This is a genomic window from Sporosarcina sp. P12(2017) (assembly GCF_002743035.1).
GTDB classification, from domain to species: domain Bacteria; phylum Bacillota; class Bacilli; order Bacillales_A; family Planococcaceae; genus Sporosarcina; species Sporosarcina ureae.
This window is the reverse complement of the sequence record NZ_PDYL01000014.1, coordinates 1-57671: the sequence shown is the minus strand read 5'-3', so window position 1 is coordinate 57671 and position 57671 is coordinate 1. Positions and strand designations below refer to the sequence as shown.

63 protein-coding genes (1 of these 63 running past the window's edge) are annotated in these 57671 nt (G+C 40.3%); 28 read left to right on the top strand and 35 right to left on the bottom strand.

Annotated elements, in window-relative coordinates:
- The 5 genes from uvrA to CSV80_RS12255 all read right to left on the bottom strand — a co-directional run.
- Positions 1–1456, bottom strand: partial view of an excinuclease ABC subunit UvrA gene (uvrA, locus tag CSV80_RS12275; RefSeq protein ID WP_099671314.1) — the 5' portion only. 1412 nt of this gene lie to the left of the window's left edge; only the first 1456 of its 2868 coding nucleotides appear in the window; the start codon lies at positions 1454–1456; the stop codon falls past the left edge of the window.
- A gap of 7 nt (positions 1457–1463) precedes the next feature.
- On the bottom strand, positions 1464–3446 hold the full coding sequence (gene uvrB / locus CSV80_RS12270) for an excinuclease ABC subunit UvrB (protein ID WP_099671313.1): 1983 nt from the start codon (positions 3444–3446) through the stop codon (positions 1464–1466).
- 206 nt (positions 3447–3652) lie between these two features.
- Positions 3653–3910: an IDEAL domain-containing protein gene (locus CSV80_RS12265; protein ID WP_099671312.1), complete on the bottom strand. Its 258-nt coding sequence runs from the start codon at positions 3908–3910 to the stop codon at positions 3653–3655.
- Between the two features lie 213 nt (positions 3911–4123).
- Positions 4124–5335: an ABC transporter permease gene (locus tag CSV80_RS12260; protein ID WP_099671311.1), complete on the bottom strand. Its 1212-nt coding sequence runs from the start codon at positions 5333–5335 to the stop codon at positions 4124–4126.
- Entirely contained in the window at positions 5319–6065 is a 747-nt protein-coding gene (locus CSV80_RS12255; RefSeq protein WP_099671310.1) for an ABC transporter ATP-binding protein, read from the bottom strand. Before CSV80_RS12255 ends, CSV80_RS12260 begins: the two co-directional genes overlap by 17 nt.
- 121 nt (positions 6066–6186) lie before the next feature.
- On the opposite strand from CSV80_RS12255, the gene CSV80_RS12250 reads away from it, so the two are divergent.
- From CSV80_RS12250 to CSV80_RS12235, 4 genes are all read left to right on the top strand, one after another.
- Complete coding sequence (locus CSV80_RS12250) at positions 6187–6612, top strand: HIT family protein (protein WP_099671309.1); 426 nt, start codon at positions 6187–6189, stop codon at positions 6610–6612.
- 194 nt (positions 6613–6806) lie between these two features.
- Positions 6807–7163 carry a YtxH domain-containing protein gene (locus tag CSV80_RS12245; RefSeq protein ID WP_029054116.1) on the top strand — a complete coding sequence of 119 codons (357 nt, stop codon included), beginning with the start codon at positions 6807–6809 and terminating at the stop codon, positions 7161–7163.
- Positions 7164–7350: 187 nt separating this feature from the next.
- Positions 7351–7914 (top strand): HTH-type transcriptional regulator Hpr, encoded by a 564-nt coding sequence (locus CSV80_RS12240; protein ID WP_029054117.1) that lies wholly within the window; start codon positions 7351–7353, stop codon positions 7912–7914.
- 87 nt (positions 7915–8001) lie between these two features.
- The gene (locus CSV80_RS12235) at positions 8002–8187 is read left to right on the top strand and encodes a hypothetical protein (protein WP_029054118.1); all 186 of its coding nucleotides are present in this window, start codon (positions 8002–8004) and stop codon (positions 8185–8187) included.
- Positions 8188–8229: 42 nt separating this feature from the next.
- On the opposite strand, the gene CSV80_RS12230 is transcribed toward CSV80_RS12235, so the two are convergent.
- Positions 8230–8331, bottom strand: coding sequence for a YjcZ family sporulation protein (locus CSV80_RS12230; RefSeq protein ID WP_081657910.1), 102 nt, complete (start codon positions 8329–8331; stop codon positions 8230–8232).
- Positions 8332–8489: 158 nt separating this feature from the next.
- On the opposite strand from CSV80_RS12230, the gene CSV80_RS12225 reads away from it, so the two are divergent.
- Positions 8490–9449: a peptidylprolyl isomerase gene (locus CSV80_RS12225; RefSeq protein ID WP_099671307.1), complete on the top strand. Its 960-nt coding sequence runs from the start codon at positions 8490–8492 to the stop codon at positions 9447–9449.
- Between the two features lie 672 nt (positions 9450–10121).
- Here the strand turns inward: CSV80_RS12225 and yhaM are convergent.
- The 5 genes from yhaM to CSV80_RS12200 form a co-directional block, all read right to left on the bottom strand.
- On the bottom strand, positions 10122–11060 hold the full coding sequence (gene yhaM / locus CSV80_RS12220) for a 3'-5' exoribonuclease YhaM (RefSeq protein ID WP_099671306.1): 939 nt from the start codon (positions 11058–11060) through the stop codon (positions 10122–10124).
- Positions 11060–13912, bottom strand: coding sequence for an ATP-binding protein (locus tag CSV80_RS12215; RefSeq protein ID WP_099671305.1), 2853 nt, complete (start codon positions 13910–13912; stop codon positions 11060–11062). Before CSV80_RS12215 ends, yhaM begins: the two co-directional genes overlap by 1 nt.
- 1 nt (position 13913) lies before the next feature.
- The gene (locus CSV80_RS12210; RefSeq protein WP_099671304.1) at positions 13914–15116 is read right to left on the bottom strand and encodes a metallophosphoesterase family protein; all 1203 of its coding nucleotides are present in this window, start codon (positions 15114–15116) and stop codon (positions 13914–13916) included.
- Positions 15117–15568: 452 nt separating this feature from the next.
- Positions 15569–16828, bottom strand: a complete 1260-nt coding sequence (locus CSV80_RS12205; RefSeq protein WP_099671303.1) for an ABC transporter permease — start codon at positions 16826–16828, stop codon at positions 15569–15571.
- Positions 16821–17720, bottom strand: coding sequence for an ABC transporter ATP-binding protein (locus CSV80_RS12200; protein ID WP_099671302.1), 900 nt, complete (start codon positions 17718–17720; stop codon positions 16821–16823). Before CSV80_RS12200 ends, CSV80_RS12205 begins: the two co-directional genes overlap by 8 nt.
- A gap of 188 nt (positions 17721–17908) precedes the next feature.
- Here CSV80_RS12200 and CSV80_RS12195 point away from each other — a divergent pair, with 188 nt between their 5' ends.
- Complete coding sequence (locus CSV80_RS12195) at positions 17909–18094, top strand: YhzD family protein (protein WP_099671301.1); 186 nt, start codon at positions 17909–17911, stop codon at positions 18092–18094.
- 174 nt (positions 18095–18268) lie between these two features.
- Complete coding sequence (gene mgsA, locus CSV80_RS12190) at positions 18269–18673, top strand: methylglyoxal synthase (RefSeq protein ID WP_029054127.1); 405 nt, start codon at positions 18269–18271, stop codon at positions 18671–18673.
- A gap of 68 nt (positions 18674–18741) precedes the next feature.
- Here mgsA and CSV80_RS12185 read toward each other — a convergent pair whose 3' ends face one another.
- The 4 genes from CSV80_RS12185 to CSV80_RS12170 form a co-directional block, all read right to left on the bottom strand.
- The gene (locus tag CSV80_RS12185; RefSeq protein WP_099671300.1) at positions 18742–19524 is read right to left on the bottom strand and encodes an enoyl-CoA hydratase; all 783 of its coding nucleotides are present in this window, start codon (positions 19522–19524) and stop codon (positions 18742–18744) included.
- Positions 19525–19641: 117 nt separating this feature from the next.
- Entirely contained in the window at positions 19642–21150 is a 1509-nt protein-coding gene (locus CSV80_RS12180; RefSeq protein WP_099671299.1) for a coproporphyrinogen III oxidase, read from the bottom strand.
- Positions 21151–21210: 60 nt separating this feature from the next.
- Positions 21211–21561, bottom strand: a complete 351-nt coding sequence (locus CSV80_RS12175) for a YlbF/YmcA family competence regulator (RefSeq protein ID WP_099671298.1) — start codon at positions 21559–21561, stop codon at positions 21211–21213.
- Between the two features lie 11 nt (positions 21562–21572).
- Positions 21573–22712: a DUF445 domain-containing protein gene (locus CSV80_RS12170; RefSeq protein WP_369822893.1), complete on the bottom strand. Its 1140-nt coding sequence runs from the start codon at positions 22710–22712 to the stop codon at positions 21573–21575.
- Positions 22713–22903: 191 nt separating this feature from the next.
- Between CSV80_RS12170 and CSV80_RS12165 the strand changes: the two genes are divergently transcribed.
- Positions 22904–23683: a helical backbone metal receptor gene (locus CSV80_RS12165; protein ID WP_099671296.1), complete on the top strand. Its 780-nt coding sequence runs from the start codon at positions 22904–22906 to the stop codon at positions 23681–23683.
- 1 nt (position 23684) lies between these two features.
- Here the strand turns inward: CSV80_RS12165 and CSV80_RS12160 are convergent, their stop codons facing one another.
- A complete protein-coding gene (locus tag CSV80_RS12160) occupies positions 23685–24077 on the bottom strand; it encodes a ferritin family protein (RefSeq protein ID WP_099671295.1) in 393 nt (130 codons plus the stop codon).
- A gap of 84 nt (positions 24078–24161) precedes the next feature.
- Between CSV80_RS12160 and CSV80_RS12155 the strand changes: the two genes are divergently transcribed.
- The 6 genes from CSV80_RS12155 (at position 24162) to CSV80_RS12135 (ending at position 28039) form a co-directional block, all read left to right on the top strand.
- Entirely contained in the window at positions 24162–24365 is a 204-nt protein-coding gene (locus CSV80_RS12155; protein ID WP_099671294.1) for a YheE family protein, read from the top strand.
- A 44-nt stretch (positions 24366–24409) separates the two neighbouring features.
- Positions 24410–24562: a hypothetical protein gene (locus CSV80_RS17550; RefSeq protein WP_158231913.1), complete on the top strand. Its 153-nt coding sequence runs from the start codon at positions 24410–24412 to the stop codon at positions 24560–24562.
- Between the two features lie 324 nt (positions 24563–24886).
- Positions 24887–26224, top strand: coding sequence for a hemolysin family protein (locus CSV80_RS12150; RefSeq protein ID WP_199083983.1), 1338 nt, complete (start codon positions 24887–24889; stop codon positions 26222–26224).
- A gap of 59 nt (positions 26225–26283) precedes the next feature.
- The gene (locus tag CSV80_RS12145) at positions 26284–26703 is read left to right on the top strand and encodes a disulfide oxidoreductase (RefSeq protein ID WP_099671292.1); all 420 of its coding nucleotides are present in this window, start codon (positions 26284–26286) and stop codon (positions 26701–26703) included.
- A 6-nt stretch (positions 26704–26709) separates the two neighbouring features.
- Positions 26710–27183 (top strand): thioredoxin family protein, encoded by a 474-nt coding sequence (locus CSV80_RS12140; protein ID WP_099671291.1) that lies wholly within the window; start codon positions 26710–26712, stop codon positions 27181–27183.
- Between the two features lie 13 nt (positions 27184–27196).
- Positions 27197–28039 (top strand): RluA family pseudouridine synthase, encoded by an 843-nt coding sequence (locus CSV80_RS12135; protein ID WP_099671290.1) that lies wholly within the window; start codon positions 27197–27199, stop codon positions 28037–28039.
- Between the two features lie 228 nt (positions 28040–28267).
- On the opposite strand, the gene CSV80_RS12130 is transcribed toward CSV80_RS12135, so the two are convergent.
- Entirely contained in the window at positions 28268–29092 is an 825-nt protein-coding gene (locus CSV80_RS12130) for an aldo/keto reductase (protein ID WP_099671289.1), read from the bottom strand.
- A 155-nt stretch (positions 29093–29247) separates the two neighbouring features.
- Here CSV80_RS12130 and CSV80_RS12125 point away from each other — a divergent pair, with 155 nt between their 5' ends.
- On the top strand, positions 29248–30546 hold the full coding sequence (locus tag CSV80_RS12125; RefSeq protein WP_099671288.1) for an NCS2 family permease: 1299 nt from the start codon (positions 29248–29250) through the stop codon (positions 30544–30546).
- Between the two features lie 257 nt (positions 30547–30803).
- Here the strand turns inward: CSV80_RS12125 and trmL are convergent, their stop codons facing one another.
- The gene (trmL, locus tag CSV80_RS12120) at positions 30804–31280 is read right to left on the bottom strand and encodes a tRNA (uridine(34)/cytosine(34)/5-carboxymethylaminomethyluridine(34)-2'-O)-methyltransferase TrmL (RefSeq protein WP_099671287.1); all 477 of its coding nucleotides are present in this window, start codon (positions 31278–31280) and stop codon (positions 30804–30806) included.
- Positions 31281–31294: 14 nt separating this feature from the next.
- Positions 31295–32431, bottom strand: coding sequence for a tRNA epoxyqueuosine(34) reductase QueG (queG, locus tag CSV80_RS12115; RefSeq protein ID WP_099671345.1), 1137 nt, complete (start codon positions 32429–32431; stop codon positions 31295–31297).
- 55 nt (positions 32432–32486) lie between these two features.
- Here queG and CSV80_RS12110 point away from each other — a divergent pair, with 55 nt between their 5' ends.
- Together CSV80_RS12110 and CSV80_RS12105 are read left to right on the top strand one after the other, a co-directional pair.
- On the top strand, positions 32487–33194 hold the full coding sequence (locus CSV80_RS12110) for a B3/B4 domain-containing protein (RefSeq protein WP_099671286.1): 708 nt from the start codon (positions 32487–32489) through the stop codon (positions 33192–33194).
- The gene (locus tag CSV80_RS12105; RefSeq protein WP_143560492.1) at positions 33188–33703 is read left to right on the top strand and encodes a hypothetical protein; all 516 of its coding nucleotides are present in this window, start codon (positions 33188–33190) and stop codon (positions 33701–33703) included. Before CSV80_RS12110 ends, CSV80_RS12105 begins: the two co-directional genes overlap by 7 nt.
- A 275-nt stretch (positions 33704–33978) precedes the next feature.
- Here CSV80_RS12105 and CSV80_RS12100 read toward each other — a convergent pair whose 3' ends face one another.
- Positions 33979–34308, bottom strand: a complete 330-nt coding sequence (locus CSV80_RS12100) for an NAD(P)/FAD-dependent oxidoreductase (RefSeq protein WP_304442300.1) — start codon at positions 34306–34308, stop codon at positions 33979–33981.
- Positions 34309–34619: 311 nt separating this feature from the next.
- On the opposite strand from CSV80_RS12100, the gene CSV80_RS12095 reads away from it, so the two are divergent.
- From CSV80_RS12095 to CSV80_RS12085, 3 genes are read left to right on the top strand one after another with little or no spacing between them, the layout of a single operon-like run.
- Positions 34620–34862, top strand: coding sequence for a DUF2798 domain-containing protein (locus CSV80_RS12095; RefSeq protein ID WP_099671284.1), 243 nt, complete (start codon positions 34620–34622; stop codon positions 34860–34862).
- Positions 34855–35304, top strand: coding sequence for a MarR family winged helix-turn-helix transcriptional regulator (locus tag CSV80_RS12090; protein WP_099671283.1), 450 nt, complete (start codon positions 34855–34857; stop codon positions 35302–35304). The genes CSV80_RS12095 and CSV80_RS12090 overlap by 8 nt, the downstream gene beginning before the upstream one ends.
- A gap of 38 nt (positions 35305–35342) precedes the next feature.
- Complete coding sequence (locus CSV80_RS12085; RefSeq protein WP_099671282.1) at positions 35343–35720, top strand: cbb3-type cytochrome c oxidase subunit I; 378 nt, start codon at positions 35343–35345, stop codon at positions 35718–35720.
- 434 nt (positions 35721–36154) lie between these two features.
- Here CSV80_RS12085 and CSV80_RS12080 read toward each other — a convergent pair whose 3' ends face one another.
- The 4 genes from CSV80_RS12080 to CSV80_RS12065 all read right to left on the bottom strand — a co-directional run bounded on the left by CSV80_RS12080 (position 36155) and on the right by CSV80_RS12065 (position 38820).
- Complete coding sequence (locus tag CSV80_RS12080; protein ID WP_099671281.1) at positions 36155–36820, bottom strand: anti-sigma factor; 666 nt, start codon at positions 36818–36820, stop codon at positions 36155–36157.
- Positions 36817–37365, bottom strand: coding sequence for an RNA polymerase sigma factor (locus CSV80_RS12075; RefSeq protein ID WP_099671280.1), 549 nt, complete (start codon positions 37363–37365; stop codon positions 36817–36819). Before CSV80_RS12075 ends, CSV80_RS12080 begins: the two co-directional genes overlap by 4 nt.
- Positions 37366–37501: 136 nt before the next feature.
- The gene (locus CSV80_RS12070) at positions 37502–37966 is read right to left on the bottom strand and encodes a COG4315 family predicted lipoprotein (protein WP_099671279.1); all 465 of its coding nucleotides are present in this window, start codon (positions 37964–37966) and stop codon (positions 37502–37504) included.
- Between the two features lie 89 nt (positions 37967–38055).
- The gene (locus CSV80_RS12065; RefSeq protein WP_255407655.1) at positions 38056–38820 is read right to left on the bottom strand and encodes an extracellular solute-binding protein; all 765 of its coding nucleotides are present in this window, start codon (positions 38818–38820) and stop codon (positions 38056–38058) included.
- Between the two features lie 378 nt (positions 38821–39198).
- Here CSV80_RS12065 and CSV80_RS12060 point away from each other — a divergent pair, with 378 nt between their 5' ends.
- The 5 genes from CSV80_RS12060 (at position 39199) to CSV80_RS12045 (ending at position 45285) form a co-directional block, all read left to right on the top strand.
- Positions 39199–40872 (top strand): ribonuclease J, encoded by a 1674-nt coding sequence (locus CSV80_RS12060; protein WP_099671278.1) that lies wholly within the window; start codon positions 39199–39201, stop codon positions 40870–40872.
- 346 nt (positions 40873–41218) lie between these two features.
- Positions 41219–41458, top strand: coding sequence for a hypothetical protein (locus CSV80_RS17875; protein ID WP_233201573.1), 240 nt, complete (start codon positions 41219–41221; stop codon positions 41456–41458).
- 62 nt (positions 41459–41520) lie between these two features.
- A complete protein-coding gene (locus tag CSV80_RS12055; protein WP_304442296.1) occupies positions 41521–42579 on the top strand; it encodes an IS4 family transposase in 1059 nt (352 codons plus the stop codon).
- 169 nt (positions 42580–42748) lie between these two features.
- Positions 42749–42943: a hypothetical protein gene (locus CSV80_RS12050; RefSeq protein WP_099670866.1), complete on the top strand. Its 195-nt coding sequence runs from the start codon at positions 42749–42751 to the stop codon at positions 42941–42943.
- A 776-nt stretch (positions 42944–43719) separates the two neighbouring features.
- Positions 43720–45285 carry an APC family permease gene (locus tag CSV80_RS12045; protein WP_051210552.1) on the top strand — a complete coding sequence of 522 codons (1566 nt, stop codon included), beginning with the start codon at positions 43720–43722 and terminating at the stop codon, positions 45283–45285.
- A gap of 269 nt (positions 45286–45554) precedes the next feature.
- On the opposite strand, the gene CSV80_RS17870 is transcribed toward CSV80_RS12045, so the two are convergent.
- From CSV80_RS17870 to CSV80_RS12005, 10 genes are all read right to left on the bottom strand, one after another.
- Positions 45555–45713: a group II intron maturase-specific domain-containing protein gene (locus CSV80_RS17870; protein WP_232321282.1), complete on the bottom strand. Its 159-nt coding sequence runs from the start codon at positions 45711–45713 to the stop codon at positions 45555–45557.
- A gap of 377 nt (positions 45714–46090) precedes the next feature.
- Positions 46091–46435 carry a reverse transcriptase family protein gene (locus CSV80_RS17865; protein WP_233190987.1) on the bottom strand — a complete coding sequence of 115 codons (345 nt, stop codon included), beginning with the start codon at positions 46433–46435 and terminating at the stop codon, positions 46091–46093.
- Between the two features lie 853 nt (positions 46436–47288).
- Complete coding sequence (gene xsc, locus CSV80_RS12035) at positions 47289–49064, bottom strand: sulfoacetaldehyde acetyltransferase (RefSeq protein ID WP_099670867.1); 1776 nt, start codon at positions 49062–49064, stop codon at positions 47289–47291.
- Between the two features lie 50 nt (positions 49065–49114).
- Positions 49115–50053: a selenium metabolism-associated LysR family transcriptional regulator gene (locus tag CSV80_RS12030; protein ID WP_099670868.1), complete on the bottom strand. Its 939-nt coding sequence runs from the start codon at positions 50051–50053 to the stop codon at positions 49115–49117.
- A gap of 65 nt (positions 50054–50118) precedes the next feature.
- Complete coding sequence (locus CSV80_RS12025; protein WP_029054158.1) at positions 50119–51474, bottom strand: aminotransferase; 1356 nt, start codon at positions 51472–51474, stop codon at positions 50119–50121.
- Positions 51475–51518: 44 nt separating this feature from the next.
- Complete coding sequence (gene ald / locus CSV80_RS12020; protein ID WP_099670869.1) at positions 51519–52655, bottom strand: alanine dehydrogenase; 1137 nt, start codon at positions 52653–52655, stop codon at positions 51519–51521.
- A gap of 198 nt (positions 52656–52853) precedes the next feature.
- Positions 52854–53576 carry a GntR family transcriptional regulator gene (locus CSV80_RS12015; protein WP_029054160.1) on the bottom strand — a complete coding sequence of 241 codons (723 nt, stop codon included), beginning with the start codon at positions 53574–53576 and terminating at the stop codon, positions 52854–52856.
- A 561-nt stretch (positions 53577–54137) separates the two neighbouring features.
- The gene (locus tag CSV80_RS17860; protein ID WP_233201575.1) at positions 54138–54305 is read right to left on the bottom strand and encodes an aldo/keto reductase; all 168 of its coding nucleotides are present in this window, start codon (positions 54303–54305) and stop codon (positions 54138–54140) included.
- A gap of 54 nt (positions 54306–54359) precedes the next feature.
- Positions 54360–54572, bottom strand: coding sequence for a hypothetical protein (locus CSV80_RS17855; RefSeq protein WP_233208486.1), 213 nt, complete (start codon positions 54570–54572; stop codon positions 54360–54362).
- A 206-nt stretch (positions 54573–54778) separates the two neighbouring features.
- Complete coding sequence (locus CSV80_RS12005) at positions 54779–55282, bottom strand: LysR substrate-binding domain-containing protein (protein ID WP_255407658.1); 504 nt, start codon at positions 55280–55282, stop codon at positions 54779–54781.
- A gap of 100 nt (positions 55283–55382) precedes the next feature.
- Between CSV80_RS12005 and CSV80_RS18185 the strand changes: the two genes are divergently transcribed.
- The 3 genes from CSV80_RS18185 to CSV80_RS11990 all read left to right on the top strand — a co-directional run bounded on the left by CSV80_RS18185 (position 55383) and on the right by CSV80_RS11990 (position 56599).
- Positions 55383–55748, top strand: coding sequence for a transposase (locus CSV80_RS18185; protein WP_099670872.1), 366 nt, complete (start codon positions 55383–55385; stop codon positions 55746–55748).
- 99 nt (positions 55749–55847) lie between these two features.
- Positions 55848–56030, top strand: coding sequence for a helix-turn-helix domain-containing protein (locus CSV80_RS11995; protein WP_099670873.1), 183 nt, complete (start codon positions 55848–55850; stop codon positions 56028–56030).
- Between the two features lie 11 nt (positions 56031–56041).
- The gene (locus CSV80_RS11990; RefSeq protein WP_158231986.1) at positions 56042–56599 is read left to right on the top strand and encodes a transposase; all 558 of its coding nucleotides are present in this window, start codon (positions 56042–56044) and stop codon (positions 56597–56599) included.
- 860 nt (positions 56600–57459) lie between these two features.
- Here the strand turns inward: CSV80_RS11990 and CSV80_RS11985 are convergent.
- Positions 57460–57671 (bottom strand): hypothetical protein (locus tag CSV80_RS11985; RefSeq protein WP_233208485.1); only part of this gene is annotated, 212 nt, incomplete at its 5' end.

Sequence of the window (57671 nt, the reverse complement as noted above, 5' to 3'; positions counted from 1 at the left end):
TCCCTGCTGAGCGTGATAAATTCAGATAGTCGAGACCGACGTTCACCAAGAAGCCTAAACGTTCTTGGATTTCTTTTAGGATCATATCTGCAATTTGTGCGTCTTTCTCAGAAAGAGTTAATTGGTCAAAGAATTTCGTTGTTTCAACAATCGAGCGTTCCGTGATTTTCCCGATATGCTCACCGTTCACTAATACCGAAAGTGATTCAGGCTTTAAGCGATAACCTGTACAAGTAGGACAGGATTTTTCCGTCATATATTTACCCATCTGCTCACGAATATAGTCTGAAGATGTCTCATGATAACGGCGTTCCACGTTGCGTAAAATACCTTCGAAATAAATATCGCTGTCGCGGGTGTTACCAAATTCATTTGTATAGCGGAAACGAATCTTCTCTTTTTTCGAGCCTAGCATTAGTTTTTCAATATCCGAATCAACTAATTCACTAACCGGTACATCCATAGGAATTTTATAATGCTTGGCAATCGTCTTCAGAAGTTCCGGATAATACTGAGAACTTGTTGGCTCCCATGGGGCAATGGCGTGTTCTTTTAGCGTTAGTTCATTATTTGGAATGACCAAATCTGGATCGACTTCAAGTTTCATGCCGAGCCCATCACATTCAGGACATGCACCGAATGGACTGTTGAATGAAAACATACGCGGTTCTAGCTCACCAATTGAAAACCCACAAATAGGACATGCATGATGTTCGCTGAAAAACAGTTCTTCTTCACCGATTACATCGACAAGAACATTACCGTCAGCTAATCGTAACGCGGATTCCAACGAGTCACTTAAACGTGTTTCGACGCCTTCTTTCATGACAATCCGGTCAATGACGATTTCAATCGTATGCTTTTTATTTTTATCTAAATCTATATTATCGTCCAAATCAATCGTTTCACCGTTGACTCGCACGCGCACATACCCTTGTCTTTTAATATCTTCGAATAGTTTGGCATGCGTCCCTTTACGTTCTGAAATAATAGGTGCCAAAATCTGAATTCGAGTACGCTCCGGCAACTCTATTACACGATCCACCATTTGCTGAATCGTCTGCGTTGAGATTTCAATGCCATGATACGGACAATGTGGTTTCCCAACTCTTGCATATAGCAAACGCAAGTAGTCGTAGATTTCTGTCACTGTTCCTACAGTAGAACGTGGGTTTTTACTCGTTGTCTTCTGGTCGATGGAAATCGCCGGCGACAATCCTTCTATAGAGTCCACGTCTGGTTTATCCATTTGTCCAAGGAATTGACGCGCATACGCGGATAATGATTCCACATAGCGGCGCTGTCCTTCCGCGTAAATCGTATCAAACGCCAGTGAAGATTTTCCTGAGCCAGATAGGCCAGTAAGCACAACTAATTTATCGCGTGGAATCTTCACTGTAATGTCTCTCAGGTTATTCGCTCTCGCTCCCTGAATTACAAGTTCTTTATTTTTCATGCGAACTCTACCTTTCTGCTTTCAGTTCTAATACGGTATCACGTAATTCTGCAGCTCTTTCGAAGTCCAACGCTTTTGCTGCGTCTTTCATTTCTTTTTCCAATTTAATTAGCAATAAGCCTTTCTCGTCTTTCGATAGCTTCTTGCCGTTGGTCACCTTTTGCAAATACGATTCCGTTTCTTCAGCCACTTGAGTGGCACGGATCAATTCACGTATCGGTTTGACGATGGTTGTTGGTGTTATACCATGTTTTTCATTATAAGCTATTTGAATTTCACGACGACGTTCCGTTTCATCAATAGCTTTCTTCATGGAATCCGTCATTTTATCCGCGTACATAATGACGCGTCCTTCTGAGTTACGTGCGGCCCGACCAATTGTCTGGATCAACGCACGTTCTGAACGCAAGAACCCTTCTTTATCTGCATCCAAAATCGTGACCAATGAAACTTCTGGGATGTCGATCCCTTCACGCAGTAAGTTAATTCCAATCAGCACATCATACGTCCCGACACGTAACTCACGAATAATTTCTGTCCGTTCCAGTGTCTTGACGTCAGAATGGAGATACTGAACCTTAATCCCAATATCTTTTAAATAATCCGCCAAGTCTTCTGACATCTTTTTCGTAAGAGTTGTAATCAAGACACGTTCATCTCGTGCAATTCGAAGTTGTATTTCATCCAATAAATCATCAATCTGCCCTTCAATCGGACGCACTTCAATGATTGGATCAAGTAATCCTGTAGGACGTATAATCTGTTCTACCATCTCGTCTGTATGCTCAATTTCATAAGGTCCTGGCGTTGCAGAAATATACATTGCCTGTCGAATATGCTTTTCAAATTCTTCAAACATCAATGGGCGGTTGTCTAATGCAGACGGCAAGCGGAAACCGTGTTCCACCAATACCTTTTTACGTGCCTGGTCTCCATTGTACATACCGCGAATTTGCGGCAAGGAGACGTGGCTCTCATCCACTACGATCAAAAAGTCATCAGGGAAATAATCCAGCAACGTATAAGGAGTTGCACCTGCTTCACGCAACGTCAAATGTCTGGAATAGTTCTCAATACCAGAACAGAAGCCCATCTCCCGCATCATTTCTAAATCGTAGCGCGTCCGTTGTTCTAAGCGTTGCGCTTCTAATAACTTATCGTTGTCACGTAAATATTTAAGCTGTTCTTCCAACTCGATTTCAATATTTTCAATCGCTTTAAGTAACTTCTCTTCGCGTGTAACGAAGTGAGATCCTGGGAAAATAGCCACATGATCACGATCACCGATGACTTCACCTGTTAAGGCATCTACTTCACGGATTCGTTCAATTTCATCTCCGAAAAACTCAAGACGTATACAACGCTCGTCACGTGCCACCGGAAAGACTTCGACTACATCGCCTCTAACACGGAATGTACCACGCGTGAAATTGATGTCATTGCGTTCGTACTGAATGTCCACTAGCGTGCGCAATAGTTCATTACGAGGTATTTCCATCCCCTTGCGTAATGAAAAAACCATGTCATTATATTCTTCCGGCGAACCAAGGCCGTAAATACACGAAACGGATGCCACAATCAAGACATCATTGCGTTCGAATAAAGCACTCGTTGCGGAGTGGCGAAGTTTATCAATTTCATCATTGATCGATGAATCCTTTTCAATGAAAGTATCTGTCTGCGGAACATATGCTTCCGGTTGATAAAAGTCATAGAAGCTGACGAAGTATTCTACTGCATTATCTGGAAAAAACTCTTTGAACTCGCTATATAATTGGCCTGCTAACGTTTTATTGTGCGCAATGACCAGTGTAGGTTTATTGATTTCTGTCAGTACATTAGAAACGGTAAATGTTTTACCTGTACCCGTTGCACCAAGTAACGTTTGATGTTTCTTACCTTGTTTAATGCCGTTAACAAGGCTATCGATCGCTTTTGGCTGATCTCCTTGCGGCGTATATGGTGCCTGCAATTGAAATGTTTCGTTCAAATGGTTCCACTCCTCTTCTTAAACACCTGTCCTTCTATTTTACCACAACTAGGTTTTTTTCTAAAGAAATAACGAACGTACGTTTTAAGCTAACTCTCTATGTACTTATTGTACCCTTGTACTTTGTGAAAGAAACTTGCAGCTAGACATTCTATACAATAAAAAAACACTGCTAGAATTTTGCCCTAGCAGTGCCTATGAAAACATTATTTTGTTTTAAGTTCGTATCCGTGTTCTTGTGAAATGTCGAGTAATTGTTGTGTATACAGGTCGAATGCTTCTTCGTCATTTTGATCCAGCGCATCGTCAATCAATAGCATGATTCGCGATTGTGTTTGTTCCCAATGAATGTGTTGTAGAAACAGATCCCAATAGATTTCGTTCAGCAGCTTTTCCGCTTGGAGAGAAGTGCCTTTGTTACCTACCGCTTTCAAAAATTCAGCATATGAGTTGTTATTGTTCATCTCTCTCACCCCTGATACCTTTTAGTAATTATATATGCAATAGAATACGAATTGCAACCATTATTTTAACTATTCTAACTTTTTAATTACTTCTGTTTAATTAGATTAACGTTCACTAGGTACATATATCCAGAAAATTCCGCGACAGGATTAATTTTTTACTTAAGAAATGCTGATTTACTATCACTATTTTAACTTATCTACTGTCTAGCATCATATATCTATCATTTGCTCTTTAGTCAATCGAATTGTTGCTTCACCGACAATGAGTGCGATAGCTGCAATCAAGAGTGGTGTAACACTTAATCCGTACAATGGTAATGCCGCCAGTAATAGAATGATTGCTTGTAGCCAAATCAATTTTCTTACTAACAAACGAACCGCTTTGATTTGCGATTTTTCCTGTTCTTCAGGAAACAGCTGATCCATAGTGAACTCGAAGCCGCCTTCAAGTGCCAATATTAACTGAACAGCAGTCGCAAACGCCAATGCCCCTACAAAGATGAACGAGACGATCGGTATCGGTATTAAGAATGCACCCAACGCAGACAGCACCGTTAATCTAACCCACAACCAAAATGTATCATCTGTACGAATAAATGTCCGGACGATCAAGTAATCTTGTACATCTTTGCGCTTGAACGTAGAACGTTTCATAGCAATTTTTAACCAGCTACGCTTACTTACTGATCCGACTAGATGCGGTACTTCCGTGAAGTAATTCGCAAATCGATAGAAACGCATCATGCGGTTTTGTTCCAATTCAATAAACTGCTCATATGGAAACGGAAACTGCTCTGCTTTTTTATCCCAAAACTTCGCATAGAGCATGGCGATCAAAATTCCGATAAAGATTGCAACCGAACTCCACGTAAGAGCGAAGTAGATTGTTGAAAATGTTAAAACCAGACGAAGCACACGGTCCGGCCAAACGAAATCATGATTGGCTACTCGAACACTATATTCAGTCCCTACAAACAATCCTTTAAACGCAATGATCAGCAATATCACGAGGAGATAATCAGTGCCTGCGCCCACTTCCGTTGCCTTTAATAAAGGCAATGCAATGACCATGGCAATCAACGGCAAAGGAAGTTGAGAAAACGTCGACCAAGTAATTGAACGTCTCATATAGCTCGGCAATTGGTTTTCCAATGGCAGGAAAAAGACAATGTCTGCCGGCTTTAGTAACGTAGTCGGTGCAGCTTTCATTAACAAGAGAGCAATGACGACGGATACGATGAAGACAGATGGGAATGTAGCGGGCACTTCTTTCAGCCATTCACTATACGCATAGCCTCCTGCTCCAATGGCGAACATGAAGACTATAGCCAAATGTCCAGTGAATACATAGCGCATATATTTCTGTAATTCATTGACGTAATGGAAGAATCGTTGTCCCCAAATCTCATGCATGTTGTTCATAGTCAGGTTCCTCAGTCATTGCAATATACAAGTCATCAAGTGTTGCATCCGGTCGTCCAAAGGCCTTGCGCAAGTCGTCCATCGTACCGTTCGCACGTACCCGTCCTTCGTGCAACAAAATAATACGATCACAATACTTCTCAGCCGTCGCCAAAACGTGAGTCGACATCAGTATAGAAGCACCCGAATTTTTCCGTTCAATAATTTGGTCGAGTAATGCGCGAATCGCCAACGGATCTAAACCGACGAACGGCTCATCGATAATATATAATTTTGGTTCTACTAAGAAAGCACACATGATCATGACTTTCTGTCGCATACCTTTAGAAAAGTGAGCAGGAAACCACTTCAAGCGTTTTTCCATACGGAACTCTTTCAGCAATTGTTCGGTACGGATTTCAAACTGCTGCTTGTCCAACCCGTATGCCATCGCAGTCAGTTCTAAATGTTCTTGTAATGTTAGTTCTTCGTATAACACTGGAGTCTCTGGAATATAACTAAATGACTGGCGGTAATGTTCTTTATCACTAAACGTCGCACCGTCAATCTTGATTACTCCTTCGAGGGGATTCATCACACCGATAATATGTTTGATTGTCGTACTCTTTCCTGCACCATTTAGTCCGATTAACCCGACCAATTCCCCCTCTTTGATTTGAAATGAAAGGTCATGTAAAACGGGCTTACGCGTATAACCACCTGTTACATGTTCTAGTTCTAGGATTGCCATTATTTTTCCCCCTATCTTCTTTTATTATTTTAGCAAAAAAATTGTAAAATTGCTTTATCCGCCTTCGTTAACTATCTGAAAATATGCTACAATACATCCAAACATGAAAGGATGTGTAGAAATGACCTCATGTATTTTCTGCAAGATTGTAGAAGGCACGATTCCAGGAGAAAAAGTATATGAAGATGATCACGTGATCGCGTTTATGGACATTATGCCTGTCACGAAAGGGCACGTACTCCTAATTCCAAAAACACATCGTGAAAATGTGTATGAATTAACTGAAGAAGAAGCTGCGAATTTATTTAAAGCGGCACCAAAAATCGCTAACGCATTAAAAGAAGAATTTCAACCGTCCGGGATGAACCTATTACAAAACAACGGATCTTTCGCAGGTCAGTCAGTCTATCATTTCCATATGCATTTAATTCCACGCTATGATAAAACAGATGGTCTGAAAGTAGAATTTAACACAAAAATAGAGCAGTTCCCGATGGACGTAGTATCTGAATTAGCTACCAATATTTCAAGACGACTGCAAGAATAACACGTCGAGGATGTAAAACAGAAGAGTGCGGGACTATGTTGCATAACTTGAAATGGATTCCACTCTTCTATCCAATCCTCTCCTCCATTAGGACAAAAGCTTTTGTTAGAATAATATTTCATTCATTTTCTTGCTCAACTACGTAGTAACATGCTTTAATAAAATAATAACTATACAAAAGGAGTGTTCTCTATATGAAAGCGTCCACATTCTTTATTGGTCTGGCAGCAGGTGCTGTCACTTCTGCGGTAACTGTTCTATATTCTACACCTAAAGCTGGCAGCGAACTGCGTGATAGTGTCAAAAATGCATCACTCGAATTGAAGGATAAGTTGAAAGATGTCAAAGGGCAAGTCGCAGATCTAAAAGATTCCGTAACCGATTTATCGAAAGAAGCAAAAGAACTTGTACCAGAGACAGTTGAAGAAATGAAAGTTTCCGTGGCAGACTGGAAGCGCTCAACCGAACATAATAAGAAACGTTTGGAGAAAGAAATTTCTGCAATCCAAACAGCACTGGATGATCTCGAGAAATCCATTAGTACTCGCTAACGCATTTCCATTTAGGCATCAGTTTTTTACTTGCTAATCTTTGAGTGACCCATAGTAAAACAGCTATGAACTATCTGGATTCTATGGGCGTATACACTCAAACTGATTTATTTTATTATTCCGTCTTCTCTATTTGTTGCTTTTTTGGTATAATAAATAAAAAGACTGAAAGAAAGCAGGTGTCTCGATGGCCGATCAACATATTTCACGTAAAGACGCCATGATCTTCAATCAACGCGTAGCCCAAATGTCCAAGGCATTATGGAAAGCTGTAGAGAAGGATTGGCAACAATGGATTAAACCGTATGAACTCAACATTAATGAACATCATATTTTATGGATCGCCTATCATTTAGAAGGCGCCACAATTTCAGACATTGCGAAGTTTGGTGTAATGCACGTCTCAACCGCCTTTAACTTTTCAAAAAAGTTGGAACAACGTCAGCTTTTGTACTTCTCGAAAAAAGATGATGACCGACGCAATACATACGTGACGGTTTCAGAAGAAGGCAAAGCATTACTCATCCAGATGAATGAAAATTACCATAATGAAGATTATAGCGTACTTCAAGGTTCTCTTCCTATTCGCGATATTTACGGTAAATTCCCTGAATTCCTTGAAGTCATGTCTGTATTACGTAACATCTACGGAGATGATTTCATGGATATATTTGAACGCGGTTTCCAGAACATTGAGAAGACCTATGTCGATTCGAATGATTACCTTACAAAATCTGAAGTAGAGTCATAACTACCTGCTCTTCACACAGTTTAGTTTTTTTCCTTTTGATCATAAATTCTGCTATGATAGTACAGAAGCAGAAAGAGGAGGTCTAAAATGGTTATAGCGATTACCATTCTATTTTCATTGTTCTACTTATATCAAATTAATAAAATGACATTTGCTCTTTGCCAATCTAGAGAGATCCCAGAAGAAAAGCAGCCAAAGATTTATCGTACTGTAAACATTCTGATTACAATCCTCATTTTATCCTTATATGTAGAAGTGTTCTTTAGCGCCTGACACTATGTATGCCCACCCCCAGTACTGGAGGCAGGGCTTTTTTTAATACAAGTATGCCGCACCGACGATAATCAACAAAATGAACAACACAACAATTAAAGCAAAGCCTGATGAACCTGATCCGCCATGTGTGTAACCGCTCATGAAGGCACCCCCTTTCACATTGTATCCTATGCGAAAGTAGAAAAAAGCGGTTGGGCAGTTTGAATGAATGGAACCTTTTTGTTTTTCATACGTTATATGGTATAGTGTTTACTTAAAGAATATACAGAATCTATACTTAGATTAGGGGAGTTAATTACATGAAAAAGAAGATGTTAGCATTTACACTCGCAGCTTCGGTTGCAGCTTTATCCGCTTGTTCTGGTGGCGGGGATGAAAAGGTTATGACCTCTAAAGCAGGAGATGTAACGAAAGATGAGTTTTATCAAGAAATGAAAACATCTGTCGGTGAACAAGCTCTACAAATGATCATCTTAGAAAAGGTTCTGGATGATAAGTATGACGTAGACGATAAGCAAGTAGACGCAGAATTTGATAAAAACAAAGAACAACTCGGTGAAAACTTCGAAGCATTTTTAGCTCAACAAGGACAAACACCTGACAGCTTCAAAAAAATGATTCGTTTGAATAAATTGCAGGAAGCTGCATTGACTGACGGTATTGAAGTTTCTGACGAAGAGTTAAACAAACGCCTTGAAGAATCTCAATCAGAAATCAACGCTCGTCACATCTTAGTTGAAGATGAAAAAACAGCAAAAGAAGTAAAAGAGAAGTTGGATAATGGAGAAGACTTTGCGAAAGTAGCAAAAGAATACTCTACTGATCCAGGTTCTAAAGATGAAGGCGGAGATCTTGACTGGTTCGCATACGGTGTAATGGTTCCTGAATTCTGGAACGCTGCATACGACTTAGAGCCAGGCAAAATCAGTGAGCCGGTTCAATCAGATAATGGCTTCCACATCATCGAAGTAAAAGAAAAACGCAAAGCTGAAGATGAGAAAATCTCTGATGAAAAGAAAGATGAAATTCGTCACGAACTATTGATGGAAAAGGCTGACGAAAATGAGCTATTGGCTAAAGTTTCGAAGCTTGTAGAAGCAGCAGATGTAAAAATTAAAGACGAAGATTTGAAAGCTTCACTTGATTTGTTCAAGATGGAAGAGCAACCAACTGAAGGTGAAGCTCCAGTTGACGTAGAAGCACCTGCAGAAGACGCTCCAGCTGATGATGCTGAAGTGGAAGTTGAAGAAGGTAAGTAATATATGAAAAAAGGTTTGCTCTGGAAGTGACAACTTCCGCCGGCAGACCTTTTTTTGTGTTTTCAATAGACTTTTAGTGCTCTTTAGGTCACTGTTCTGTTGTAAGTGAGTAAGTGACCATGGATTACGTTTCTATTTAGCATGCCTAATAAGCGGCGTGCGGTTGTGGTTCTTGCACGTGCCTTTCTTTTTCCTGTTCGTCCAGGAGGTTGTGGTTTAGCTAGCAATCTAAGTGGCAAATTCTTTATCCCCACTTCGGCGCTGGTGGATGGCTTTCGCGAGGAGCCAGAGACAGGAAGTTCACCTGTCTTTGTCTCATCGCTACGCCTACCACAGCAGTCGCCTTCGTTAGATCGTGTGTAAGGCAGTTCGTATACTTCTTTTTCAAAAGTACAAAATCAGTATCACCAAGTCGCCGATCTTCTTCCTATTAGAACCACAACCAAAATAAATACCACTCAGCAGCGCAGGCACAACTGCGGGGTAGGCCGTGGCCAGGAGACAACTGGCAGCACTACCGCCAGCTGGCTCCTGGCTGGAGGCAATCCCCCACGTGCCTGTGCGGGTCTAGAAAGCAGACACTCGGTGACTCCAGTGCCCAACCACCAGTCGAGCAACGATTCCAACCAAAAGTGACAAAGACCCGCAGCCGCATAGTCGTTCCACCCTAGTTTACTCAAACGTGGGCTTGTAGAACGAACGGTTATCCAGCGGGAATACACGCTCGGAGAACTCCCCTGGCGTAGTCTTCGACATCACGCGGTTCAGCATATTCATCTTCGCATCAATATTATCAATATAGTGAAGAATCTCCGCTTCTTTCAACATTGGACGCTTCGGACTGCCCCACTCCTCTTTACCATGGTGAGACAACACCATATGCTGAAGCAACATCACTTCCTCGCCTTCAATCTCCAATTCTTCTGCCGCCTTGGAAATTTCATTGACCATAATCGTAATATGACCTAATAAGTTCCCTTCAATCGTATACTGCGTACCGACTGGACCTGACAATTCAATAACCTTTCCGATATCATGCAAAATAATTCCTGCATACAGCAAGTCTTTATTCAACGTCGGATATAACTCCGCGATCGCCTTACCTAGCTTCAACATCGAAACTACGTGATCAAGTAAGCCAGATACGTAGTCATGATGGTTCCTCGTAGCAGCTGGATACAACACGAAGTCCTGCTGATGCTTCTTCAGTAAATGACGAGTGACACGCTGGATTTGCGGATTTTTCATTTCAAAGAAAAACTGCATCAATTCATCTAGCAATACTTCCTTGCTTTTTTCAGATGACGGCACTAAATCTGCAATTGTCACGCCCTCATCTTCTTTTACAGGACGGATGGCTTTAAGTCGAAGTTGATTTTTCCCACGGTATTCATGGATTTCTCCACCTACTTTTACAATGGTCGCCCCCTTATATATCTGGGCTTGTTCTTCACCCGCATCCCAAAGTTTCGCTTCAAGATCTCCACTTTTATCTTGCAGAATCAATGTCATGAATGGACTCCCCTGCTGTGTGATGCCTTTTGTTGCCTGCTTAATCAACAAATACATGTCGATCGTTTCGCCGACTTGATAGTCAAGTAGTTTTTTCATCAGTGGATCTCCCCTTTTACTTTTGGTCCAATCTCAATTGTATGCGGTTCACTTAGCCATTTCGATTTCATTTCTTGATGGCAAGTAAAATACAGAAATTGATGAGATGGCTGTAACTCAGTAAGTATGTCTATCATACGCGAAAGTCGCTCATTATCAAAGTGAACAAATGGGTCATCCATTATAATGGGAAACGGTGCGCGCTCTAATAATTCATACGCTAACGCTAGTCTCAATGAAAGATAGGCTTGCTCTTTTGTAGCTTGACTGAGCTCATTAATCATGAACGATTGTCCTTCAGCAGTGATTGCCTCAAAATAACCTTCCACTGTTAAACCGAGCGTCGCGTATCGATTCCTCGTTAAACGGCTGAACCAATTATTGGCCTGTATGAGAACCGCCGGTAATTGATGTTCTTTCCACTCACTCATCGTCTGCCGAATCGACTCACGGACAGCTTTGCGGATTACCCATTGTTGCGTCAGTTCTTCCAGCTCTGCTTTTCGTACTTCGAACAATTGCTGAAGCTCACTATACGTTTGACTGGCACCCATTTGCGAGATTTCATGAGCTACCTTGACTTGCTCATCTACAAGTACCTCCACTTCTTGACGAATCATTTGTAGGCGGTTCGTCGTTTCGCTGCGCTGCCGTTCAAGTTCTGGTATGGTCCATTCTTTTACTAATGGTTCCTTACTATATAAGGACAGCTGGGCTTCTACTTCTTTCAGCTGTCGTTTCAGCAATTGTGCCTCTTGATCTTGCTGATAGGCTGTGTAAAATTGCTCTTTTTCCGATACGCCAACCTTATCGAACAAATTTTGAATGTCTGTTGCTGTCTTTTCCAACAACTCATGCGTTTCTTGTAATTGCTCTTGGATTTCAAGTACTGTTTGTTGTTTGCTCAGATGCTTTTCTTGCAAGCTATCCTGACGAAGTAGTTCCTGGCGAATCCGTTCGAATAAACTTTCTTCCGCAACAGGTCCAAGCATACTTTCCACTTCTTGGGTCAGCGATTGCAATTGTTGCGTCGTCGTTTGCAAACGTTGCTGCCATGTTCTCTGATCTATTTCCGCATCCTGGAACTCACGCAGTAAACGGAAGCTTTCCTCAATATTGAATGTCAGATCAAATGGTTCATCTTGCATCAGTTCTTGCAACTTCTTCACCGCTTGTTGTTTCTGATAATGAAGTTGTTCCATTTCTTCCGCATAATTCTGCAGTTTACGATCCAGTCTTTCAATCTCCGTTGACACTTGCCGTTGATCGCGCTGTTGCCGATCATCACGCTCAGCCAATCTTTCGAGTTCTGCTGCTAACGCTTCATTATTTCGAATGAACGATTGCTGATCTGCTACAGAATCAGGTCGTTGTTTCCATAACCAAGCACCGACCCCCGCAACTATCAGACCGAGACCTGCGAACAACCATTGCTGCTGCAAAATACTATATGCCCCGATCGCTAGTCCAATGAGCAAAATCACTATCGGAACCAGTTGATTCAGTGCCTGCTTATTTCCCGCAGATACAATGAATTTTGCCTCCGCAAGTTGACGTTGCAGTTGGGGCCATTTTGCTAGTTTCGCTCGCTCCGATTCAGTCAATTGCAAACGGTCATTACGTTCTTTTCGTTGCTCCGCTTCTTGACGCTCATTTTCCACTTCTGCCAACAGACGTTGTAATGCTTTTTGTTGCTGATCCAGTTCTTTCTGTTCTTCAAGGATCGGTTCAAGTTGGCGTTCGCGTTGTATGGAGACGTCTATCTGCCCTATCGACAACTGCTGATCCTCAGTTAATCCTAAGCGATTGCTGAACTGCTGTCGTTTTTTCTCAAGCAAACGAATTTCCTGTTCAGCAGATAGTCGATCTGTACGCAACCGATGCCATTCCGCTTCTTGTGCCACCCAGCGCTCTAACTGCCGCCGCTCATTGTCAGGTCGCAAATCAATTAATTCCGATTGCCACTTTGCCTGTTCTTTCTCTAAGCGGGTTTTCTTTAATTGCAATTCTGATTGTTTACTGGCCAATTCTTCATAACGCCGGATTCCTGCTGCCGGGAATTCATCCGACATATGAGAAAGTTGTTCAAGTAATTGATTGCGCTGTTGCTGCAGCGGAACGATTTGCATGGCGATTCGTTGTTCTTCAGACTGTTTATAAAGGCGTTGTTCTTCCAACCGTAATGCTGCTACTTGCTCGTCGAGTTCTAGCTTGCGAATAGTCAGAGGTTCATACGTCGATAGCTTCTGCTGCTCTTTTTGCATCGCTTGTTCAAGCTCACGTATTTCAGCCATTTTTTTATTCATCGGTGGTATTTTTCCAGATTTTTTGAAGAGGCCCCCCATTTCTTTCTCCATCTTCTTTTCCACTTTCCAAAGTGTGTCGAGACCAGTCGTGCCGGAAGCAAGTAATGTACGGCTTAAATCATCTTCATCCATTTTCTCAAGATCTTGCAACTGAAATAAGGAGAAAGAGAAAATTGATTCAAAAGCTTGTCGGTCATAACCTCTTAGTAACCTCTTCAGTTCCTCTTCCTCCGCCATACGCCCATCTTCAAAACGGATTAAAACGTCACCTGAAGATTTTCCACGCACCCGTTCAATCATCCAATTACCGTACGCCTGATCTTCTATATAGAGACAACCGCCATATTTACCACCTGTTTTCGGCTCATAACGCAGCTCCTGTTGATTCTTTTGAGGAAATCCAAATAAAATATGAAGGATGGCTTGCTGAATCGTCGTCTTCCCCGCTTCATTCGGTCCATACAAGAGATTCATACCAGGTCGCAAATCAATTTCCAAATTCTCATGCTGACCGAACCCATAAAGAAGTATTTTTCGGATTTTCATTTTAGCCCTCCTTCATCATTTCATTCTCCAGCAATGCCGTTGCCTGCTGTTTCAACCGCTCGAAATCTGCTGACGTCAGTGCTTCTAAATAGCGACCGGCTTTATGGTTGTATACTACTTTCGCCAAGTCATTCCAGTCATCCGCTTCCCAAGAGGAAATGGTTTTTTCCACTGGTTCCAGTAATGAATTCGGAACTACTGAATAACTAATTTTGGGCCATTCAATTGCTGAAATCCAAACGAAAGGTTCCATAGCTTCATACTGTTCGCGCAAGATGTCGAGCCATTCTGCTTCTGCTCTAGCCAAGTCTTTTGTAAGACCTTCCGTATGTTCCATCACTAACTCCACGACGACACTACCAGTTTCAGCTGTCAGTTGATCGATCGCTTCCTGACAAGCAGAAATCCAGTCATCTGCGTATTCGATTCCTTTGCACGAAACAGTCAATGTAGTGAATACAACATCGGATGTGGCTACAAATTTCATGGAATCATTAATAGGTGTCAACGAGACATCATAAAAACCTTTAAGACCTTGCTCATTGCGATGCCGGCCTTGAATATTGCCAGGATAAACAATTGGCGGTTCTTGTGATAATACTTGGCGCTTATGAATATGTCCAAGCGCCCAGTATCTGTAGTGCTTATTCTGTAATTCATCGATTGTAAACGGTGCATACACAGCATGCTCAGCATCTCCTGCCACACTTCCATGCAATAGACCGATATGTATTCCCTCACTAGCTTTAGGATATTGCCTAATCATCGATTCTTTAACATGGCGCTGCGGGTAGCTGAAGCCGTGTAAATATATTATTTCGTCACGAATCATCAATTGCTTTTGCTCTACTTGTTCAGAAAAAACATGTACATTTTCAGGCAAGGAAACTCTAGTCCATCTGCCTGCTAGGTGGTCGTGATTTCCGTACGATAGGTAGACCGGGATATTCACTTTTTGAAGCTGTTGCATACCTTGTTGGAAACGAATTTGCGCACGCAAGCTACGGTCTTCACCGTCATAAAGGTCACCAACAATGACAATGAAGTCCGGTCGTTCTTTAACTGCGTAGGCTATGAATCGGTCGAACGCGGCAAATGTAGACTGCTGCAGTCTGGCTAACTCGTCCGGTCCTGCTGAGGCCATGCCTTTAAAGGGGCTATCCAAATGCAGGTCGGCTGTATGTAAAAAACGTATGGGTTCCATAGGTTGCACCTCTTCCACGAATACTCGTTCCTATTTTACCATATTCAATCAATTGAGGGAAAGGTGGATACGAAAAACAGAAGTGACGAGAATGCACCGTTGATTGACGTTCCAGGCTGACGCTATCCACTTAGGACAACTAGTATCATTTTTGTAGAAAATTAAAAACACAACCCTAAGTCACACATTATCGCCAGTAAGCGATCCACGTCCATCCACTATAAAAGTAGGTTGGAAGCGGAAGCTGGCGGCGCTCCCGATGGATCAGCCCGATCAGGTGAGACAACTAAAGGAACGCAGTGACTAGTTGGCTCACCGCGGGCCCATGGGAAAGCGTCCGCAAGCTGGAGCTTCCATTCCCACATAGTAACTAACTCCACTTACACTTGAACTTAAATCCACGCAAAAAAGAATATCCCAAGAAGCACTGTAACTTCTTGGGACACGTAAACCTATTCTTTTCCAAGCTGAATAGCCTTCTTCAAATCTTTCAATGAACGCGATGGCCCATACATCAAGACACCACCACGGTACACCTTCGCTCCGAACCAGCCAAGGACGAAAATAGTCACAACCATGATAACTATGGATAGTAAAGGCTCCCATAAAGGCAAATCGAGCATGCCTACCCGTAGGAACATGACGAGTGGGGCAAAGAATGGGATAAATGACGCGATTTTCAAGTAGCCCAATTCTGGATTCCCAAGCCCAGTTGCCGCGATTATGAAAGCCGCAACAATCAACAACGACATCGGCATAATCATTTGCTGTACGTCTTCTGTACGACTCACTAACGAACCAAGCAAGGCTGCGAGTGTGGCATATAAGAAATAGCCGAGTAAGAAGAATATTACGGCGTAAACAAGCGTACTTACTTCTAAGTTTTCTAAACTGAAGAATGCGGATAGCTCATTTTTCTCTCCAGCGGAAGAAAGTGTATAAGCTAAAAACCCTGATACTGCATAGACTAAAATTTGCACAATTCCGAGTGATCCGATTCCAAGCACTTTCGCAAACATATGCTTAACCGGCGAGACGCTTGAGATAAGAATTTCCATCACGCGTGATGATTTTTCTGTCGCTACTTCAGTCGCAATCATCGATGAATAAATGATAACGGCAAAGTAAATGACGAACATCAATACATACACCAAGACACGAGCTTGGTTCAGCTCTTCCTCTGATTTTGCCGTTTCTGAAATATTATGCTTTTCAAATTGAATCGGCGCAAACAGCTTAGAAACTTGTTCACCGGATAAGGAGAGCTGATCAGCTTTCACTTCCGTTTGAATGTTCTGCAATGCATCCTGTAGAGCAGAAGGCAAAGACTGTTCAACTAAACTACCCGTTGTATAAGACGCGTGGATAGTTTGTTCAGCGTCAAAACTCAATTCCATAAACGCTTCGATTTCTTCTGACTTTACTTTCTCTGATAACTGATCTTGCGTTTCTTCCGTCAGCTCCAATGAAATGCCTTGTTCATTTTGCTGAAGTTGCTCGAGTAGGCGGTCAAACAAGACACCACTCTCATCCACAACTAGTACACGATCATCTTCTCCACTTCCCATCATCTTACCGACCTTATCAATAATGCTCGGTAAATTCGCGAAGAGGAAAATCCCAGCTACCATAATAAGTGTCGTAATGAAAAATGATTTTGTTTTAGCTTTTGTTAGGAAACTTTGTTTGAAAATAATCCAAAACTCACGCATGCCCTTCCCCCACTTTCGCAATGAATATATCCTGCAAAGATGGTTCTTCTATTTCAAACTGACGAATCGGTCCTTTTTGCAATGTAGCCTGCAACAACGTATGGGCCACTTGTTCATCCTCTACTTGAAAGACTGCACCTTCCAATGAATGATGAGCAGTCGTTACCCCTTCGATGCTTTCTAACTCTAATAAAGGGAAGTCAGCACGAATTCGAACATTCTGTTTGCCGAATGAACGTTTTACGTCACGCAACTTGCCACTGACCAGTTGTTTACCATGATGAATAATACTAAGTTGCTCACATAATTCTTCCACATGATCCATGCGGTGGCTCGAGAAAAGGATCGTCGCGCCGCTATTACGGAAGTCAACAATCGCTTTTTTCAACATCTCAACATTAACTGGATCAAGTCCCGAGAACGGTTCATCCAAGATCAACAATTGCGGATCATGCAATAATGCAGCAATGACTTGTATTTTTTGCTGATTCCCCTTGGATAACTCCTCCACCTTTTTATTCGTATTTTGTGGCACTTCAAAACGATCCAACCAATGAAGTGCAGCACTTTTCGCTGCTGACTTTTTCATTCCGCGCAGCTGTCCTAGAAAAATTAACTGATCTAGCACTTTCATTTTCGGATAAAGACCTCGTTCTTCAGGTAAATAGCCGATGAGCGGACTCGTCTCATACGATATCGTGCGTCCATTCCACGATATATTTCCTTCTGTTGGAGTTAACAATCCCAATATCATCCGGAACGTAGTCGTCTTCCCGGCACCGTTCGCTCCAAGAAATCCGTACATCGTCCCTTCTTCTACCATCAATGACAGCTGATCCACTGCTGTAAAGTCACCAAACCGTTTAGTTACTCGTTCTAATTCTAAGGCCATGCACATCATCTCCTTCAATAATCTCTCTATCACGTTCTACGTTTCAACTGACAATATGTTTCACTTTTATAAATATTCATTTACTATATTCTAAACGTTACGTATCTTTTTGCACTTTAATTCACTGAATCATTATTCATTTTATTCATTTCATAGTATACTAAGTAAAACTTAATGGAGGCGATACAATGAAAACGTACAAACTTACAGCTTACGAAAAAGATGGTTCATTGATTACAGAAGAAACTTTCACTGCTGAATCTGATGATGCAGCAAAAGAACAAGGTCGTCAGTTGCTGACGGAAAAAGACTTGCTCGAGCGAACGCACCGCCTAGCTTCCCCTCTTGGTAAACTATTATTATTCCATACGTGAACAACTGACAAAATCTCCGTTATAGGAGGTTTTGTTTTTTTATACGATGATCATGCATCACAGGAAAGCGTATTGCGCACAGTTTTACAAATTTTTATAAAAATAGCACAAGATTTTTCAAGAGCTTTGTGATACGCTATGGTCGTTAAGAAATCGTAGAAGGAAGTGACTCGTTTGAACATTGCTTTGATTGCGCATGATGAAAAAAAGGCTGAATTGGTCAATTTCACAATTGCTTACGAGAAGATTTTTGCTAAGCATACTCTTTATGCAACGGGCACAACAGGATTACGCATCATGGAAGAAACCGATCTCTCTGTCACACGACTCATGTCGGGACCACTTGGTGGCGACCAGCAGATGGGGGCTATGATCGCGACGGGTGAGCTTGATTTGATTTTATTTTTCCGGGATCCGTTGACCGCACAGCCACATGAACCTGATGTGAGCGCCTTACTTCGATTATGCGACGTCTATGGTATTCCTCTCGCTACAAATTTAGCTTCAGCGGAGTTACTATTGCGCGCTATAGAAAAAGGCTATTTCTCATGGAGAGAAACAGCCGCCAAGTATCAATAATTCTTCAAATATATTCATAGATATAAACGAGACGCGCAGTGTTCGTAGCGCGTCTTTTTGCATGCCATTTATTGACCTATAAAGCTCGGTTTTCTTTTCTCGACAAATGCCTGTACGCCTTCGCGATGATCAGTTGAGGAACGCATGGCTGCTTGTGCTTCGCTTTCAAGTTTCACTACTTGTTCGAGTTCTGCGATGCCCGCCGCATGGAGTATTTTCTTTGTTGCTGCCATGGCAGCTGTTGGGGAGTTCAGGATCACTTGAGCACGTTGTTGTGCCGTGTTCCAAGCTTCACCGTCTGCTACCGCTTCATCCACGAGTCCGATCTGCATAGCACTTTTCCCATTGAGTACTTTTCCCGACCAGATCAGTTGTTTAGCTCTGGCTGTACCTACGCGTTCTTTCAGGAAAAAGTGACCGCCACCGTCTGGTACGAGTCCGATACCGATGAAGTTCATAGCAATTTTACTTGATTCTTCCGCGATAACGACGTCGCATGCAATGGCGATACTGCAGCCAAGTCCTGCAGCCGCACCGTGTACGGATGCAATCGTGATTTGTGGCATGCTGTACATAGACAAGGCTAATCTTGACAAATCGACCATAATATCTTCCATTTTCATCGGACCATTCGGGTCTAACATCGCCTTGACGTTTCCACCGGCAGAAAATGCTCGACCTGCTCCCTTGAACAGTACGACATGTACTGATGAATTTTCCTTTAATTGATCTACGATATCTGCCAATTCTTTCATCATGAACCCGTCTAACGCGTTCATCGTTTCAGGTTGGTTAAAAGTTACTGTCGCTAATCTTCCTTCAATTTCCACGTCAATCTGTTTTGTCAAAATTAATTCCCCCTTTATATGAATGGTTGTTCATTCATTACATTATACACATTTACCTGAGCATTTGCATAACTTTAACAAAAAATTCCCCCGACATTTTTTGCGAAGGGGGAATCAGCATTATTTTATAGTTTCCGAGGACGGAAATAACTCTTCTAAATACGCTATTTTCTTATCAATAGCTTCTTCAAATCCTAATATATAAGCGCCAGGTTCTTTCGGATTATGGAATTGCGTCAACTTGCCAGTTGCTGGTTCCATGAACTTGCTTGAGGCCCCGCAACCTAAACCGATAATGGTTTGTGCTTCTTCCATGATCAAAATATTATAGAGACTTTCTTCACCGGGTTTTGAATACCCAACATTTTCAAGATTTCCTAAAATGTTTTTCTGGCGGTAAAGATAATACGGAATATATCCGTTATTGCGTGACCATTCCTCGCCGCGCGTCATCATTTTTCCTACGGTTTCACGATCCGCTACTTGATACTTGTCTTTGTTACGTGTCATTTCAGATGCACGCTTGAACGACAACGTGTGAATCGTCAAAGATTCTGGCTGCATCTTTTCTGTTTCCGCTAAAGAATGTTCAAATTCTTCAAGACCTTCATTCGGTAAACCGATGATTAAATCCATATTAATATTGCGCATTCCTTGCTCTCGGGACAACCAATATTTATCGATTGTTTCCTGTACAGTGTGATGACGACCAATTGCTTTCAATGTTTCGTCCGTATAAGACTGTGGATTGACACTGATTCGATCGATCCCCCACTTCTTCAGTACTTCAAGTTTCGGTACCGTAATCGTATCGGGACGGCCGGCTTCCACTGTCACTTCACGAACATGTTCCATATAAGGGAATGACTCCATCATCGTTTGATAGAGCGCATCCATTTCATCTGCTTCAATAGACGTTGGAGTTCCGCCACCGAAATAAATTGTTGTGATGCGAATATCATGCTCTTTTAACCATTTACCTATCGCGCGCATTTCTTCATGCAAGCCGTCGAGGAAAGTTTCTACCCGCCCACTTTTACGATGAATGGCATAGGCCGGGAACGTGCAATACGCACATTTTGTCGGGCAAAACGGAATGCCAATATATATACTCACTTCTTCTTTCAATGAATACAAATCTGGCAATGCATTCAGCTGAACGTCTGCAATTTCTGCAATCAATTCACTTTTCCGCACCGATACACGATGACGTTGCTGAAGTAATTGCTTTGCTTCATCGATCGTATGACCGTCTTGCCGGTACATATGATACAACTTTGTAGGACGGATCCCCGTTAGAATCCCCCACTCTTGATTCATTCCTGTTGCTTGTTCCAACACGTCCAGCAATACGTGGGAATACATTCTCTTACGCTGACGTAGCTGCTCGCGTTCTTCTGTCTCTTTTACCTCTTCGGCAAAACGCGACGTATAGTGCGTACCTTGCCATTGAATTTCTGCAGTTATACTTGGCGATTCCTCGTAAACTTCGGTAAACCGCAGATCAATCGCTGTATCATCTGCCTGCTCTGTAACTAGTTTAGACTGTTCGAAAAATAAATTGGCTAAATGCGTGAACATTCGGATCCAATCTTGGGGGAATGGTTGATTTACATGTAATTGCTGCATTTTTTCTCCTACTCTCCATCTGTTGAAAAAAACCGGCCAAGGCCGGTTTCGATGTGTCTATTAATTAAATCCTTCATATAAATCTTGAATTGGTTTCAATACTACACGGTTTACTTCTTCAATCAATTCGCTAAGTTTCATTTCAGCAGTTAGCATAGCCAAGATTTTCGGATCTTCTTGAGCGAGTTGTGCAGTTTTCTGTGCGTGCTCAAGCTCGTCTCCTTCAATCTCTTCACCTGCCATTTGTTTCTGTTGCAAATTCATTTGGATTTCGCGGAAGCTTTCGAACAATGCACGAGCATTCTCGTCACCTTTCACATCAGCCATTGCTGTTTTCACCGCTACATACTCATCTGTCTTACGTAAAGTAGATTCCAATTTGTTCATATCATCATAAATGTTTACTGACATACTATCTCCTCCTACAATCCATTTAGTGTAAGCGCAATAATTCCTTGCACAATTCCAATGATCCCACCTAGAAATGCGCCCAGAACCGTAATCATTTTAAACTCTCTGCGTGAAATGCCAAGAACTAGATCTTCTAGAACCGCCACAGGGAACGTATCTACCTGCTCTTTCACCATTTCATCCAGTTTTAGCTTCTTCAACGATTGTTCAAGCTGCGCTTCTGCTTGAGCGAATAAAAAGCTGACAATCTGTGGTGTAACCTTTTCAGCCGTCCATGTGGAACCTTGTGGCCAATAATGTAACAAGCTGTGATCGAGTCTTTCATGTAGTGCCAATTGATTGAGTGCATATTTTCTCACTGAAGCAAACACACTATCAAAGTCGAATCCAGACGTCAACTGTTCCATCGGTTGTTGCTGAACGTTCTGCCATTCTTTCCAAATCAGTTGATCTAATAAATCTTTTGTTCCAGGTGCTTCTATAAATCGCAATGCTTCCCGTTGAACCTTGCCGACCAGCGACTCCGATTCTCCGAAAAACATATTGAGCATACCGCCGAATGTCCCTTTTGAAGCTAAGAAATCATCTATCAACTTTTGGAATGTCTGTCTTCCTTCTGCCGAATCAACAAATTGACTTGCGCGTCGTAGAACAAAGTCAGAAGCTAAAGGAATTTTTTCTTCAATTTGTTGTTGCCAACGAAGCGGCATGACTTCTTCTACAGTACCTGTTGTCACTTTTGTTTTCATCTCGTATAGCTGCTGGTCGATTAAAGTAACCAACTTGTCTTCCACTTGGTCAGGAAGTTTGTCGGCACCTGCAAGCTTGAGCCAGTCATTCAATGTCTTATCTGATTGCAAGATGTATTGATCCATTTTACTTTGGATAAACGTCTCTACACGCTTTTCCATCCCAGGCGTCAACATCTTTTTCCGGAACAGATCAGGTGTCAGCAAATAATTTGTCACCGTTTTACCAAGCTGAGTCGCCAATTCATTTCGGCGCTTAGGAATCAAGCCGGGTGTGAACGGCAAACGAGTTTTTCCAATGTATTTTGCTTCATGGGGTCTGAACAGCATCTTAATCGCCAAATGATTCGTTACTCCACCTATCAATGCGCCAATAAACGCCATAAACAAAATAGTTAGCACTATTTTCAATTGCTTCACCTTATTCCACTTGGTCTTCGTTCCAATTATAACAAAAACCAGCTGAATGAAAAGCAATTTGAGGCGGAGATTTCTGACTTTACATTTGATAGCCGTTCAGGTACGTTGCAAGTAGAGTATTCCTTACTATGAACCTACGTTTTCACCTACCGCCAAAGGAGGCTTTCATTTCATTGAAGAAAGAAATTATTGACCACTTGGGAAGAACCGTTGTGTATAATTTCCCACCTAAACGAATCGTCACATTATGTCCTGGTATTACGGAGACATTATTCGGAATTGGACTTGAGAAAGAGATTGTCGGACGCACACGTTATTGTATCTATCCCGAACAAGCCAAGAACGTTCCCGCAGTTGCAGGAACGAAAGACCTGAAGTTGGAAAAGATACATGAAGTACAACCCGATTTGATTATTATGGAAAAAGAAGAAAACACAAAAGAGATGGTCGAAATTCTTGCCGAGTTCTATCCGGTATATGTAGCGGAAGTACAGACGATCGGAGAAGCCTATAGAATGATTACAGATATGGGAACATTGACTGATCATGAGCAACAGTCCGAGTCGCTTGTTACGGAAATTAAGCAAGCATTCACAGAACTCCCTACTCTTCCTGCTGCGCGAGTTGCCTATGTCATTTGGCAAAAACCGTATATGGTTGCGGGCAAAGACACCTACATTAACTCGTTGTTGCAAAAACTCGGTTTTATCACGCCTTTTGTCGAATCATCTGACCGCTATCCAGCTCTTACAGAAGAGCAATTCAAGGAAGCTAATCTCGACTTAGTATTGCTATCATCTGAACCATATCCCTTTAAAGAAAAGCAGCAAATTCAGTTCCAAGAAATGCTACCTGATTCAGCGATCCAGCTAATTGACGGCGAAATGTTCTGGTATGGGGTTCGGATGCTTGAAGGTGCTAAGTATTTCAAAGACTTTTCTTTCGACGTTTGATTTAATTTGCTCCATTGAATATGGTAGACATTCGAATCGCATGCTCCATATCGTCATGTAACGCGATGAAAATCGGATCATATGCCTCTTCAAAAGGAATCGTCAGAAACATTTCCTTGCATTGTTCTACTGCTTCAAGTTCAGAAACTAGCGCATTTTTGGCCGATTCTTTCAAATTCGTACAAGGCGCTGGCTTTTTCGGATTTGGCACAAACTCGTTCGTCATTATATAATGCAACTGCTGGAACATTTCGTAATGACTTTTTTCATCCTCATACGCATGGCGAATGAATTCCTGCCATAGCAAATCATTCGTCAGTTGATACATGGACTTATAATAAAAATACGACTTATACTTTTCCTCGACTGCATTACGTAGTTGAGTAACAAACACACTCTCATCCTTTCGTTCCTTTTGGTCAGTTTATGAAATGGACGAACAGGATATCACTAATGGAACGATAAAGGAGAAAACAACATGCTACAACACTTCAGTTACAAAAAAATGTTTGAAGACACTGATCTACCAGGATGGACCATCTCTTTCTATTACCAAAACAAACAATACAAAGGCGACTACCATAAAGATGGTACGATCCACTGGACAAACGGCACACCGCCAGAGGAAGAAAAAGTTTTACGAATGGTTCATGATCTTATGACTTTCCACGTCTATGAATGAGATCCACTTAAACCGACCATCCTCTAACTAGAGGAGGTGCTTTTATGGGCAACGAACAATCAAAAGGTAAACAACAGTTAGAAAAAGAGCGTTTGAAGTTACAAAACCAAAAAACTGAAAACGTCTTTGAAGACAAAAGCCGCATCCCCGACGAACAAAATGCTTTTAAAGAAACCCAACCACAATACGGCGAGTAAACGTATTACCTAAGACTGAAGACACTTTCCTTGTAAAAAGGACTTGGTCTTCAGTCTTTTTCACAAATTTTATAAAGATTTGAATAACAACAAAATTAATCATAAGTCGAAGCTGGTTTCTCCGTGTGGCGGTGTTACCACGTCCCCCTCCACTCTTAAGATCGACACATTATGTACCCCTGAAATGAATTTTTTCCCTTCTGTAAGCAAATCGAATTGTAATTTCTCTATAAATAAATTATTATAAAAGATAACTAACTTTACTTTACAGGAGGTGTACGCTTTGTTCTTTTCCCTCATCTGGGTTAAGCGCGAAGCTATTATTTGGATATTGCCATACGATTGGCAGCATTTGCTGCCTTGATCGCAATCACCGCTTTTTTTGTTGCGTGTGAATTCGCAATCGTGAAAGTCCGCTCATCGCGTCTCGACCAATTAATCGATGAAGGTAATCAACGCGCGGTTCTTTCAAAAAAAATTGCCGATAACTTAGATGAATATTTATCCGCTTGTCAGCTCGGAATTACGATTTCGGCACTTGGCCTAGGTATGCTCGGGGAACCAACAGTTCGCATGATGCTAGCTCCCATTTTTGACATGTTTATGCTCGATGCCAATGTCGAAACCATTCTTTCTTTCACTATCGCTTTAGCGATCGTCACCTATTTGCATGTCGTGGTAGGAGAACTAGCTCCAAAGACCATCGCATTGCACAAGGCGGAAGAATTATCCCTATCCCTTGCCGTCCCACTGAATCTATTTTACCGTCTTATGTACCCGATCATTAAAGGAATGAACGGATCGGCACGTCTTGTTACACGATTGCTAGGCTTTAAATCCATTTCCGAACTAGAAGTAGGTCATACAGAAGAAGAATTGCGCATTATTTTATCCGATAGTTTGCGTAGCGGTGAAATCAATCAAGCAGAGTACAAATACGTCAATCGTATTTTCGAGTTTGATGATCGAGTCGCTAAAGAAATTATGCTTCCACGAACAGAAATGATGACAGTCGATAAAGATATGACGTTATCCGAAGTGTTTGAATTACTAGGCGTGGAACAGTTTACTCGTTATCCAATTATCGACGGAGACAAAGATCACGTGATCGGACTTATCAACATGAAACATTTACTGACGGCTTATATTAAAGATCCGTCAAATGGCAGTAAATCGGTCACCAATTATATGCAGCCAATTATCCGAGTCATTGAAACAATCCCAATTGGAGATTTACTCTTAAAGATCCAACGCGAACGTATTCATATGGCTGTTCTATTGGATGAATATGGAGGGACTTCAGGTCTCGTCACTATTGAAGACATATTAGAAGAAATTGTTGGCGAAATCCGCGATGAGTTCGACATGGATGAACTACCTGAACTTCAGAATGTTGGTCCAGACCACTATATTTTAGATGCTAAAATGTTGATTGAAAACGTCAATCACGCATTGAATATCGAAATTCTTGAAGAAGATATTGACACAATCGGCGGTTGGTTCATGGATCAACGCTTTGAGGCTATACAAGGAGAAAAGATTATTGAACAAGGATATGAGTTTACTGTTAAAGAAGTAGACGGTAATCACATTCTTTATCTAGAAGCAAAAAAGCAACCTCCCGACATCGCAACCAATGAGGCTACCGATTCGTCCAAATAAAGCTTTCCTGTTTAAACGGGAAAGCTTTTATCTATTATCTAATTATAAGGAGATGCTCCATGAATAAAAAACAGGAAAACTGGCTCCTCTCCATATGGACCGTCGCACTAATCGCTACTCTTGGCTCTTTGTATTTTTCAGAAATCAAAGGTTTTATACCTTGTACGATGTGCTGGTATCAAAGGATTTTCATGTATCCTATTGTATTAATTGGTTTAATCGCACTCATTCAGAAAAATATTTCAATGGCCTGGACTACAGCTTCCTTCGCTTTTATCGGCGGTTGCATTTCTCTCTACCACTACGGTATTCAGAAACTGGCTTTCCTACAAGACAGCGCTCCTGAATGTGGCGGGGCTTCTTGTACAGGTGCTTACATCAATTATTTCGGATTTATCACGATTCCTTTTCTTGCATTGATAGCATTCGCTTTTATTTTCATCGCAAGTCTTGTAATCTTGAAACAGACAAAGGAGTGAAACAGATTGAAAAAATTATTAGCCATTGGTGGAATTATTGTCGTGATCTTCGTTTTGATCATCGTCCTTAATAATAAATCCAATGAGACAAAACTGGCTGACAATCCGTACGGTACAAATAATCTACAGCAATCCACTATTGATTTATTAGACAATGAAAATTATCAGAACGTCGCACTTCCTGAAGATATCTTCAAAAAAATTGAAAGTGGCGAGCCAACAACCGTTTATTACTTCAGTCCGGAATGCCCGCACTGTATGGATATGACTCCGCGTTTAATGCCGATTGCAGACGAATATAATGCACATGTCTACCAGTATAATCTGCTTGAGTATGGAGATCAGATAAAACAGGAATACGATATTACAGCATGGCCTGCACTAGTCCACTATAAAAATGGAAAAGAACAAGGCAGAACAGTCGGCTCACAGCCTGACGATCAAATTAGAGCATTCTTTGATGAATTCGAAAGCAACTAAGGAGACTACGTAGATGACAAGTTTTCATTATACAACTGAACAACCCGGTGAGACGATTGAAAAATTACTAAGAGAAAAATGGCAAGGCGGTAAGAAATCGGTTCATCAAATGCGCATGGATAAGAGCGTAACGGATACGGAAGGACAACCAGTGGAATGGAAAGAACCCCTCCCCGAGGGCACGGAGCTGATCTTCGGTTTCTCTGAGGCACAGTCCGACTACAAACCAGAACCTTCCGATTCCTTACGTGTGCTATGGGAAGACGAGCATATACTTGCGGTACACAAACCCGCTGGAGTGTCCGTACACCCAGAACACGTACCTGGTACTGACACATTGATGAACGAAGTCATGGGCTATATCGACGCAAAAGGTGGCAGCTATGCAGAGCATATCCACCGCCTAGATCAACACACGGCTGGAGTTTTGCTTATTGCAAAACATCCACTAGCAAAAACTATGTTCGATCGGATGTTGGAACAGAATCAAATCGAACGATATTATACGGCTGAACTTGAAGGCCAGCTAAGAAAACCGCGTGGCACGATTAATATGCCTATTGGTAAAGATCGCTATCATGCCACTAAGCGCAGAGTATCACCATCCGGCCAATCGGCAGTCACGCATTTTAAGGTGATTGAACGTAAACCGGATACGACACTTGTTGAAGCTCAGTTGGAAACAGGCCGAACACACCAGATTCGTGTCCACTTCTCTCATATGGGTCACCCCCTAGTTGGAGATCAGCTGTATGGCAGCGAGACAATGGCAAGAGGACCATATAAGCTAGTCGCTACAAAGGTCGCTTTCACACATCCTATTACGTCAGAGTTGATTGTAGTGGAAACTGAATAAAAAAAGAGCTGTCCAGGAGGTCGTAGAGACCACTTGTGACAGCTCTTTTTTATTTCTGTTTGATTAATTACTTGGAAAGTAGGTAGTGACTTGCAAACTGTTGAGCATTTGAACTTGAATCTAATAATGTCTAAAGGCAAAAAATTTCACACACTAACAACAGCTACATATCGTCTAAATAGTTGTCCACTTCTTTTCAACTTGATTCGTTTAACTAAATAAATTCACTTAAAACGAATCTGGATCCATACCTGTCCGTTCATCACAGTTTAACGCATCGATCATCGCCATATCCGAAAGTGTTAATGTAAAATCAGCCACTTCACTATTTTCTTGAATACGGTCAAATGATACGGATTTTGGTATAACGATCAATCCATTTTGGATATGCCATTTGATAATCACTTGTGCCACAGTCTTTCCGTGCTGTGCAGCGATTGCAGTGAGTGTTGCATCTTCAAGAATTTGCCCTCTAGCTAGCGGACTCCAAGAAGTTACCGCAATTTGATGCTCACTGCAAAACTGCCGCAATGGCTCTTGAGTTAAACGGGGATGGAGTTCTATTTGATTCACCATGGGACGGATATTGGCAAACGTAAATATCTCTTGTAAATGAGCTTCATGATGATTCGAAACACCAGTAGCCCGAATCAATTTTTCATCATACAGTCTTTCAATCGCACGATATGTATCCACATAACTGTCAGCAACAGGCCAATGGGTCAAATACAAATCTAAGTAATTCATGTCCAATCTGGTTAACGAACGTTCGAATGCGCGCAGTGTTTCATCATATCCTTGCTCATCATTCCATACTTTCGATGTCACAAATAAGTCTTCACGTGCGATACCGGAGTGACGAATAGCTTCCCCCACGGTTTGTTCATTATCATAAATAGATGCTGTATCAATTGCGCGATAGCCTAGTGAAACCGCTTTCTCGACAGCTTGCATGGTCTGCTCAGGTTCTGTCATTTTATACGTACCTAAACCGAACTGTGGCATTTGCACACCGTTGCTCAGTGTAACCAGCTGATCAAAAATCGTTGACATAAAAAATCCTCCTTTATACACTCATAGGGTAATTGTACATTATTTCACAGAATTTACGAATGCTTTTTCAATATAACAGGTTGATTTCTTCTGTAAAAACGAATATTATTGTCTATGGACTTTATTATGTTCGTAATATAAGGAGAGAATTCACAGTGTTCCAATTAAAGAAGAATCAAACGACTGTCAAAACAGAACTACTGGCAGGGATGACCACTTTCCTGACGATGGTCTATATCGTCATCGTCAATCCCATTATTTTATCGGAGGCCGGTGTCCCATTTGACCAAGTCTTTTTAGCCACTATAATAGCTACTGTCATCGGTACACTTTGGATGGCCTTATTCGCTAATTACCCAATCGCTATTGCACCAGGTATGGGGTTGAACGCCTACTTTGCTTCAGTCGTCATAGGATCAAACGGTCAACTGGACTATTTAGCAGCTTTTTCTGCGGTCTTTATAGCAGGTCTGATTTTCGTATTATTATCAATGACTTCTTTCCGGGAAAAGCTAATAGAAGGAATTCCCGAAAATCTTAAACATGGTATTACAGCTGGAATTGGATTGTTTATCGCTTTCATCGGGATGCGATTATCGGGATTAATAGTTCCTCATGAGTCCAACATCGTACAGCTAGGTGAACTCACCTCGCCTGCCGTATTACTGACTTTGTTCGGATTGCTCGTGACGATTATTCTTATGAATCGCAATGTCTACGGAGCTATTTTTATAGGTATGATTGCAACAGGTATCGTCGCCTTCTTCACGAAGCAGTTACACTTCGATGGTGTTGTGAAAATGCCTCACCTGCCTGAAGGAATTCTTGTATGGAATCCTGTACAGGCCATGGAAGATGTAATTTCATACGGCTTATACGGTGTCGTACTATCATTTCTACTCGTTACTTTATTTGATACAACGGGAACGATGATCGGCGTAGCCAAGCAAGCAGGACTCATGAAAGGTAATTCTTTACCTCGTGCTCGCCATGCGCTTCTAGCCGACTCAGTAGCCGCCACAGTCGGCTCAATGGTCGGAACTAGCCCTACATCCGCTTACGTCGAGTCGTCCTCTGGTGTAGCCGTAGGCGGTCGTACAGGGTTAACTACATTAACGGTTGCCGTGCTATTCATAGCCGCTGCGTTTTTCAGTCCGATCGTTAGCGCCTTATCTGGCGTCGCAGCCATTACGGCACCTGCTTTGATCATTGTAGGTAGTTTGATGATCGGTGCGGTGAAAAACATTGACTGGGATTCATTCGACGAATCGTTCCCAGCATTTCTAGTTATTTTAACGATGCCACTTACTTCAAGTATTGCGACAGGTATTGCACTTGGGTTCATCACATACCCGTTACTGAAGATTACAAAGGGGCAAGGTAAGTCAGTTCCTGTGTTGATGTATATCTTTGCGGTATTGTTCACCTATCAGTTGCTATTCCTGCCTCATTAAGATTTGTTAGTAACCTGTCACATAAAATGACGAAGAATATTTCATTTATGCAATTTTTACGGTATACTATATGAAGGACTATCGATTTCATAGGAGGTACAAACAATGAGACTAATTCTAATTATGGCCGTTTGTTTTGCATTCTTATCTGCAATCTTGACTGGCGGATATGAAAATAAGCCAGGCGAATCAAAAACGAATCAAATGAAGTAAATAGAAAAGGGATTGGCCATGAGCCAATCCCCTTTTTTTATACATTATGTTAAATGTGCAAAACTCTGTTGACGAAGCGCTTCATAGATTAGAATCGCAGCAGTATTTGACAAGTTCAATGAACGGATATGCTCATCATTCATCGGAATACGCAAACAACTTTCTTTATACTGCTCCGTTATTTCATTTGGCAAACCGGTTGTCTCTTTGCCAAACACAAAGAAAATATCCTTATCGGTATCCGAATAATCAAACGTGTCATAGCTCGTCTCTCCAAATTTTGTAATGAAATAAAACTCGCCCTCGGGATACGCGTCTATAAACTCTTGGATTCCATCGTGATACGTAATATCAACATGCTCCCAGTAATCCAGTCCGGCACGTTTCAACATTTTATCTTCAGTAGAAAAACCAAGTGGCTTTATTAAATGGAGGGCTGTATCGGTACCCGCACACGTACGTGATATATTTCCTGTATTCGCCGGAATTTGTGGTTCGAATAATGCAACGTGAATCGTCATCTTACTACCTTCTTTCAATTAATATGCAGCTGTTCTAGAGCCTGCGTAATTTCACTTACCACAAACTCATCTTCTTCTATAACCAAACATTCTTTAAGCACCTCTTGTACTTCTGTCGTTCCAATCTCCCCAAGTGCCCATGCCGCTGTTCCTCTAATCATTGGTCGCGGATCTTCTTTTATTAATCTCGTTAGTTCCGGTATCGCCGATTCATCTTTAAAATGAGCCAATGCAATGAGCGCATTTCGCTGAATCGGATTTTTCCCGCGCCAAGAGCCCGACATATGACCATACTGCTCTTTAAATTGACGATTGGATAAGGACAATAGTGACAGCAACAAAGGTTTAACGAGCTCGGGCTCAGGCGTAAATGACAGTTGATGCTTGTGATTCATTCCTTTGTTTTTTGGACAAACGGTTTGGCAAGTATCACATCCATATAACCGATTCCCGATTTTGTGTCGGAATTCTTCAGGTACAGGTTTCTTTGTTTGTGTCAAAAATGCAATACAACGCTGGGCATCTAATTGTCCAGGCTGTACAAGCGCGCCAGTCGGACAAGCATCCAAACATAAATTACAGTCTAGACATTGATCTTCCATCGGCTCATCTGGTGCAAATGGCAGATTCGTAATCATCTCGCCTAGATAAACGTAGGATCCGAACTCCGGCGTAATGATTGAACAGTTCTTAGCCGACCAACCGATACCCGCACGTTCTGCTACTGCACGATCGACAAGCTCTCCTGTATCTACCATAGAACGAAGTCGCGCATCTGGTACCTTAGTAAGAATGAATAATTCCAGCTGTGCTAATTTTTCACGCAACACGGTATGGTAATCTTCACCCCAAGAAGCCCTGCAAAACATACCACGACGTTCCCCTTTTTTCCCACGGGGACTGTCTGACATTTTCGAAGGGTATGCAACTGCTATAGCTATAATACTCTCTGCTTGATCTAGTAATAATAAAGGCTCCGTTCGTTTCTCTATATCCGGCTCTTCAAAACCGGATTGATAGTTCAATCGTTGCTGTTGTTTCAGACGATCTTTCAATTTCACAAACGGGGCTGCTGTCGTAAAACCAATTTTGTCTATTCCAATGGACGCCGCAAACGTTTGTATTTCATGCTGTAACTGAGCGACATTCACCATTCCCCGCCTCCCTTATGATAAGATGAAGTAAAATTACAAGCAGGTGATACTGATGCAACTTACTATTGATTCTTCTATATTCACGAAAATCCCTGATTTTAAATTAGGCATAATCTATTATAACAAAACAATCGTCTCTGCATCACCTCAAATGCTAAAAGGACGATTACAATTATTCCAAGAACAACTATATTTCGAGCTACTCGACAAAGATTTGACGGATTTCAACGGTCTAGCGGAATGGCAATCCATTTGGACAACTCTCGGTGCAGACTCGTCTACTAAGCCGCCAGCTCTTCAGTTACTCTTACAACAGATCAAAGATCGTCGCTATACCTCGTCCTTCCATAGTGCAGAAGATCTGAACACTTTCTTTTCCTTGCAATACGAAATCCCAACAGTTATTTATGATGCTGACAAAATAGCGGGAGATATTATGTTATCTGTCGGCACGGCTGAGGACGGCTACGAAGGATTGAATAATCAATTCAATACCTTTGAAAACATCTTACTTCTAAGCGACGGATACAGTCCGTTTGGTAGTCCATATGTTGATTCAATACGAACAGCCGTAACAGAGGAAACCGAAAACATCATTCAATTGCTTTTCATTCATCCTTCGCTAGATAAAGAAAAGGCTCAACAATTAGCTGAAGCTTGCGGGAAAATGTTCACCAGCATAAATGGTGGCGACTATCAGAGTTCTGTATTGGATAGTAAGAATCCAGACTTTATACTAACAGACGAGGTGAAATCATGAACATTACATTAGCTGAAGGTATTAAATTAAAAAGTATCTTATCTAAACAATTACGTGAACTGGAAACAGAAGCCCAACGAGTCGCTTTCATAACGGTTGAAAAAGGTGCACCACGTCCAATAATAAGCCGAACATTAAAAGACGTAGAAGCCGAGATGGAACAAGTTAGACTAGATCAACGCAAACTAGACTATCTCATCTACGTAGCAAACAGCACAAATACAGTAGAATTTGAAGACAAACAATTATCATTAGTTGAAGCCATTGAACTAGCTATCCAATTGCGTGCAAAGTCTTCTTACTATAAACAATTCTCTTTAGCTAGTAAAGAAGAAATACAATATGGTTTTGCCGAATCCACTACGATTTATCGTGTAGCATTATTTGATCCAGAAGAATATCGACTGAAAGCACATCAAGCAGAAAAAGCTGCCCACCAACTATCAAATCGCATTAACATGAAAAACTATACAATCGTTCTTGACTTTGATGGCGCTAACTACTTTTAACCTCAAAAAGGTGAGACTCCTTTTTGAGGCATAGAGTGGGGAATATGAACTTAAACTTGCTGAAACCAATTACTCGTTACCCTTTACACATTGACCAATGACCTATTACCAACTATGTCCATGGCAATGAACCCTTACTAAGTAACACCCTTTCATATTTCTCCTCTATGGCCTGCTGCCTGTCATTTTGACAGGCAGCAGGTATTTTTATAGCTTTCCATTGTACAAAGAGGTGGGCTAGAGCTAGCCAGAAGTAATCTGAAGAATATTTCATGTTAAGTAAAAACACTTGTGCTATGAAGTGGTTGAAGTCTCGCTTTTGGGTCTATATATGCTTTCGCATGATTCACGGCTATAGGTGCTTCACCTAGGCCTGTTGCAATTAACTTCACTTTTCCATCGAATGTCGTAACATCCCCTGCTGCATAGATTCCCTCAATATTGGTTTCCATTCGTGTATTGACCTTGATACAATTTCGTTCCAATTCAATACCCCATTGTTGCAACGGACCGAGCGAAGTAATATTTCCATAATTAACAATAAGGTGATCAGCCGCTATTCGCTGTTCATTGCCATCCCTTGATGCGAGTACAACTTCAGTAATTTCCCCGTTCGATCATTCAATTACTTTCACAGAAAGCGATGTTTTCACATCTACCTTTGATTGCATCAGCTGATTCACACTAGTTTCATGTGCTGTAAAACGCTCTCTTCTGTGAATGAGCGTAACGCTAGATCCTCTAACATCAACGCCGCCACAAACGATGACTTTTTAATCATTAAAAAGTCATTCATTAAATAGAAAAAATAAGAATTAAATCAATTAAACTTTAACACTTGCATATGCAAGTATTTCGAGGATACAATAGATTATAATACTTGCATATACAAGTACTTAGGATAGGGGGTGAGGTTTTGAGAAAAATAGATGCTATTCTTTTCTCTGTATTCATGTCAACATTCATGAGTGTCCCAATGTCATTTGTGATGACTGCTGTGAATGTTGGTTTTACTAGTATTTTTATAAAAGCGTTTCTAGGAAGTACAGTAATTGGGACAATTGTTGCAATTCCAGTAGCTTTTTTGGCCATGCCAATAGTGAGTAAACTTGTAGCTTTAATTATGGGTAAAATCGAACGGAGGTTAGTAAATGAATGAAAATGATGTATACAGACATGAAGATCTACCAGGCTTTATTATTAACCAAACAGCAAAGTTAATAACAGATTTATTACATAAAAACTTTATATTAGCCAATCAGGAGATTACACCGGAGCAATGGATTATTCTCGATGAACTATGGTCTAATGATGGTTTAACTCAATTGAAAATAGCGCAAGCCACCTTTCGTCAGCAAACCAGTACGTCAAGAATCATTGATAATCTAGTGAAAAGAGATTTGGTATATCGTTCTCCAAATCCTTTAGATAAAAGAAGTAATCTCATATATTTAACAAAAAGAGGAAAGGATTTGCATCAATCGTTAATTAAAACAGTCAAACAAACAATGGCTCATGCAGTGAGTGAAATTAATGAAGATGAATTAAACAATTGCCTGCAAGTATTAAATAAAATTTCAGCTACTATTTCTAATAAGTAGTTGTTTGTTGTACATCATCAAATAAGGAGTGGTTAAAGTTGGGGATAAAACTTATTAAAATATCAAGTTTATATTTTGTAGTTGGTGTTGTATTAGGAATGGTCATGGGGATGGCAGGTTTGTATCAATTTATGTCCACCCACGCACATATCAACTTATTAGGATGGGTTTCCATGACGCTATTTGGTTTGATTTATCATTCATTCCCTAGTATCACCCAGAATATATTAGCAAAAGTTCATTTTTGGCTTCACAATATTGGATTACCAATTATGTTGCTTGGTCTGATTGCTTTTGGGCTAAGATACAATGCATTAGGTATTCCATTGATGAGTATTGGCGGAGTTCTAATCGTTATTGCGACTGTCATTTTTTCTATTAACTTGTGGAAAAACTTACATCAACCGACAAATTAATTTCGGGTATTAGCATGTACCTCCAAACGTAAATTGGGCGACTAATTAGTGTAGGGAATGAGTATTCATGGACGTACGTTTCACTTGCCTTAGTTAGAAGGTGGCTGTAAGAAGCCCGAGGAGGAATTGAGTCCGAGATCTAGAACACGCTAATCCAGCTTGAAAGACAGGTCAGATTTTAAGCGTTTTACTAAGTCCTTGATGGTCGGAATACGTTCGATATAACGCGATTGCATTCACCATCATTTCTCCATGGATACCACATAGGCTCTGTTGTCGTATAATAGTCAAAGGAAGTACCTCCAGTCGTTTGGGTGTTTTAGTCGACTACCATTATACAAGACTTGGGAGGTACTTCTTTTTTGATGCCTTGAAACCAGTGGGAGCCAAGGGCTAATAATTATGGAATTCATTTAAGTACCTGAAATTGAATTTCAAGTTCCAACAATTTTCTTTCCTCTAGGCTGTTTACTTTTAGTATTCGGTTCCAAAGTAATCCCTATAGTGTCAAATGAATTAAGTTTTGACATGTCAACTGTTAGGACACCGTAACCTTCCTTATCTGGTCTAAAGATACCCGCACTTTGGCGTTGACCATTGTCGATCAACCACACTTGGTATACTTCTTGCCCTTTCGTTTGAGGGAAATCAAATACATTTACGACGAGCTCCTCTTTTCCACTTTTGTTTAGTAAAAATGCTTGACCATATACTTCGCCCTCTTCCCCTTCTGCAACATTTAACTTCATGGTAGCTGATATCTCACTGAATTTCTCTACTGATGGTCCCTGAATAAGGGGAGTAGTTAACATAAAAATACCTAACAACATCGCGGCACTCAAACTAGTCGTCAGCGGAGTAAACTGGTTACGTACCGATTGGATTAAAGTTTTTATTTTTCCCCATGGCGTTACGTTCTCATCTTCACTCTCGAGCACAAAATTCAACACTTCTTCTTTTAACCCTAATGGTTCTTCTACAACTTCAAAATCGAAATGCATAGCTTCCCATATTTCATCTTCCGCTCCAATCAGATCACTTAGAAGGGATTGATCAGACAAAGACTTTTTTTCGCCTAGATCTTTATTGTCATTTTTCATTGTTGCTCTCCCCTTTCCAAGTTTAATCTTAACTGTTTTAATGTCTGATGAAGCCGACTTTTTATTGTACCAAGAGGTTCTTGTTCGATTTTGGCGATTTCCTTAAGTGTGCAACCTCTCCAATATAAAAGATTGATTAAACGCCTTTGTTTCTCTGTGAGTTCAAGTTTTGCATTCTGTATTAACTGCACGTCGATATGCTCGTCAATTTTATTTTTCGGATCCGCAATATATTCAATCGAATCATCGTCGCTCATAAACTTGTGTCGCCGTTCTTTCTTTACATAGTCTAGACAAATATTTCTCGTAATTGTTAATAGCCAATTGATAAATTTCCCTTTTGACGCAGTATAATGACTTTGAGTCGTCCAAAGCCTCAAATAGACAAGTTGGGTAATCTCCTTTGACATTTCCATTTGATTATTGGAAAACTTGTAAGCATAGCTATATACAAGCTTACCGTATCGGTCATATAATTCCTCAAGTGCGTTGCGGTTCTTCACTTTAACTAACCGAAACAGTTCCTCATCGTTTTTTGTACGCACACAACTGCACCCCTTCCTGGGAGAATATTCTCATTTCTTTAATCATACCAATTAGATCGCTTACTGTTAACAGGAAGAAAGTTATGGACATACAAAAATATAGGAGAAACCATTAAGGTTTCTCCTTTTACACAAGTTATTTTCCTAACTCAGTCTCGTTATTTACTACATACCAGACATCTTTGACGCCTTCCCCATTAACGTCTCCCTGTGCCTCGTCCTTCACAAAGTAATAAAGTGGATACCCTTTAAACGTCAACTGTTCTTCACCATTATCTTCCCTAGTGATGCTACCGAAGTCGGCCTTATCATAACCATCTGGCACTTCATAATCACTAGCTTTTACAAGCGGCCAGTTTACAAGGCAGTCATCTGTACAGTTACTCATTCCTTCAGCGTCTTTTTTGAAATAATATAATGTCATCCCTTCATCATCCGCTAAATACTCGCCAGTGTTGTCATTCGATAGGACTTGTAGGGCCGGCCCAACCGGTTCTGACCCATTGCTCTCGTCTTTGACTGATTCTGTACTTTCATTTCCACATGCAGCTACTACGCCAAGTACAATTAACAACAGTAATCCCAAAAACCATTTTTTCATCATTTATTCCCCCTATACCAAAGTTTTTTACGCGTTCACTTAAGGTAACGACTTGAATGGATAAACGGTTTGCTGTTTTTCAAAACTCTTTACTTCCATCCCCATTTTCGAAAAACTTCATGGGCTTCTTCTGTTTGTAAATAAGTTAAAAAGCTTTCCGCTGCCTTTTTATTCGCACCTTTTACTGTTAAGGCTGCTGGCGTCCCTCTATATAACTTTTCTTCTTCCGGAAACGTTACCAAGTCCGTTTCATTTTGAAGACGGTAATGCCAAGATTCATATGTGATCCATGCATCGATTGTCGAATCTGAATTCCAGAGTTCTATTGCCTCAGCACTCGTTTTAACTGAAAACGCAATATTTTGTTGTATACCGGGGATTAGTCCTTTACGACCCGCCAAATCTTCCCAAAGTCCAAGTTGACCGGCTCCGTTGACATCGACAATGCGGACTTGATCTTTCGTTAAATCAGCAAACGTTTGAATACTTTTTGGATTTCCTTTCCTCACAAGAATTCCTGCGGGACGAGAATATAATTCAACCCAAGAGTCTTCTTTTACTAATCCTGGATGGGAAAATAAAAAGTTACGTAACATGTAGGAAGAGCCACCGTAAATAATATCTGCATCTTGTTTTGCATTATCAATCCATTCCCCTTCCGGTCCCGCAATCACTTGAACCTGAATGCCTTTTTCTTTAGAAAAATGCTTCGCTAACTCTTCCATCGGACCAAAAGGACCACCCGGACCATAAACATAAACAATATTATCATCCTTTTTCGACTTAACTTGCTTTTCACTATCCATGCCAGTCATCAAAATCAATCCCGCAACAGTCAGAATGACGAGCAGCAAAAAAAAAAATTTTCTTCAATCCTCTCGACCACCTTTCAAATAGTACTTCTACTAAAGGAAACGACGGAAAAGACAAATGGTTTGATAGAAAATTTTTTTTAAAGAAACGCGAAGTTATTCAAAAGAGGTAAGGGACTTTCTTCAACAAGAAACGTTTGTAGTATAAGACTGAGTCAATTTTTAGTTGGAGATAGTTAACGATGTGAAGAATTATTCGATTATATAGGCAGTGGCTTATCACAATAAGAAATAAGCGGATTAAAAATAACCAATGGCGAATATATATAATATTTGTTCATGTTACATAAATTTCATTATTATGGACACCTTAACCTACATCTAACTTATTGAACATAACTTTGTGGGAGGTTTTTCGTTTTGAATATAGCAGAAAACACGTTATCTATTTTTGCTTTGGGTGGCATAAATGAAATCGGAAAAAATATGTACGTACTCCAATATGAAGATGACATCATCATTATCGACTGTGGTGCCAAGTTCCCAGATGAAACCTTATTAGGTGTGGATTTAATTATTCAAGATATATCATACTTACAAAACAATAAAGATAAAATCCGTGCATTGATTGTGACTCACGGGCATGAAGATCATATTGGTGGTATTCCATACTTACTAAAACAGCTAAGTATTCCTATATATGCGACTAACTTGACCCTCGGTTTAATTAAATTGAAATTGAAAGAACACGGACTTCTACGTGCAACGGAACTAAAGACGATTAATGCGGATTCGAATGTTGAGGCAGGTACGCTAAACATGACATTTTTCACTGTAAATCATAGTATTCCCGATTGTCTAGGAATTGCGATTCATACACCAGTAGGGACCGTTGTACACACAGGCGACTTCAAGTTTGATTTAACACCTATAAATGAGAAGTATACAGATTTTCATAAAATGACCGAGATCGGGAACCGTGGAGTGCTGCTTCTATTATCCGAGAGCACTAATGCTGAACGCCCTGGTTTCACACAATCTGAACGCGTAGTTGGCGAACATATTGAAGATGCTTTTCGCAAGGCCAACCAAAAAATATTTATCTCTACATTTGCATCAAACGTTTATCGGGTTCAGCAAATCATAAATGCTGCCCTTAAAACAAATAGAAAGGTTGCCTTGCTTGGTAGAAGTATGGTGAATATTGTATCCGTCGCAGCAGAACTCGGATATTTAACAATACCTGATGGCACTTTAATAGAGGCAAATGAAATCAATCGGATGGCACCTGATGAGATTGTCATTATCTGCACAGGCAGTCAAGGAGAGCCTATGGCAGCATTATCACGTTTATCGACTTCAACGTACCGTCAAGTATCTGTATTGGCTGGAGATACGGTCATTCTTGCATCAAGCCCTATACCTGGTAACGAAAAAAGTGTGTCACGCATCATTGATAATTTATTCCATTTAGGGGCCAAAGTTATCTATGGATCCGGTAGCACATCAGGTATGCATGTTTCGGGACATGCCTTCCAGGAAGAATTAAAACTCATGCTAACCTTGATGAAACCAACATATTTCATTCCCATTCATGGTGAATTTCGTATGCTTCAGCAACATCGAACATTAGCCGAATCTGTTGGCGTGAAAAGTGAGAATATCTTCATTATTAACAATGGAGATGTAGTAGATATTAACAACACTGCTGCTAGTCAAACAAGACGAATACAAGCCGGTAATGTTTTCGTGGACGGACTAGGTGTTGGAGACGTTGGGAAAATTGTATTACGTGATCGTAAATTGCTTTCAGAGGAGGGAATGCTGATTGTTGTGATTTCCCTAAGCAAAACTGACTGGCAGATCATTTCAAATCCTGATATAATTTCCCGTGGATTCGTTTATGAACGTGCTGCGGAGGATATTTTGAATGAAGTGAATCAGCTAGTTATTACTATCGTTAACGAATCAAGACAATCGAATGGGGATAAACGAAATGATTTAAAACATAATCTAAAAAAATCAATTGAAAATCTATTATATACTCAAACAAAAAGAAGGCCGATGATTCTTCCCTTTATAATTGAAATATGAAACAGGCTTCACAAGCCAAATAGTAATATCAAGGAAAAAAACTTAAAAAAGGCACCGCCCAAGACGGTGCCTTTTTCAAGTTTTGAAAGGTATTATAATCGCCATACATGCCACCTCTTCCGATAAGATCTGTTCCTTCTATTATATAGGCTCAAATTGAAAGAATCAAAAAAGCATTTACTTAACTTTCGCACTAGAAAAATAGTATGTAACCATTGATAGTGTTAGCACTAGGGCTTGCCGATTAGTAACCTTGACATCTACAATAAGAAATGAAAAAACACCTCATTCTTTGGTAAAGTGAGATTGTCTAAGAAATCACTACCACAGAAGAGGTGTCCCTACTATGATAGATCAAACGAGCCCACATAATCAACTGCCAAAGGAATTGGATTCTGTTTTTACCGAGCTGAAAATCAATAAGCATTTGCGCGAAACAGGCATTCGAAAATCCCTTGGTTTCAGCTGTTCGTACTTATTCCAGCTGGTGTTCTGCCTGATTTTCCAGCACAAGAATTGGTATTCTCTACTCGACTCGAAGAAAGCAGACAACTATCCAGCCAAGATGCCGTGTATCGATTTTTGAAATAATCCACGTTCAATTGGCATCGTTTTCTCCTTCTTTTAAGTACATTCACCATTCAAAAGGTGACTCGCCTTACAGATAAAGATCGGCCGAAAGTGTTGATCATCGATGATTCTGCGTATGATCGAAATCGTAGTAAAAAAGTAGAATTATTAGCACGCTGCTTTGATCATGCGTCCCTGAAAATGCGCTTTTACAAAGGTTTTCGCATGTTAACCTTGGGATGGTCGGATGGCCATACGTTCCTGCCTATCGATTTTCCCTGCTCAGTTCGAAAAAGTCTCAAATTAATAGCATTTCTCAAGATATCGAAAAACGCACTTGCGGCTATAAACGTCGAGAGAATACGCTTCAGTCAGCCCCTAAACAGATTGCCTGACATGATTAGACGGGCCCTGGCAAACGAAGTGGAAGCCAGCTATGTCTTGATGGATTCATGGTTCACCCTGCCTCCACTTGTCAAAGCCATCGTAAAGCAGGGATTGGACGTCATTGGCATGGTAAAAAAAACAAAGCAGCGCTACCTCGTCAATGGAAAACCGGTTTCCTTGAAGCAACTGTATCAACTGGCGCAGCCTGTCGAGTCCAAGAAAGGGATTCTTCGTTCCATCGACACGGTGATGAAGAATGGAACGCCTGTTAAGATTGTTTTTATCCAGAACAGGAATAAACGCAGTGAATGGCTTGCCATCCTTAGTACCGACTGCAGTCTAGCCGAACAGGAAATCGTCCGGATTTACGGCATGCGGTGGGATATTGAGGCCTTCTTTAAGACGGCCGAGTCCCTTTTAAGATTGGAGAAGGAATTTCAAAATCGCTCTTTCGACGTGCTAATCAGTCATACAATAATTGTTTTCGCGCGCTATATCGTACTTACGTGGCAAAACCGCTGCCATACTGATCAACGCACACTTGGTGGGCTTTTTTATGAGCTGTGCGACGAAGAAAATAAACTCGATTGGGCTATCGCTTTACAGCAGTTGATCGGTCTACTTGAAGATGCTCGCAAACAGACGAATTCAAAAATCAAAAAGTTAATTCAAAGTCAACTGGAACGGTGGATCGCTGCTCTGCCTAGTTATATCAAGGCTTATTTGCCGATTTCAGTCTGCGAAAGTTGAGATACTATGATTAGTAGCGGTGAAGAACAGGCCGATAGATGGCTCATATCGCTAGGTAAGTTCACTTTTGTTGCGTTAGCTTCTACAGCAGAATGACATGTAGAAGCTAGCGCAACAAAAGGAAAAAACCGAGAAACGGATCCATACGGCTAGAGAGGAGCTTTCTTCATTGCCTGGAAGGGCATCCACAGAGACGACTGATCAACCTTCATTGGAACTAGAATTGGAAAACAAGCGATTTCTGGATGTATTGCGAATTGCGATGCATAATGCGGGGCAAATGTTACTGGATGTATTCAAGTGTTGTTACTCTAATCCACGGGATATACATAAAGTCCTGCAAGCCACTGCTAATCACAAATAGAAGATGGTTACATGTCACTACATAAAGGAACTTCCATCAAAAGGAATTTACCGTGGAACAAACACCCTCTTATCCTCCGAAGGGTAATGTGCACTTCACCTTATGGCAGTGCTGCTTTGAATCCTCAAATCCTTTTCCCCTTCCCATTTCTAAATGAGATAGTGGTTTTAAAAAGTATTCTCCTCGTTACATTGACGGGACCAACCAACTTTTTACATATTCACCATAAAGCTAATTATTCAGTTCGAATTATTATTTCATGAAAACACGACGGTATATAAAAATTAACCATAAACCTTATCTCACTTTCCAATAACTCTAATTTACAGAAATTGTTGATTATTCAGTATTTAACCGCTAGAATTTAATCTATAGACATGATTTAACCCCAATAAGATAAGGTTTGAAAATCCCTTAAGAGTTTATTGTGAATTCAAATATTTTTTTACAATGGGCAGTAATTTCGGAGAGGAGCGACTTTAAACATGCCAAGTAAACCGTCTTAGCTCTATATTTTTATCACAGCTTTGAAGTTATAAGCTATTATCGCTTTTGTTAAACATGTGTCGGTATACTTCTGCTGCGTTTCCGATTGGTGTACCTAATTTCCCCCTTCCTCGGATCCTTTTTGTGCGATATTTACTATTTTACCACTTTTCAGTTTCGGTCAGGAAACAATCAAGGCGATTTTGGCTTTTCGGGTGTGAATCATAGACACTTTTTAAAAAAACTATTTTGATAGCGCTTACAAAAAATAATGACGAGGAGGAATACAAATGGAACAACGTGAACAGTTACAGAGAACATTAAAACCACATTGGGTTTGGGCAATTGCTTTTGGTTCGGCGGTTGGATGGGGAGCGTTTGTTTTACCAGTTGATTGGATGGGAATGGCGGGACCACTCGGGGTCATTATTGGTTTCTTAATTGGAGCGCTCTTGATGATAATCATCGGAATTAGCTACGGTTTCCTTGTTGAAAAGTTACCCATATCTGGAGGTGAGTTTACCTATGCTTATTATGGATTAGGTAGATATCATGCATTTGTATGTGGATGGTTTTTAACGCTTGGCTATATGTCGATTGTAGCATTAAATGCATCTGCTATAGCACTTCTAGGAAAATTTGTCTTACCATCTATTGTTGAACGAGGTTTTATGTATAGTATTGCTGGATGGGAGGTTTATGCGGGAGAGGTTGTCATTGCCTGTATCGCATTAGTAGTTTTTGCTTTTATAAATATACGAGGAGCGGACTTATCCGGATTTTCTCAATTTGTATTTTGTGTCGCATTAATAGTTGGCTTAGCTTTACTAACAATCGGTATGATTCTACATCCAGCCAGCTCTTTTACGAACATACAACCACTGTTTAATCCAGGGGTAGGAGCTTTGTCATCAATCATTGCCATCGTTGCCATTGCACCCTGGGCATATGTTGGGTTTAGTAATATACCACAAGCGGCTGAAGAATTTGACTTTTCTCCTAAAAAGTCATTTAAATTAATTGTTATCGCTCTACTTTGTGCAGGTTTTGCCTATTGTTTATCCATAATAGCTACTGGTGTAGGTCAATCTTGGACTAGTGCTGTTGAAACAGGATCTATTTGGGGAACAGGTACTATTGTCGAAAATGCCTATGGGATTTGGGGAGTTATTTTACTTTCCTTTGCTTTAATGATGGGTATCTTTACCGGACTTAATGGTTTTTATGCATCAACTAGTCGACTACTGTTCGCAATGGGAAGAGCCAAAGTCCTTCCAGCAGCATTTGGAAAATTACATCCCAAATATAAAACACCATATATTGGTATTTTATTCACCTTGGCTGTAACCGTTTTCGCTCCATTATTTGGACGACAAGCGTTATTATGGGTAGTTGATATGTCGGCTCTTGGAGTAACAATCGCCTACTTCTATACCTGTTTTATAGCTTACCGTTTACTTAAATGGTCAGATGCATCCGCAAAGAATCCAAAAGGAATTTCCATTGTTGCACCAACACGTAAGTTTTTATGTTTACTAGGTGTAATCAGTAGCACAGGGTTTTTCCTTTTACTTGTCGTACCAGGTTCACCCGGATTCCTAGGAACACCGTCATGGATCGCCTTATCTATTTGGGTTGGACTTGGTGGTATCTTCTTTATTACTAGATTTAAAAGTTATAGTGCCATTCCAAAAGGTGAAATGGATCATTATGTTTTGGGGGATTATGTTGATAAAAAAGCAGAGGATTTTACATCTGTCTTAGCTCCTGTGGCAGCTGCAAGTGCAGATATTGAAGAGCCAAATGTTGAAATGGATTATGTTGATAAAAAAACAGAGGATGTTCCGGTGCCTTAACTTCTGTTACAGCTGCAAGTATTGAGGATATTAAATAATCAGCGCCGATATTCAAACGAGTAGGAGGGAGTGATTACCTCCCGACCTCTCACACCACCATACGTATCGTTCGGTATATGGCGGTTCAATTAAGACTGATGACGTAAATTTACGTATCGTGATAGTAGACTTTTGAGCCCTCGAAAACTCCAGTAGGAGTTTCCGAGGGCTCTATATAATAAAGGACTTTTGGAAGTTCTCCAGTAACTTTTACGTGAGTTACCCTATTCCTATGCCTTAACTTTCTGTTCACCTAATCCAATGAGTTTTCTCGCCTTCTTACTTCGTTTCTTCCAGTTTTTCCACGTAGACATTCGAAGCCTTCTTCTAATCCAAGAATCAAAGTCTCCGAAAACACTTGGCCCTCCCCCAAAACGAAGGAACTGCACCAACCCAACAGGTATTGATTTAATTTCTTGATTCGATAATCCATGGGATAGGATTTCTTCCTAGAGGTATCTCGCGGATTTTATTCTTTATCCGCTTTAAACTTTCTTCAGGAATCGGAACCTTTGATTCTTTCTGAAAAGTAAAGATGAATCCAAGAAACTTCCTCTTCCAAGGGCGGTCCATCGCGGATCTATTCTGATTAACTTTCAACCTAGGTTTCCCTTCGATAAATGAAGTGATGGAATCCACGAATCAATTTTCCGATTTCTTTGTTTTCACATAGATATTGCAGGCATCGGCGTATCGGACAAAGTTATGTTCCTTTTTCTCCAACTCTATATTCAGTTCATCTAAGACAACATTAGAGAGTAGAAGACTAAGAGGTCCTTCTTGTGGAGTTCCTTCTGCACTTGTTGTCACCAGACCACTTATATATGGTTCCAGATTTCAGACGGCTACGGATTGGCCCGAGTAGACGTTTATCTTCAATTTGCTTCACAAGTGTTCTCGTGAACCTATAATGATTCACCATGTCTAAGAACTTCTCTAAGTCCATATCCACAACCCTACGATTCCCCCCTTGAATATATCCTTTTGCTCTCCTTATCACATCACTGGCGCATCGATTTGTTCGAAACCCAAAGCTATGGATTGAAAATGTCGGATCATATAAAGAGGTTAATTCGTGGGCAATGACTTGTTGAATGAGACGATCTGTCACGGTAGGGATACCTAATAACCGCACTCCACCATCAGGTTTCGGGATTTCTTCCCTGCGGACAGGCTGTGCCTAGAAGCACCCTAAAGGGGTTCCATTTTGCTGGTTTCATAGTGTTCTAGGATGTGCTTCCGCAGGTCTTGTACGGGTATTACATCCACGCCGAGGCCACTGAAAAAGTCCTGGATTATAGGTTGAACTACGAATTGTCCATTTGACACGCTTTGGTGCATTTTGGATGCCTCCCACTAAAAAGGTGCCTTCGCTAGTTATTCCTAGGCAACTTTAGGACAACTACTTCGTCAGTACAGTGTGTATTGATAACACGCAGGTCTATCGGTATGCAGATACAAGGTGCGATGGCCATATTTGCGGTCAATCTCAAACGAATTAGAGCATTGATAAGTGAAGCCGGGCAATCAGTAAAGGAAGCTGGGCGATTGAATGTATTTTCAATGTAACAAATTCTCATTTACGATTGGATAAAGAATTTCAGTGCCTCAGTTACAAAGCATTTATTTATTGATTTACTGTTTTACGTGTGTTGCAATGAAGTAGAGATGATCCACTTCACCAAATACCTATTGACTATTTTGAACTAATAGGTACCGTGTTAGCTGCAGATTCCCTTATAACTGACGAACAAATTCACAAGACTTTTCACAACAATTGTTTCTCTATTCAAGTATAGCCTGATAATTTACCTCCTTCAGCCATTTTACATCAAGGCCGAAAACTTATTTATTGTGCCTGAAAGGTTAGTTAATAGATGATAAATGTTATCTCTTTCTCATAACAAAACATCTCCATGCTAGCATAGGCCAGTATGGAGATGTTTTTGCTTACTTATTTATTTTTATTTTTTCCATGCATCATGATCTAGGTGTTTATATTTATCCAAAAATCTTGTTGGCATTTTTAATGCGTCTTTTCTAAATGGTGGTGCAAGCTGTGTCCCGTCCACGAAGATGTTTAGGACTGCTGGCTTACGTTGCTCCAAAACCTCTTTTACTATCGGTCCAATATCCTCTGGATTAGTAATCGTATGGCCAATTGCTCCCATTGATTTAGCTACTTCAGCGAAATCAGGCGCATCAATATCGGCGCCGACAAAGCGGTTATCATAAAAGTCGACTTGATTCTTTTTCTCTGCTGCCCATGATTTATTGTTAAACACACAAGCGATAACAGGAATATCTTGTTCCACAGCCGTGCTTACTTCATGCAAACTCATTCCCCATGCACCATCACCAATGATGGCTACTACTGGTGAATCCGGCTCGGCCAGCTGAGCTCCAAGTGCTGCTGGATAAGCAAAGCCAGTATTACCAAATGTTAATGCTGCGATATGACGTCTAGATTGATTGAATTTCAGGTATGCATTGGCAGTCGATGATACGTTTCCAATATCGGATGAGATAATCGTGTTTTCAGGCAAGGCTTTTCTTAATTCTAACAAGGCACGACGTGGGTTGATTGGACTACCGTCTACCATTGCCAAGTCGATCAGTTCTTGTTCCCATTCTTCCTTGACCTTGCCAAGCTCTTCCAAACGATCCTGTTTTTTCTCTGGAGATGGTAGGGCAGAAATTAATTGTTTATAAATCTCGTCACTCGCTGCTTTTGCATCGCCAATAATTCCAACCTCCACGGGATGTGTTCGTGCGATTTGTCGTGGGTTAATATCGACTTGAATTATTTTAGCGTTTTTCGGGAAATAATCAATATCGTAACAAGGTAATGTTCCAAATACCGATAGACGTGTTCCAATCGCTAGAACGACATCTGCTTTTTTCAGCGTATGCATTGCAGCTTTTGATCCCATATAACCAATTGGCCCAACTGCAAGTGGGTGATTTGCAGGGAAAGCATCATTGTGCATATATGTTACTGCAACAGGTGCTGTTAAATGCTCAGCTATTTGAGCAACCGCATCAATACCATCTGCATCTACTGCGCCACGTCCCGAAATAATAACAGGGTATTTTGCGTCTTTTAATAGTTCCACAGCTCTCTTAATCGATGCGGGGTCACCACAACCTCTGGCATCAACACGATACTGATGTGGCTGCAGAATTTGTTCTTCCAGTTCTCCATAAAATAGATCACGTGGAATATCGAACAATACTGGTCCGCGCTCAGCATACGCAATTCGGAAAGCAGTACGCAGACAATCAGCTACACGGCTCACATGTGTTACGCGGACTGTTTCTTTCGTAATTTCTTTAAAGATGGAAACTTGGTCACATTCTTGGAATCCATCCCAACCAATTGTAGGCGTCCCTGCTGAAGGGGAGATAATAACCATTGGTGTATGTGCTTGGTTCGCAGCTGCAACGGACGTTACCATATTTGTAATTCCTGGTCCGTTCTGTCCAACAAGAACCCCTGCAACACCGGAAACACGTGTAAAGGCATCCGCCATATGTCCAGCACTTTGTTCATGACGAACCGATAAGAATTTTATACCAGCTGCCGGGAATAAATCTAGCATATCCATAAAGGCCGAGCCCAAAATACCATAAACCTCTTTAACACCTTCCGCTAGAAGTGTTTCGACGATTGCCTCGCTTGGTGTCATTTTAACCTTTTGATTCGTTGCTTTTTTCACCATTGTTTGTTCTTTTACCATTTTTAAATTCCTCCTCCAAGTATAATTACTGATTTTTCAATCTATTTACATCAAGCATTGCTCGTCGGTAGGTGGATTAGAGTACCTACTTCTTTTTCCCGAATAATACTTCGTAACTCATCCAAAAATAATTCAGTTGATGATTTTAAAACGCGATCTTTACAAAATGCGATGTAAAAGGAGCGATAAAAAGATATATTTTTAATTGAATATGTCTTTAGCAATTTTAATTTTAATTCTTTTTTTATCGCACTTTTTGAAATGAACGACACTCCCAAGCCTAATTCAACAGCCGTTTTAATAGCCTCAGTACTTCCAAACTCCATAACTATATTTAAATCATTTAATGAAAGTCCGGCCTGTTTTAAATATTTATCCACAACAGCTCGTGTACCTGATCCTTTTTCCCTAATAATAAGCGGTGTTTCTTTCAGTTGATCCAATGAAATATTCAGTTCATTATTAGAAAAATAATCTGGTGCAGCAATCAAAATAAGTTCATCTTCTAAAATTGGTTCCAGAGTAATTTGTGGATCCTCTATTGGTGTTTCAATTAACCCAACATCAATTAATTGATCTTTAAGATTATCTACGATTTTGTTTGAATTCTCGATCTTAACACTCATTTGAATGAGTGGGTACGAATCTATAAATCTTTTTAAGAACTCTGGAAGTATATACTCACCTATTGTTAGACTACATCCCATACTTAAATCACCAGTTATAGTGTTTTCCATTTGCAAAATTTCCTTTTGAGCTGAATCACTTAAACGGATAATCTCTTTGGCATATTTCAATAAAACATGTGCGGATAGAGTCATTGCTACCTTTTTCGTAGTTCGCTCAAATAGCTTAGTATTTAGTTCTTCTTCCAGCGCCTTTATTTGTGATGTAATCGTAGGTTGAGTAACATACAATATTTTTGCTGCGTCAGAAAAGCTTTTCTTTTCAGCAACCGCAATAAATGTTTTTAATCTTTCGTAATTCATCTATATTACCTTCCCATCCATCCCGCTCTTTACTCCAGATTAGCAGCATGTGAGTCAGGGTTAATTTAGAGACTACGAATAACAGATTCTACTGTTTCAACGATGAAATCCAAATCCTCTTCCGTGCTTGTTAATGGTGGTGCAACGATGATAACATTATTTTGACCTGGGACAGTGTCACCATTTTTACCAATAATCAAGCCTTTTTGTTTGCACTTGCCAACGATTTCAGCCATCTTCAAATCATCCAGAGGTTCTTTTGATTGTTTATCTTTTACCATTTCCAACCCAAGTAGAAAACCAACCCGCCTAACTTCCCCAACATTTTCGTGGTCTATTAGACTATCAAGTTTACCTAATTTCGTTTCGCCTAACTCACGTACACGATCAACGATATTTTCCCTCTCAATAATTTCAATATTTTTAAGTGCAACAGCACATGAAGCTGGATGACCACCATAAGTGGAAACATGTCGGAAGTGATTATCTTTTCCTTCCTGATTAAACACATCATAGATTTCCGATTTAACAGCTGTAGCTCCAAGCGGTAAATAACCACTTGTTAAACCTTTTGCCATTGTCACAATGTCGGGTTGAACGCCTTCTGCATGCATGAAGCCAAACATTTCACCTGTTCGACCATAACCGGAAACGACTTCATCCATAATCAGTAATACATTGTACTTTTTACAAATTTCCGCAACGCGTTGAATATATTTATTAGATGGGATAATGACACCTCCACCTGAAATGAACGGTTCCATAATGAAGGCTGCTACAGTCTCTTCTCCTTCCCAATTGATCATTTCTTCAAGCATTTGCGCAGCTTTTAAATCAGACTCTTCCGGATCTCCACCAAAGATTGAGCGATAGCTATAAGGTGGATATACATGTAAAAACCCTGGCGCCCCTGGATCATATTTGACACGGCGATTTGCTTGTGCGGTTGCACTTAATGCCCCAAGTGTCGATCCATGGTAAGCACGATAACGCGAAATGAATTTAAATTTGCCTGGATTCCCCGTTTGGCTGTGGTATTGACGCGCGATTTTAAAAGCCGTTTCATTTGCCTCAGAACCACTATTAGAAAAGAAGGTTTGATAACTCGCACCTAACAATTCACTTATTTTCTTCGCCAATCCGACGGCAGGTTGATGATTCATTGTTAACGGAAAATAAGATAGCTTTTTCATTTGTTCTGTGGCTGCGTCCACTATTTCTTGACGCCCATAACCAAGATTCAAACACCACAAACCTGACACACCATCGAGGTATTTATTTCCGTTCTCATCTGTAAACCATGATCCTTCACCTGATACTCCAACCGTTTGCTGTGCATTTGGATTGTGGCGATGCATTGCATTCCATAAATGAGATGTTGTTTTTTCCATCATATTACTCATTTCAACTGCTGTCTTCATAGGTCTTTCCCCCATTCTATTATCATTCTAACTTAACAGTAGGTTCAAAAGGAAGAAACTGGATTTTCAGTAAAGATAGTAGATAGTGATTTATAAGGCATGTTGTGTGTAGTGGCAACCTTTTCGTATGTTACAAATCCATCATGTGTATTTACACCTTTGGCAAATGCTTCGTTTGTTTCAACCGCATTCTGTAATCCTTTATTCGCGAGTAAAACACCATAATGACTTGTATTGTTCGTCAATGATATAGTTGATGTTCTCGCTACGGCACCAGGCATGTTTGCAACAGCATAATGCAATACGCCATTTTTCAGATATGTTGGGTCATCATGTGTCGTAATACGGTCAATTGTTTCAATCGATCCTCCTTGATCAACTGCAACATCAATAATGACAGACCCCTTGGACATTTTCTTTACCATATCCTCAGAAACCAATATCGGAGCTTTAGCGCCTGGTATCAGTACTGCCCCAATTAATAGATCTGCATGTTCTACTGCCTCTTGAATGTTTAGTGGATTTGACATTAAGGTTGTGATAGTTCCACCAAACATATCATCCAATTCACGGAGACGATTTGCATTGATATCAATAATGGTTACATTCGCTCTTAGACCGATCGCCATTTTCGCGGCATTTGTTCCTACAGCACCACCACCAATGATGACAACATTTGCTGGTTTAACTCCTGGTACACCACCAAGAAGAATACCTTTTCCGCCCTTGGAGTTTTCTAAAAACTGTGCACCAATTTGAACCGACATCCGCCCAGCAACCTCACTCATTGGAGCTAAAAGTGGTAATGAACCATTACTGTTCTGAATTGTTTCATAAGCGATTGCAGTTACCTTTTTCTCAACAAGTTGTCGCGTTAAATTTTCCTCGGCAGCTAAATGGAGGTACGTAAATAGAATTAAGCCTTCCCTTAAGTAACTATACTCTTCAGGTTGCGGTTCTTTGACCTTCATCACCATCTCTGCCGCCCATGCTTCACCCGCTGTAGCTACAATTTCAGCACCTGTTACTCTATATTCCTCATCCGAGAAACCGCTTTCATTACCTGCCATGCTTTCCACCAACACACGATGTCCTGCATGCACAAAAGCCGTAACTCCAGATGGTGTAAGTGCAACTCGGTGTTCATTGTTCTTAACTTCACGAGGAACCCCAATAATCATGAAAATCACTCCATTCTCCCTTAATTAACCAGCACAACATTTATGCGATAGGTCGTGACGTCCGGACCAGTTGTAGTAGGTTTATAAATAGTGTATACGAAAGTGGTATTAGTTTACAATGTTTTTTTTCAATTCAGATATTTGAAAACTCAATACATCTTATTACAATACGTAATTATTGGGAGATAGCATTTAATACTACCCGAATTTTCGTGATAGATTCATTTTAAAGGAATACATATCACTCCGATAAAATGCTTCTTCCATTTCAACAACAGAACCAGCTTGATCTTTAATAATTCGCACTGCAATCATAAAATTTGTATTAGCTGGAACATCCAAATACTCCATATCCTCTGGCAACAAATACCCACTCGAAATCGTTTGATCTGCCTCGGCGAACTGTATACCTAGTTCATTTTGAACTAAATCGTAAAGTGTAGCATTATCTAAATTATATTTAATTAATTCTTCTCCAATCGCAATTGGATAATAATGTCGTTCAATACCAATTGGAATATCATCCGCATAACGCACTCTTTTTATAAAATAGGCTTCTGTAAACCCAGTTCGCTCCTGAATATAAGTCGACGGTATAGTTTTGTAATGCGTAATTAGTTTTGCCCCAGGTTTCATTCCTATGTCACGGATGGCTTCCGTCGTACTACTTAAATTCCCAAGCCAATCATGAATCGGTTTTAACGAAACAAATGTACCTTTACCGTGCCTCTTTTCAAGAATCCCTTCCCGAACTAATAGATTGATGGCTTCACGCACCGTACTACGGCTAATGTTGTATTCTCCTATAAACTGGCGTTCACTCGGAATTTGTTCAGAAAAAATCCCTTCCGCTACTTGTTTTTCAATGATATCTTTTAATTGAATATGCAATGGTATCGCACTAGTATAATCAAGTTTCACTTCGGATTTCTCCTTTCTCATTGTTTCTACAGGATAGCAAAAATTGAGAAATTGTAAAGAATAGGCATATTTTTTTGATATAACAGGACTCGGGACAAAGTGAATTTCTGAGATAATCAAGAAATGGGAACTCAGTAATAGTAGGCATTAGAGACACCTACAGCGAATATATTTTTTGTGGTTTACCCACAAAACAAAATTCTCTCTTTTCCAGAGAATCTGTAATGCTACTATATGATGTGTTTGATTTAGGCTGGGAACTATAAAAACTAGACATAATGTCCCGAGTCCTGTATTTACATCTTGTACTTAGATGTTTTCAGGTTGTCTTCATTTTTGTAAACACATATCAACCTAAACGTGAGACTGTTCCGATAGAACGAGGTAAAGTAAAAACGCCAAGAGGAATTTTTCCCTTCGGTGTTCTTAAGGTGGGCAATGTATTATTAAATGCTTTTACTAAAGCTAGCACAGAAGCATGTACATAGGTTTTTGCTTACCCATTGCCCGCTTTCCACGCCCCTTTAATTTCTAGATGTGCCTCATCCTTGTAAAACTGTATCAATTTGGCCATTTCCTATTTGTGAAATCTTCTACGTTTATTGCTTGCAAATTATCTTCTCCTTGAGCAATACTTTTGAATCCGGGTATTACACAAGAAATCGCATCATGTTCTAAAAACCACTTTAGTGCTACCCGTGTTATATTGCCCCTATTTCCAGCAATCAAAGAAAGTTTATTGCTTATTTCTACACCTTTTTCAAATTTTAACCCTGCAAAAGTTCACACAATATTAAATGCTTTCCCATCTCGATTAAAATTACGATAATCATCTGATTCAAACTGAGAATTGGCTTTAAATTTACCTGATAACAATCTGCTTGCTAATGGAACACGTACAAGGATGCCTACGCCTTGTACTTTTGCTTGTGGGTATAGTGCTTCTAATGGCTTTTGAAGAAATAGGTTAAAAAATGACTTGCAATGTACTAACATTAGGTGGCTCAAGGCAGAATAAACCATCTTTAACGGTTTCCACACTAACACCAAAATAGCGAATTATCCCTTGTTCCTTCAAAATATCAAGTACTTCAAATAATGATCATCCCTTAAAATTTCCATTGATGGACAATGTATTTGAAACAAATCAATTTGATCACCATTGAGTCGTCTTAAGCTATCCTCACAATACTCTGATATTTTTATAAAGTAGTTAATATTTTATTCATCCTTAATAGATCAATAAAAACTTTCAATGCTTTTGTCTGAAATGAAGTTTTGGTAACAATAGAAAATTGGCGTGAAAGTGGTAAACCTTTTATTCTTATAACTTTTAAATCCCCATTCTTAAATTCCTTTTGGATAGCCCACTGGGATAGCAGACTAATACCTAAACCCGCTTCCAAGGAGACTTTGATCGATTGAGTACTACTAAACTGCATTAATTTAGCGGGCGTGATTTCAAAAAGTTGAAACAATTTTTCCGTTGCTTCTCTTGTACCAGATCCCTGTTCACGAACAATCCAGGTTTCATTTTCTAAATCTATTATTCCCACTTGAGCTTTCCTTAGTATAGGACTATGTTCAGCTGATGCAACAATAACCATCGAATCCTCCGAAAGTTCTTCAACAATTAATTGGGAATTACTGAAATGCCCCTCGACAATACCAATATCCAGTTGATGACTCGCCACTAAGTCGGCAATTTTAGCCGTAGTAACGTAAGCGTCAAAAAGGTTCTTTCCACCGTTGGTTGAATCATTGGTGTATTCCGATATAATTAATTAAAAAAGATGTAGGAGGGTCATCGATCTCATAGAATCAAGAGAGAAAGAAGATGTAGTTATCTGGCTTTCTCTTTTTCCTAACATAAAATATGTATCAAGAGATGGATCTCTTACCTACTCCGCTGCTATCCGAGAAGCTCATCCAAAAGCCCACCGCATCAGTGATCGATTCCATTTAGTGAAAAATTTGATGGACGCAAGTACGATCTGTATGTATAGAATTTTGGCTGGACGAATTGTCATTCCAATAACCAAGGAACAGAACGCTGTGAACGGACTATTAACGAGTAAACTTTCACGACGTACTATAATCCTCTGGGTTAAGTCCTTAGCGTCTCAAGGTCGCACTATCCAAGATATCCGAACTCAGACAAAATGTAACTGACAAACTATACGAAAATATATTAAAATGCGAGAAGAAGAAATCCCTAAAAGTTCAGTGGATTAGCTCGGCCGTGAACATACTGAAGCAATCCAGAGGATTATGGATAAAGTCAAAGAAGTGAAAGCTTTACACGAAAAAGGATATAGTAATAGAAAAATAGCTGATGAAACAGGCTATACAAAACTTACAATAAAAAAATATTTATCGCCTAATTTCAACCCTATCAAGGTCAATATGGTGTTCAACGCCACTGAAAATTGTCCCCTTTTAGAAATGAAGTAATTACCTTGCGCTTGAAAGGAACAACATATAAAGAAATCACTATTTCCATTTGTAGAAAAGGATATACAGGATCAGAAGCTGCGATTAGACAATTTATAGCGAAAGAAAAAAGGTTGCAAGGTGATTTACAAAGCGATTTTATTGCTGGTGCCACGGAGATTGTGGAAAGAAAGTGGCTTATAAAGTTACTCTACAAGCCACTAGATAAGGCGAAGGCAATTTTCCCCGAACAAATAGAATTTATTGTTAAGAAATATCCACTAGTTGGTACATTAATTCGCCTGGTTTGGCGTTTCAAAGAAATTCTTCAATCGGGTGAGAAAGAGTTATTACATGGATGGATTTCAGAAGTAGCAGCCCTTGAAATAAATGAATTGACTAGCTTGCTCAATGGTATTAAAAAGGATATAGTTGCGGTTAAAAATGCATGTACGCTTCCATATAACAATGGATTAGCTGAAGGAAGCATAAATAAGTTAAAAACTATCAAACGGATCATGTATGGCAGAAATAGTTTTGAACTTCTACGGAATAAATTATTATTACTTGAATCTCGTAAATTCGACTAACAATGCAAAGAACCGTCAAAAATTGAACACATATTAATAGAAGAAAATTCGTGAGATACTCCTCCCTTAGAACATATTTTGGGAGGTATTTATTTGAAAAGAAAAGAGATAGAAGCATATTGGTCTGCGAAGATCGATGAATATCAGAACAGCGAACTAGCACTTTCTGAATGGTGCGAAACAGCATAGGTCGCCGTCCATAATATGAAGTATTGGCTTCGTAAGCAGTCACCAATTAATCATACCGGACATCAGGAGACCAGTTGGGTCCACTGTGTGAATCCAATCAAAAGGTTTCTATGAACTATGTGAGTGAACGACTTGGACATAAGGATGAAGAGACAACTTGGAAGACCTATTCGCACATCTTAAATGAGATGAGAGAAAAAGATGAAGATGAAAAAATTTCAATCTTTGAGAACATGTTTGTGTAATCCTTGTGCACAATTTGTGCATAAAGTTTTCAAATCCTATCGTTTTCTCTCGTATTCACTCAAAATAAAAAAGCATCTACAAACGCTGTGTTATCAACGTTTGTAGATGCTTTAGGCCTTCTCAACTTAACTGGAAAAGACCAGATGATACCCGAGGCCGGTTTCTTTTATCGCCTATGGATACTTTAGGTACAATACTTCCGGCAATGATTGTGTATAATTTGTGCATAATCATTTTATTGTGCATTTTAGCCGTTTACTCTTTTGACAGAGTAAACACTTTTTTATGCTAATATCTTCCTAAAACATTCGGCAATCAGCTGCTAAATAAATATGGTTTCAAATTGCATTCTTTGTTTTGAATTTTTCCAAAACATGTTAAAACACATAAATAGTTCAGCTTCTATTTAATAACTTCCACGTTTATTATTTTTCTTCACTAAGCCAATTATTAAGCCAGTTAATTTCTTCTTGTGACAAGGGATCTTCTTTTTCTTCTCTAGCAATTACATTATGCCAATTCGCTTCTTCCCATTCTAAATGTGCTTCCCAATCACGCATAACTTTAACCGCTTTTTCTGTTTCTAATTGGTGTCTAGTTTTGAAAGGTATTATAATCGCCATACATGCCACCTCTT

Excerpts from the sequence above, each read along its gene's own strand:
- CSV80_RS12080 (WP_099671281.1), bottom strand. The coding sequence starts at position 36,820 with ATGAAAAATGACAATAAAGATCTAGGCGAAAAAAAGTCTTTGTCTGAT.
- CSV80_RS12030 (WP_099670868.1), bottom strand. The coding sequence starts at position 50,053 with ATGAATTACGAAAGATTAAAAACATTTATTGCGGTTGCTGAAAAGAAA.
- CSV80_RS12230 (WP_081657910.1), bottom strand. The coding sequence starts at position 8,331 with ATGAGCGGTTACACACATGGCGGATCAGGTTCATCAGGCTTTGCTTTA.
- ald (WP_099670869.1), bottom strand. The coding sequence starts at position 52,655 with ATGATTATTGGGGTTCCTCGTGAAGTTAAGAACAATGAACACCGAGTT.
- trmL (WP_099671287.1), bottom strand. The coding sequence starts at position 31,280 with ATGACGATTCACGTTGCATTATTCGAACCACAAATTCCGGCGAATACA.
- CSV80_RS12070 (WP_099671279.1), bottom strand. The coding sequence starts at position 37,966 with ATGAAAAAATGGTTTTTGGGATTACTGTTGTTAATTGTACTTGGCGTA.
- CSV80_RS17875 (WP_233201573.1), top strand. The coding sequence starts at position 41,219 with ATGATAGATCAAACGAGCCCACATAATCAACTGCCAAAGGAATTGGAT.
- CSV80_RS12195 (WP_099671301.1), top strand. The coding sequence starts at position 17,909 with ATGAAAACGTACAAACTTACAGCTTACGAAAAAGATGGTTCATTGATT.
- CSV80_RS17550 (WP_158231913.1), top strand. The coding sequence starts at position 24,410 with ATGGGCAACGAACAATCAAAAGGTAAACAACAGTTAGAAAAAGAGCGT.
- CSV80_RS12245 (WP_029054116.1), top strand. The coding sequence starts at position 6,807 with ATGAAAGCGTCCACATTCTTTATTGGTCTGGCAGCAGGTGCTGTCACT.
- CSV80_RS12175 (WP_099671298.1), bottom strand. The coding sequence starts at position 21,561 with ATGTCAGTAAACATTTATGATGATATGAACAAATTGGAATCTACTTTA.
- CSV80_RS12200 (WP_099671302.1), bottom strand. The coding sequence starts at position 17,720 with ATGGCCTTAGAATTAGAACGAGTAACTAAACGGTTTGGTGACTTTACA.
- CSV80_RS12145 (WP_099671292.1), top strand. The coding sequence starts at position 26,284 with ATGAATAAAAAACAGGAAAACTGGCTCCTCTCCATATGGACCGTCGCA.
- CSV80_RS12090 (WP_099671283.1), top strand. The coding sequence starts at position 34,855 with ATGAATGAAAATGATGTATACAGACATGAAGATCTACCAGGCTTTATT.
- CSV80_RS12130 (WP_099671289.1), bottom strand. The coding sequence starts at position 29,092 with ATGTCAACGATTTTTGATCAGCTGGTTACACTGAGCAACGGTGTGCAA.
- CSV80_RS12135 (WP_099671290.1), top strand. The coding sequence starts at position 27,197 with ATGACAAGTTTTCATTATACAACTGAACAACCCGGTGAGACGATTGAA.
- CSV80_RS12260 (WP_099671311.1), bottom strand. The coding sequence starts at position 5,335 with ATGAACAACATGCATGAGATTTGGGGACAACGATTCTTCCATTACGTC.
- xsc (WP_099670867.1), bottom strand. The coding sequence starts at position 49,064 with ATGGTAAAAGAACAAACAATGGTGAAAAAAGCAACGAATCAAAAGGTT.
- CSV80_RS11995 (WP_099670873.1), top strand. The coding sequence starts at position 55,848 with ATGGATAAAGTCAAAGAAGTGAAAGCTTTACACGAAAAAGGATATAGT.
- CSV80_RS12215 (WP_099671305.1), bottom strand. The coding sequence starts at position 13,912 with ATGAAAATCCGAAAAATACTTCTTTATGGGTTCGGTCAGCATGAGAAT.
- CSV80_RS12025 (WP_029054158.1), bottom strand. The coding sequence starts at position 51,474 with ATGAAGACAGCAGTTGAAATGAGTAATATGATGGAAAAAACAACATCT.
- CSV80_RS12110 (WP_099671286.1), top strand. The coding sequence starts at position 32,487 with ATGCAACTTACTATTGATTCTTCTATATTCACGAAAATCCCTGATTTT.
- CSV80_RS12225 (WP_099671307.1), top strand. The coding sequence starts at position 8,490 with ATGAAAAAGAAGATGTTAGCATTTACACTCGCAGCTTCGGTTGCAGCT.
- CSV80_RS12240 (WP_029054117.1), top strand. The coding sequence starts at position 7,351 with ATGGCCGATCAACATATTTCACGTAAAGACGCCATGATCTTCAATCAA.
- CSV80_RS12180 (WP_099671299.1), bottom strand. The coding sequence starts at position 21,150 with ATGCAGCAATTACATGTAAATCAACCATTCCCCCAAGATTGGATCCGA.
- CSV80_RS12265 (WP_099671312.1), bottom strand. The coding sequence starts at position 3,910 with ATGAACAATAACAACTCATATGCTGAATTTTTGAAAGCGGTAGGTAAC.
- CSV80_RS12205 (WP_099671303.1), bottom strand. The coding sequence starts at position 16,828 with ATGCGTGAGTTTTGGATTATTTTCAAACAAAGTTTCCTAACAAAAGCT.
- CSV80_RS12210 (WP_099671304.1), bottom strand. The coding sequence starts at position 15,116 with ATGGAACCCATACGTTTTTTACATACAGCCGACCTGCATTTGGATAGC.
- CSV80_RS12045 (WP_051210552.1), top strand. The coding sequence starts at position 43,720 with ATGGAACAACGTGAACAGTTACAGAGAACATTAAAACCACATTGGGTT.
- CSV80_RS12255 (WP_099671310.1), bottom strand. The coding sequence starts at position 6,065 with ATGGCAATCCTAGAACTAGAACATGTAACAGGTGGTTATACGCGTAAG.
- CSV80_RS12155 (WP_099671294.1), top strand. The coding sequence starts at position 24,162 with ATGCTACAACACTTCAGTTACAAAAAAATGTTTGAAGACACTGATCTA.
- yhaM (WP_099671306.1), bottom strand. The coding sequence starts at position 11,060 with ATGAAAAAACTACTTGACTATCAAGTCGGCGAAACGATCGACATGTAT.
- CSV80_RS17855 (WP_233208486.1), bottom strand. The coding sequence starts at position 54,572 with ATGTTAGTACATTGCAAGTCATTTTTTAACCTATTTCTTCAAAAGCCA.
- CSV80_RS12235 (WP_029054118.1), top strand. The coding sequence starts at position 8,002 with ATGGTTATAGCGATTACCATTCTATTTTCATTGTTCTACTTATATCAA.
- CSV80_RS12250 (WP_099671309.1), top strand. The coding sequence starts at position 6,187 with ATGACCTCATGTATTTTCTGCAAGATTGTAGAAGGCACGATTCCAGGA.